Below are 57,671 nucleotides of genomic sequence, written 5' to 3' on the forward strand. Positions count from 1 at the left end.
TGCCTCTGCTGTAAAGAATCCCTTCTTATTGAGTCGCAAGTCTACCACCACCTAGTTCTACGATAATGGAACGATTATTTTGGAAATAGATTGTCTTTGCTTGATTGGCATTTCCCTTTTGATTAAAGCGTATATTATATATGTCATATGATACAGATTGAGCTTGTTTCATTGCGGTACTTTGCAAGTATAGATATTCATCCACAAACGCATAATATTCAGTATCAGGAATATGTATATTTGTAGGTAATAACATCATAAATACTGATATCACAAATAACACAATACACATTTCGATTAAACTAAAACCCTTATTCGATATACGCATGGCCATCACTAATCACAAGACTCTTTTCACCATCACAGGTTATCTGTTGTTCGGTTAATAAGCCTGCATTAATTAAATCACTAACACTGCTTGGATAACTATCATATTCCAATTTGTATTGAATAATCGCAGAATCCGCAATCTTCTCTAAAGCCTTACATCCTTTATCACTTACAATTGTCAATGTCTTTTTAATATTTGGTATTACTAATAGAAATAAAATCGAAATGATTAAGATAACAATTGTCATCTCTAGTAATGTAAATCCTTTTTTATTCATTTTTCACCTCCTATATGTTCTGTAACATATGCATCGGCAACATCAATATTTGATAAACAACAAGTAGGATTAGCCCAATTGCCCCGTAACACGATAGTTGTACGCTACGCGTAAAGATACGTACTTGTTTGATATGTCGTTGTTGGTTCATCACAAGATAGCCTTCCAACATTTTTTCACAATTAGAACCATGTATAGCTATCTGAAAGAACTGTTGTAAGGCATGTTCTACATAGGGTGTATGCAAGGTTTCTTCAAAGGATTCTCCTTTGGATAAAGATCCATTTAACTCCTGCGCAATCAAACGTACTAATGGTTTCTCTTTAATATCCAAAAGTATTTTCATAGTCTGCATTGTAGAAATTCGTACTCTTACACATTCTAAAAAGTATCTTGCAAACTCTGCAGATGCCTTTTGAACCATAATGGAATCTGGTACATACTTTACAAGCACACGATATAACCAGCACTTTCTTTTAGGTTCTTGAAACACAACCCACAACAACATCCCTGCTACTAATAAAATTGTAACTAGCCATGATAATAGTTGAATAAAACTTCTTAAGAAGTAATAACTTGTCACATTGATGTCAAAGCTTGTCATAAGTGTCATCATCTGTGGAAAAACAAAGCTATTAAATAAATACATTCCAATAAACATCACAAACAACATGACCACTGGATATACCATATCCTTCATCATCTTTTGTTTCATCTTCTCTTCATGACTTGCCAGTTCAACTGAAATACGCATACTTTCAAGTACTGGTAAATAACGGATAAAGTTATTAAAGTATCTTCGATAACAGTGTGGCAACAACATTGAAAATGCGTCTTTAAATGTTTGGCCCTGTTCTAATTTTTCTAGTACATGTTTTATGCGATGCTCATTTCTTTTTGTCTTTAAAATCTGCAAGGTATCTTTAAAACTAAATCCATTTTCCATTAAACTAACGATTCCTTGGCATTCCAGTTTATCAAAGTGTGTATTCTTCCAGACAATCAGACGCAATATATCCCTTGGCGACTGCAGATTGTAGTTGTTTTTGTAGTGAGACGAACGTCTCAGAAACACGTCGATGTTCCAAGGCATAAGCCACCTCCTTTCGATTCATATATTCGTACACACCACAACGCTTACCAGCACCTAGATTAAATAAACGCTGATTAGAAATACCTATCAGAACATCTTTTAGTTGATACATATCCACACCCAAATCTAATAGACGGTCGATCGCAGACATGCAATTTTGACTATGTAAACTTGTCACAACCAAATGTCCTGTTAATGCACTACGTACAGCCATTAAGGCTGCTTGGCTATCACGTATTTCACCAATCATGATGATGTCTGGATCATGTCTCATGAGTTGTTTGATCCCTTCATCATAGGATAAATGTTGATGGTCATTGATTTGTATTTGCACATAGTTTTCGTGATATACCTCAACAGGGTCTTCTAACGTAAAAATCTTCTTACCTTTAGTTTCATTGAGTATGGTATAAAGTGTCGTGGTCTTGCCAGAACCTGTGGGTCCAGAAAATACGAAAAGCCCAGAAGTATGTTTTGTAATATTCCTTAGCCACAATGAAGTATCATAATCTACGGTTAAATCATCAATATTTAGTGATGTGTGTTGATTGAGAATGCGTAGTACACCTGATGTATTGTGATAGCTCGATACAAGTGCGAAGCGTAATGAAACGGGCTGTCCTTCGATTTCCATCTCAAACCTTCCTGTTTGAGGATGATGAATATCAGATAAATCTAGATTTGCTTTATACATTAGATAGCGAAATAAACGAATATCATCGTCCTTTGGGACCATTTGCCTTACGTCCTGTTCGATTTTCATCTCGATACTTAAACTCTCTTTAGGATATGTCTTTAGATGAAAATGAATATCCGTCACATGAAATTCCATCGCTATTTTTAAACACTCAATCAATCTTTCTTCCATAACAGCCCTCGTACTTCTATATTCAATAGAAATTAGAACACTCCATAAAAAAATGTTCGATTTCTCGAACATTAGTATTCATAACTTAAATCAAATTTTCCGTCAGACTTCTGTACAATCAGATAATAGTAACCTGGAGGAGTTTGTACTGTTTGATCATACTCTCCATATCCTTCAATGTTAACCATATCCGCAATCAGATTCTGTTCTAGATCATACAGTTTCGCCACAAAAGTACCATCACCTGTGTGTTTACCATAGATTCTTAGACTTCCTGCATTGAGATAGAAGCGTACAATATAGAGTCCACCAGAATTTTGAATCTCTGTCGCTTGTTTACTTGAAGCAGAATCTGGATCATCGACCACTGTTGGTAAATCAAATTCCTTTTCTTTTTCATCCTGCGGTTTTTCAACTGTGTTATCAGTTGGAATTGTCTTCTCCTCAATCATTTGTGTGACATGACGATCAACTGCACCAAAAGAACTCTGCAAGTAAATAATATCATTACTATCATTTTTATTTACAGAAACAGTTAATAGTGAGACTTGTTGCGTCACAGTACGTCCATTTTTTTGATATGTATAAATACCATAGACATTGTTGCCCTTGATGATAGTCTGTGTAACCGTACATTCATATTGTGGAAAATGTTTCTTTAGGACAGACTCCACCAGTTTTAATGCATCTTCTTCTTTAAAATCAGTTGTGGAAATCGCAATCTTATCTTCTTTCGCTACGTAGGTTGACTTTTCTTTTTGACAACCTGCTAGTAATACCGAACTCAAACATAAACCAATCAAAAATTTCTTCATATTACTACCTCGCTTCTATTCTACACGAAACAATGATAAAACAACTTTGATAAATTCTTAAAAGTAAGAAATCATATATGGATTGTTACGAACTTCGATTCCTATCGTACTCGCTGGTCCATGTCCTGGATAAATCTGTAAATCATGTGGAAGTGTCTTGAGATACTCTAATGTTTGACGCATCTTTTCATCACTACCCGAATATAAATCCGTTCTACCACAACTAGACGCAAATAACGTATCCCCAGTAAATAGAATATTCTTATAGCGAATACAGGTACTACCATCTGTATGACCAGGTGTATGATGAATCTCTAAAGTGAAAGTTCCAATCTTAACCTGTTTCTCATTTAAATCATGAATAGGTGCATATACTGGTGCACTATAGCCATACTGCCCCGCATTACTTGGTAGTACAAGTGCTAAATCATGATGGTCCATATAAACTGGACAATTGTACACATCACATAAATCATCCACTGCCCCTGTGTGATCAGAATGTCCATGTGTTAATAGAATTCCATCAACAACTTCATCTTTGCCAACACACTCCACAATCTTCTTGTAATATCTTCCTGGATCAACAAAGAGCACATGACCATTATCATGTAATACATAAGAATTCTCTTCAAATTGACCAATTGGTAATATATCTAATCTCATACAAAATATAAAAAAATAACCAACAAAGGTTATTTCTTCTCCTTATGCAATGTCATTTTGCGTAAACGTGGACAGTACTTCTTAACTTCCAACTTTTCTGGGTGCTTACGCTTATTTCTTGTAGTGATGTAGTTTTCTTCACCACTTTCTGTGCATACTAAGATTACATTCTCTCTTGCCATTGTTAATAATCCTCCTAAGATTTTGCATGATGAGTATATCATATTCATATATCAATTCCAAGTGCTTTATGATTTTAAGAGTCGAAAAACTCGATAAAATTTTATAATCGTGGGATAATAGTACTCATAAAGGAGACAAAATAATGAAACGTACTGAAACACGTGCTTTATTTGTAGGTAATGTCCAGATTGGTGGTCAAAATAAATGTGTCTTACAATCTATGACAAATGTTCCTGCAAAGGATGTAGAGCGCTCAGTCGCGCAAATCAACGAACTAGCCGCAAATGGCTGTGAACTTATCAGAACAGCAGTATTAGATGAAGAAGATGCTCGTGCTATTCCAGCAATCAAAGCCCGTATCAACATTCCTCTAATCGCAGATATACACTTTAATTACCTACTTGCCCTCATCTGTTTAGATGGAGGTATTGATGCGATTCGTATCAACCCTGGTAACATCGGTTCTCGTAAAAATACAGAAGCTGTCGTTGCCAAGTGTAAAGAAAAAAACGTACCAATTCGTATTGGTATTAACGCTGGTTCTTTAGAAAGAGAACTATTAGAAAAATATGGTGGTCCATGTGCAGAAGCTCTTGTCGAAAGTGCAAAGCGTCACGTTGATATTCTAGAGAGCATGGATTTCTATGATATCTGTTTATCATTTAAATCCTCAAATGTAGAACTTACAATTGACGCATATGAACTTGCCGCAAAGACATTTAACTATCCACTTCACTTAGGTGTTACAGAAGCCGGTGGATTTGCGGATTCCGCTGTAAAATCGTCTGCTGCCTTAGGCGTACTCTTACATGAAGGAATTGGTGATACAATTCGTATCTCTGTATCAGGTCCACCAAAGGATGAATTAATTATTGGTAAAGCATTACTACGTAGCTTCCGTCTGATTGAAGACGTGCCAGATTTAGTCGCATGTCCTACTTGCGGAAGAATTCAGTATGATATGATTCCACTTGTCAAAGAGATGGAGGATTATCTCCACAGTATCAAAGCGAATATCACAGTTGCAGTCATGGGCTGTCCTGTGAATGGCATGCAAGAAGCTAGCCGTGCTGATATTGGTATTGCGGGTGGATCCAAGTCAGGTATCCTCTTCCGTAAAGGAAAAGTCATACGTACCGTACCACAAGCAGAAATCAAACAAGCCTTAATTGAAGAAATTGAAAAGATTATAGAAGAACAGAGAAGCCAAAAATAGCTTCTCTGTTTTTTTTACATATTACTTTTGAAATACGATTGGATCAGTCAGCTTGATATAAATAACCAAGTATCCAATCGAAAACAAGAATCCCGCAAACACATCAGATGTGTAATGAACACCTAGATAAATCCGACTCATACCAATAATGAGAATCAATAGACTAAAACATGTTATTAATGTCCAACGTAATTTCTTATTTTTAACATTTTTGTAGATCATGTAGATTAGATATCCATAGAATGCCATACTTACCATAGAATGACCTGATGGAAAACTGTACCCTGTTTCCTCAATCAAACGAAATCCAGTAGGACGAGCACGACGTACGATTAATTTTAGTATGTTATTTAATAGTGCAATCAATACCAAGTTTGATACAACACTGACTGCGATTCTTTTATTTGTAATGAGAACTAATGAAGCGATAGCCCAAACAATCATCAAGATAGTACCACCAAACTGTGTAATGACTTTTAAAATTGGTGTTAAGCTATCTGATATAAAATGCTTTGTTATAAAATTATAGACAGAAGTATCAATCGGTAATACATGACTACCCCATACTGCTTGCATCAAATATACAAAGATACTGATACAAATCAGCACAATAACCCATTTTATATTTTTCTTTTGAAAAACCTGCATGCATATCTCCTTTTAAAAATCGACGCATCTGCGTCGATTAAGCAACTTGAGGTTTGTTGCCACCTTGGATGAAGTATACATCATACCAAGTGATAAATGTGTAGAGTGTCCAAATCTTACGACGCGCATCCACCTTGCCTTGGTAGTTATCATCTAATAATTGTAACACTGCCTTTTGATCGAAGAATTCGACAACGAAATCCTTTGATAATTCTGCTCGTACAATCTGATAGAACTTCTCTGTACGTAACCAGTCCTTAATTGGAACTGGGAAACCAAGCTTAGGACGTGCTGCCCATTCCTTAGGAATATGACGGAACGCAGCTTGACGGAAAGCATACTTCGTATTGTGTTCGTTGAATAAATACTTTGTAGGAATTACCTGTGCACATTCCATCATCTTCTTATCAAGTAACGGAACACGTAATTCAAGAGAATGTGCCATAGACATCTTATCAGCCTTCAACAAGATATCTCCAGGCATCCATTGGTGCATATCCAAGTACTGCATCTTTTTGATTTCAGATAAGTTCTTTACCTTTGCATACTTATCCATCACAATCTCTTTGACAGATGGTGCGTTGCGATATTCTGGTTTCACAATCGCGGAAGCTTCTTCTTCCGTAAATACAAGTGCTTGGCCAATAAAGTATTCTTCAGCAGGTTGTACTGCTTTTAGTAAATGTAACTTACCTGGGAAGTTTGGCAACTTCTTTAAGTGTTCTGATAACTTATGACGCTTACTTTGAGATAACTTCTTAAGAGCCTCACCAAGCTTACGAACTGTCATAGAATTTGAATGCCAACCATAATCAATATAACCAGCAAATAACTCATCGGCACCCTCTCCACTCATAACAACCTTCACATCGCGAGCAGCGAGTTCTGATAAGAAGAACAGTGGCACAACGGATGGATTGGAATCTGGTTCATCTAAATAATATTGAATCTGTGGGAAGTATTGGAACGCCTCTTCACCAGTTAATGTACGAGACGTATTATGTAATCCTAAGATATCCGTTAAAGCTTTTGCTTCTGTAGATTCGTTATAAGAAGATCCAAAACCAACAGAATAAGTCTTTGCTGGTTTTAAGATAGACGCAACTAAACTAGAGTCTACACCAGATGATAAGAAAGAACCAACTTCAACGTCCGCAATCTTGTGTGTTGCGACAGATTCCTGTACTGTTTCATCAATAAAGTTTACAGCCTCTTCTAGAGTCATATCCTTTTCTTCTTGATGTAAATCCCAATACTGTTGAATATCTAACTTACCATCCTTCAAGATGAAATAATGTCCTTCTGGTAAACGATATACATTCTTAAAGAAACATTCTTTGATTGCTGGATATTGGAATGTTAAGTATGGTTTTAAAGCTTCCTTATTTAACTCCTTTTTAAAGGATGGATGGTGTAAGAAAGACTTGATTTCAGATCCATACATAAATACTTCGTCCGTATTGTAATAATAGAATGGCTTAATTCCAAAATGGTCTCGTGCACCAAATAATTCCTTCTTCTCTGTATCCCAGATAACAAAGGCAAACATACCGCGTAACTTTTGTAAAAGTGCTACACCATACTCTTGGTAACCATGAATTAATACTTCTGAGTCTGTATTTGTCTTAAAGTGATAACCCTTTTCAACTAATTCCTTACGAATAGTCTGATAGTTATAGATTTCACCATTAAATGTTAAAACCTTTGTCTTTTCTTCGTTGTATAAAGGCTGACTACCACCTTCTAAGTCAATGATACTTAAACGACGAAAACCTAAAGCTGCATCGTCATCAATATATTGACCCGCGCTATTTGGACCACGGTGGATAATCGCATCCATCATTTCTTTAATAATCACTGCTTTTTCACTCTGTGTTTTTTTATCTACAAATCCTACAATTCCGCACATAGAATCACTCCTTTAAACAATGTTATTTGCACTAGTTAGTATAACATATATATCTATTGATTACTCGCTCCTTCAAACATGCATTTTCCAAAACTTTTTATTGAAGTATCGATTCTCATTTAGTATAATCTATTAGCAAGCTTCAATAACGGCGCGTTGGTGAAGCGGCTTAACACACCGCCCTCTCAAGGCGGCATTCACGGGTTCGAATCCCGTACGCGTCACTGCTAAATCGACCACGGTCGATTTTTTAATTTAGTAAAAAAAGAATAGTACAATACTATTCTTTTCAAGTTTTATTCTAACAATCAACTTTATAACTATATACAATATCAATACCTAATTTAACGAATGTAACAATTAGTACTGCGATAATCAAAGTAGTATTATCTAGCAGAAAACTAATTACCACAATAATAAATCCTGCTATAACACCTGTAAGACCTGAAAATCTTTGACACTTTTTCCAGATTTCATCATTCTTCATCGTCTGTTTTGTACGAAAGCCTAGAATACTATTCCGTTTAACTTTAGGCATAATATTATTGATAACAATTAAGAAGATTCCTATGATAATAAATGCTATTTGAATAAATGTAAGTGATGCAAACTCTAATTTCTCAATCTTATTTAGACTTGAATAAATCATAAATCCATAAAGTACATTGAAGATGAGTAAAACACTGGTACCAATAAACAAACTACTCTTCTCATTATTGTTGCCTTGAAGCTCTTGTTTCTGTGCAAGTTTTCCCATCGCTAATGAAAAGAATCCAAACGCAATCGTTACAACTGGCAATATCAAGATTTCATATTTACTGCCCCAGCGATCAACAACATTATTGATATTATAGTGAGCTGGTATTACATCAGGTAAAAACTGTAATGCAATCAGACTAGCAACTAGAGGCAAAAACATAAGTACATAAAATAATTTTTTATTCTTCATTTTTTTCTCCCTTCAATTCAGAAATCCACATGAGTGCTTCATCCAAAATAGATAAGTTTAATTCATAGTAGATAAAATTCTTATACTTTGTTTCGTAAATCAAATCAGCTTTTTTGAGCTTTGCTAGATGGTACGATAACGCTTGTGGAGACATTCCTAATTGTTCAGCTAAATCTCCAGAACTGATTTTTCCCTCTTTTAATTTCATCAAGACATTCCTTCGATTATCATCCGCAAGAGCCGTTAAAATATCTTTGATTGCCATTCCATCACCTCGTAATCTATTTAAGTATTTCTTTAAATAGATTATAAATCTATCAACTATTAAATTCAAATCTATTTAAAAATATTTTTTAATAGTTAGTATAAAATATTAAAAAAGAAGGACTTAGGAAAGTCCTTCTCTATCTTTTCTCGCACGTTCTTTGTACATAGCCTTCTTCTCTTCACGAATCTTGCTACGAATCATTTCACGCTTCTTCTGACGATGTACACGATCAATCGCTGCTGCACGTTTCTTCTTGTAGCCTGGCTTAACCTTTGTATTCTTCTTCGTCATAATCATGGCTATTTTCTTCTCTAGCTCATCATCTGTCTTAAGACGCTTTTGTCCATAAGGATGAAGTGTTTGCCAACCCGTTGTACGATGACGGGCATGATCAAACTTAATACCACGCTTTTGTAAGGAACGAATTGCTTGATCATCACTTTCTTGATACAAGGCATAACATGTGCCTGTAGACCCTGCTCTACCTGTTCTTCCTGCACGATGGATATAGTATTCTAAATCTTCTGGGAATCCACAAGAGATAACATGTGTTACTTCTCCAATATCGATACCACGTGCAGCTAAGTCAGTAGCCACAACGTATGTATGTTCTGCATTAGCGATACTCTTCATGGCTTGCTTTCTCTTACGACTTGTAAGATCACCATGAATCTCACTGACAGACACTTTATTCTTACGAAGTTCTTCCGCAATCAAGGAAGCTTCTTGGCGTGTATTAGCGAAGATCAAACATACATAAGGCTGAAAGCCTGGTAGGATTAATAAAATTGTCTCTGCATAACTATGATGATAACAAGGTACTAGCACGTGTTTAATATCTGGATTAAAGCGTACCTTTTCACCAATCTGATATGTAATTGGATGATGCATGTACTTATTGATAAATGGCTTCAATTGCTCTGGCATAGTAGCAGAGAATGCAAGCATCTGTAAATGTTCGCCTAGTCTTCCCGCAAATGCATCAATTTCGTCTAGGAAACCATATTCTAAGGTCATATCCGCTTCATCAACCACAAGCATACTTGCTTTATCAATACGTAAAGCACCACCATTTAAGAATAAGTCCTTAATTCTACCTGGTGTTCCGATTACGATATGTGGTTGAGACTTTTCAAGTTGTTCAATATCCTTACTTCTCTCACGTCCACCAACATATAAGCGTACACGTATTTCTGGCACAATCTCTGTCATGACTTTCGCCATCTCATAAATCTGTGTCGCAAGTTCACGTGTAGGTGCAGTAATAACAACCTGTGCTTCATCCTTAGTAGGATCAATCTTTTCCATAATTGGAATTAAGTATGCATGCGTCTTACCAGAACCTGTACTAGAAAGACCAATCACATCCTTACCACGTAAAGCAGATGGTATCACCTGTTCTTGGATTGGTGTTGGTTGTTTGAAATGGTTCTTCTCAATAAAGGCCATTGTTGTATCTTTTAGATTAAAATCTTCAAATTTTTTCATCTTATCACCTATAATTAGTATAACCGATTTTATTTACGGTTTGAAAGGACTCTGATATGGAAATCATAAAAGTCATCCCTAGAGGGTATTGCCAAGGTGTTGTTCGTGCAATTCTCATTGCAAAGAAAACAGTCAAAGAAAACCCAGATACCCCTGTCACAATGTTGGGTATGATTGTACATAATCAATTTGTAGTTGATGCTTGTCGCAAGTTAGGTATCAACTTTGTTGAGGATAAGAATAAGACACGCATGGAACTATTAGAAGAAATTCCAAGTGGTATCGTTATCTTTACTGCTCATGGTGTAAGTGATGATGTTATCGCAGCTGCGAAAGCCAAGGGACTTACTTGCGTTGATGCGACTTGTCCTGATGTCATCCGTACACATAACCTTGTTAAGGAACATAGTGCAGTTGGTGACATCATCTATATCGGTAAGAAGAATCATCCTGAATCCGAAGGAACTGTTGGTATCTCTGATAAGATTCATCTTGTGACATCCATTGATGATGTAGATACGCTCAAGAATGTATCTCTTAAGAATATTCTCATTACCAATCAGACAACACTTTCCATGTTAGATACAGCTGAAATCATCGCACACTGTAAAAAACTCTTCCCTGACGCAATTGTCGCAAAGGAAATCTGTAACGCTACTAGCAAGCGCCAAGAAGCAGTACTACAACTACAAGATGTTGACTTGCTTATTGTTGTCGGGGATGTACGTTCCAATAACTCTAATCAACTTGCCAAGATTGCCAAACATGCAGGCATCCAAAAATCCTATCTCATTGACAGTGTTCTAGATTTAACTCCAGACATGATTGATGGACATAAACGTATCGCAATCACAAGTGGGTCATCTACACCAAACTCTATCACCGACCAAGTCGTTGACTTCTTAAATGAATATGCACGCACAGGCATCTGGCAATTACCAGAGACTGTTAACGTGCAATTAATCTAAGATCTTCTAATTCCTCTTTGGTAAGAGGCCTATATTCACCTGGTTTTAAAGTTTCATCTAAAACTAGATTCTTCATACGAAGGCGTTTCAAATATACAACTTTATCACCAATAGAATTGAATATGAATTTAATCTCATGGTACTTCCCTTCTTGAATAATCAGTGTACAAGAAGTATCAGAGATTTTTTTATATACTGCTGGTTTATAACTTACACCATTGTATGTAACACCAGATTCAATCTTTGCAATATCCTCTTCTGTTAGTGGTAGTGTATGTTCTACATAATACTCTTTTTCAACATGTTTCTTTGGCGATAATAGTTCATGTGCCAAAGGACCATCATTGGTAATCATAAGCAAGCCTTCAGTATCTTTGTCTAAACGTCCACACGGAAACATTCCTTTATAATCTTCCGCAATTAAATCTAAAACAGTAGGACAGTTTTTACCTTCTGTAGCACTGATATATCCAGCCGGTTTATTTAACATGTAATAAACATATTTTTCATAAACTACAGGAATATCATCCACAAAAATCTCTGCTGTATTTTCATCAACACGCATGTCAGAAGACTTTGCGATTTCACCATTGACACGAACACGTTTCTCTTTGACAAGTTTTTTCACTTCACTACGACTGCCAACACGTGCATTTGCTAGAATACGGTCTAGGCGTAACATTTAGGCACCTCGACGTAGAATACGATTGAACATTCCACGTAAATCGCGATGGAAGATAGACTTAGGTAGACGGAATAATTCACTACTAACAAAGTATACTCCCATTCCTAATGTTCCAATGATAGCTACGAATATAATCGCTAATAAACGAGAATATTGTGTAGGATCGATGCCAATCCATCGTATGATGACATAAATACCATTCATCGCAAAACAGCAAATGATAATCTTCACCAAGCGAATAATCATATTCTTCACACGCACTGGATATGTCTTTTGAATCTTATAAATACTTAGTGCGATAAATGTAATCTCACAAAGAATACTAGAGATGATAGCCCCTGAATATCCAAATAAATAACAACATGGATAGAATGTAACAACCTTAACCAAGAATCCGATTGAGAAGTAAATCAGAGTATGTCTTCTCATCTTTAAGGACAATAAGATTGATAATAATACTGGTGTTACTGTTGTTCCAAACGCTAAGATACTGGACCAAAATAAAGCTACCTGGCCATATTCTAATTCCTTAGCGCCATACATGATGTAATAGATAGGACCGGATAAAGCAGCCATCGATACACAGACTGGAATAACAATATAGAATACTGTACCAAGACAGTCTTCTAGCGACTTACGTAGTCCCTTCCAATCCGCATGAACTAAAGAAACAGTGATAAATGGAACAGCACCGGCCGCAAAACCATTACCGATAACCTGTGGGATAGATGTTAACTTATCACAGTTTGTCTGGATAATACTCAATAACATTGTGGCTTGGTTATGTTGCATACCTAAGCCTTCCATCACAGACACAAAGAAGTTTGTATTCACAAGTACCTGTGAGTTTGCCAAGATAGAACTTAGCAAGAATGGAATCACATACATCACAAACTCATGAATCAACTCTTTGATTGCAACGGAGTTTGTAGATTGTAGTTTGGCTTTTTCTTGTACATCCCTAAAGTGTTTACGGTCAAAATTCATAAACTGTAGTAAGGCTACCATCGCACCGACACCAGTACCACCAACCGCTGTATAGATATACACAATCTTTGGAAGATGTAGAATGTACACAACAAACCAACCTGCACCAAGTAAGAAACCTACACGTACAAATTGTTCAATTACCTGTGATAAGGAATACTGTTGCATTTCCTTCGCACCTTGATAATATCCACGATAACTATATAAAACAGATACCAAGAATAAAGCCATCGCAAGAATCACGAATGAGTTTTGCATCGCCGCTAGTTCATTGGCTGTATAGGACGTACCACCTAATGCTCGAGCAGCTAATGGCCCTGAAAAGCCAATGAATAATACAGCCATCACAAAGCCAGAAACCATTAATAAACTTGTCGCTAAGATACGTACTAACACAACCGTCTTATAGTCATTTTTAGAAAGATATTTTGCAACGAGTGCTGCTAAGGCAAATGGAATACCAGCACTACAGATTTGTAATAGAATCGTATAATAGTCAAATGCAGCAGAATAATAAATCATATCCTGCTGTCCAACAATTGCTTTAAATGGAACGATATAGAATAAACCGATTAATTTTGTAATAAAGATACCAGCAGAAGTCGTCAAGGAACTGGCAATAAACGATTTTTTAATTGTATTTGTTTCTTTCATATCCAACTCCTCTTACTTCTTATATTGAAGCTCTTTTTGTATGTACTGTTTTACCACTTGTTTATTTGATTGATCACGCCATTCTACAACAAATTTCAAGTTAATATGATCTTCAGAACTTTCACCACTGATAACAAGTCCTTTCATTAGACCCTTTGATTTATCCACTTGATTTGGTACAAGTGATACATCCGTATCAAAAACACCTAACGACGGCATCATCTTGTCATTATCCGCAAACGCAATATCATTTTCCACCGCAAAAATACGGCAATGATACATTTCAGTCTTTGGATTGTCTATAATTACATAATAACGATATGTACCATCCGATAACTGTGTCATCTCTGTACTAATCGAAAAATAATCACTAGAATCTAGATAGTTTTTTGTATTTAAAACTTCTGTATAATAACTTTCATATAATTTCATAGCCGCGTTTGTTTCTGCCTCTTTTTTAGCACAACCAGATAACATGCAGATACAGATTGCAATGACCAATAAATATCTATACATACAAATACCTCGCCTGTAATTATACCATAGAACAGTTATAAAAACGGATAGCCTTTTGACTATCCGCATGCTTTAGAATGTTAATACAAAGTAATTCTTTTTACCTTTTTTAAGGATGGAGAATTCTTGGTTGATAGCTTCTGACTGATGTAATACAGCCTGAATATCTGTAACCTTATTACCGTTTACTGATACAGAACCCTGTTCAATTAATTTACGGGCTTCCGATTTAGACTTACATACTTCTGCAATCACAAGTGCATCAATCAAAGTTACACCATCTTCTACAGCTGCCTTCTTGGCATCTGCTAGACCTTCCTTCATCTCCTCTGGAGATAAAGTCATAATGTCACCCTTAAAGAATGTCTCTGTGATACGGAGTGCCTTCTCTAAACCATCTTTACCATGAACTAGTTCTGTTAGTTCAGCTGCGAGTGCTTTCTGACCTTCACGCTTTTCAGGTGCATTCTTAAGAGATTCTTCATAACCCATAATCTCCTCTGGTGTATGGAAACTTAGTCTCTTAAGGTAGTCTACAATATCCGCATCTGGTGTATTTAACCAGAACTGGTAGAATTCATACGCATTTGTACGAGTAGGATCTAACCAGATATTCTTACCTTCTGACTTACCAAACTTAGACCCATCACTCTTTGTGATTAATGGAGAAGTAATGCCGAATACCTTCGCATTATCACCCTCCATCTTACGGATCAGTTCCATACCAGAAGTTAAGTTACCCCATTGGTCAGAGCCACCAATCTGAATCTGGCAGTTATACTTCTTAAATAAGTTATACCAGTCAATAGACTGTAAGATTGTATAACTAAATTCCGTGTAAGAAATACCAGAATCTAATCTCTTCTTGATGGTATCCTTTTGTAACATGTAAGAGATGTTAAATAACTTACCATAGTCACGTAAGAAGGCTAATAAGTTCATCTCGCCCAACCAGTTATTGTTGTTTTCCATGATAGCTGCGTTAGAGCCTTCAAAGGATAAAAATTTTGCTAACTGTTCACGGATACACTCAGCGTTATGAAGTACTTCTTCATGTGTTAATAGTTTTCTTTCTGTTGTAGGACGTGGATCACCAATCATACCTGTAAAACCACCACATAATGCGATTGGTTGATGTCCTTGAAATTGGTAACGACGTAATAATAGGATTTGTTGTAAGTGTCCTACATGGAGAGAATCTGCTGTTGGATCAAATCCACAGTAGATTGTTGTTGGATTCTTAAGTTGTTCGCCTAGTCCTTCTTTATCTGTACAATCTTTGACTAAGCCACGCCACTGTAATTCTTCAATAAAATTCATATACTAATCCTTTCCTAGCGCCATAATAAAAGGCGCCCATATTTCTAAGGACGCCTCAGCGCGGTACCACCTTAGTTTACGAATCATCGTACACTCATTTCTCTTTAACGCAGAGTAACGGCCTACCTTTTGAGATAAACAGCTCCTAGATGTATTCATCACCGATACAGAATTCCTTTCACCAACCGGAATCTCTCTAAACATGCATACATGTGACTACTCATTCTATTCAACGCTTTTAGTTCTTTGTTGTCTGTCTTGGAGTAAACAGATAACTTAATTCAATGCTTTCGCCCTTTTCTTCGTGATTTTCTTCTTCATTCTGTAATAACTTTGTCATAACACGCATAGAAACAGCGCCTAAGTCATAAGATGGAATGGAGAAACTAGAAATCTGTGGACGTACCATGGAATTATACTTCGTATCGAGTACACATACAACTTCCATTTCTTCTGGAATGGAAATGTTGTTTTCTCTACTAGCATTTAACAATGCGAAGCATTGGGAATCTCTATTTGCGATAACCACATCATAGCGATGGTCTTTCATCCACTTCGATAAGAATGCATAAGATGTACGTGCATCAGAAGGAATCGAAATTGCGCCAGTAAACTTCTTACCACGCGCTTCATATGCTTTCTTTGCTCCAGCAATCATCTTTTCATATTGCTGTGGATTCTTACGATCTTCTAAGATGCCAATGTTATCCTTACCTTCTTCTAAGAACTTAGAAACAAGTTCAAAGACAGCTTTTTTGATATCTACATAAACACTACTGATACCCTTACCATTAATCTTGTTACCAATGACAACGATTGGAATATTGTACTTGCTTAATGCATCCATATCACCAGCTACTAACTTATCATTGAAGATTACTACTCCATCCACATGTGACTTGATAATATCTTCAATTACCGTATTGATATCTGTAATACCAGCAGTGATTGTATGTAACATAATGTTATAGTTATAAATCTTAGCTACATCAATCAAACCATTAATAACTTGACCTGTATAAGTAAAGCTAGCTTCAGGAACTACTAAACCGATAGAAGTAGACTTCTGTAATGCTAGGCCTTGTGCAATCGCATTTGGTTTATAACCTAACTTTTCTACTGCAGCTTCAACACGTTCTTTTGTAGGTGCTTTTACAACGTTTGAACCGTTGATTACACGGGAAACGGTAGCTAGCGAAACGCCAGCTTCTTTAGCGACATCGTAGATTGTTACTCGTTTCATCGTATCCCTCCTACTTTTCATCCTTAGAGTGAATGATATTGCGTACTGTTTCAATACTCTTATCTACAGCTTGTTTTGTAGTATCCTTCACTTTTTGAATCGTATCTTGTACATCAGGACGACTTACAAAATCATTTACCTTTGTAATTGTCTTTTGTGTTGTGTCCTTGATAACATTTGTGAGTTCTTTTGTCTTAGGTACGATATAATCCTTGGCTTGTTGATAAGCATCACTAGCCTTATCTGATACATTTTTTACTTTAGGATCTTGCTTGAATTCATCAAGCTTAATCATCGCTGTATCATAAGCCTTTGTCGCATTCTTTTTAATATAATCTAATGTCTTACGAATATCTTCGTTTTCATTGAGCTTTTCAGCCTTTTCTTTGACAACAGAAGCTGCTTTCTTAGTCTTATCTACAACTTCTTCTTTGACCGTATTAAAAGTTTTCACAGTTGTATCTTTCATCTGCTGCAATGTTTCCGCATGTGGTGCGATAAAATCAGGAATCTTAAACTGTTCATCTTCCTTTTCAGAAGTTTCTTCAGTTGTAATCTTTCCTTCTTCTTCCGTACTTAGTTCTTGAATTTTACGTTTGAGATCCTCAACTGTCTTTTGAATTGATTCAATAGGCTCAGTACTGTCGTCAAACTCGTTGAATGTAGATTTTTCATCTTTCTTTAATTCATCAGCCATTTGTAGTCTCCTTTTCAACTTCCTGAACTTGTACAGGAAGATCTTCCTCTGGATTTACACCAGTCTTAATTGTTTGTTTCAATGAATCTAATTTATCATTTGCAAAATCTGTTACTTTACCAATCGCAGCAGATGTCTTGTCATGAACCTTATCAAAGGTCTTGCTGTACTTGGCAACAGTATCTAATGGTGCTTGAACCTTCTCGATACTCTTATCCACTAAACGTAGCGTAGGATCTAAACCTTCGATTGTTTTCCTTAAAGCGTCGATAGTCTGCCACAGCTTTCGTAATAAGATACACAAAAACACCAACACTACTGCTCCTATAATTGGTAATAGTTGTGTACATACGATTTGTAAATCTTGTATCAATTGATCCATATGATTACCTCTTTCCACCATTATAGTCATTTATGAAAAAGTTTTCAATCATAGAATATGCTATTTCAAATAATTCCCACAATTGATAAATTCGCATTTTTATAACATTATTCAATATTTTTGGTGTAATTATCTACTTATAATTCGATTATTAGTTTCAACATGAACATCAGATTAAATATTATAAATATGAAACAATTTCAAAAATAAGTGGTTACGCTTACGATTATCTATAGCAAATCTATTTAAATCATATTTATGATCTAATATTCATACAATATAAATTTCTAATGCGGATTATAAGCAATTAAAAAAGAGTCTTGTAAATTATTCGACACATTACAAGGCTCATTTTTATTAGATTATTCTTTGTCTTTATTTACGACATTTTTGATACCGTCGATTGTACCCTCAATAGCATCCTTTACATTATTAGCGAAATTATTTACCTTTTCAGTAACATCATCCTTATTTTCGTTAACAATATTCTTAACGCCATCTACAGTTCCTTCAAAAGTATCCTTAACACCTTCAGCAACTTCCTTTACTTTAGCAGTTACCTTTTCCGCAAATCCTTCTTTTTCTGTTTTCACATCACCAGTTAATTTGCCTACTTCTTCTTTTACTGCACCTTTTACTTGATCGATTTTATCATTCAATGACATAGTATGTCCTCCTTTTCTCGAGCATATATGCTCGTTAACTCTAATTGAATCATAGAGTTTTGCATAGAGTATACTAAATAATCGAGAAAATCCCTCTCAAGTAGTTCATATACTTTAGCAACGTCATCATAGCATATATATTGTATTTCATATAATCATAGACATCTTAAATTTCATTTAACAATAAGCACATATCTTTGGATTTGTTAATAAAAACCGACTGGAATTACACCAATCGGTTAATCACTATTGAACAAGTTTTGGTCCAATTTCTGTTACATTACCAGCACCCATGGTAATACATAGGTCTCCTTCTTCAAGATGACTACGTAAGTAGTCTTCAATCTCTTCAAAAGTTGGTAAGTAGAAGGATGTAACTTTACTTTGATCCATTAACTTTGAGATATCTTCTGCACTTATACCTGTTGTATTCACTTCACGAGCAGCGTAAATTTCTGCAAGTATTACTACATCCGCATTCTCTAATGCCTTTGCGAACTCAGCCAGTAAAGAAGATGTACGTGTATAGGTATGTGGTTGGAATACAACATATAACTTCTTATGTGGATAATGTTTTGCGGCGTTGAGAGTAGCTTCAATTTCTTGTGGGTGATGCGCATAGTCATCAATTACCGTTGCACCATTACACTTACCCTTATATTGGAAACGACGATCTACACCACTATAGCTTACTAGTCCCTGCCTTATCGCATCAAAATCAATACCAAGACTATAAGCTGTTGCGATTGCGGCTAATGCATTATCTACGTTATGCATACCTGGAACTAAGAGTTGAACATCACCAAGTTTTTCATCTTTGTAATACACTTCAAAACCAGGATTACCTAATGCATCATAGACAATATTTCTTGCATGCATATCCCCACCTTCACCAAAGCTAATCACAGTACCCTTAAAATCACCGATAATATACTCTTTATTATGAATACTATGGTTAATTACAAGTGTTCCGCCTTCTTTGATACCTGCAGCAAACTTTCTAAAGGATAAACGAATATCATCTAAATCCTTAAAGAAGTCTAAATGATCTGCTTCTACATTTAGGATAATTCCAACAAGTGGCTTTAGCTCTAAGAAACTATTTGTATATTCACAAGCCTCTGTTAAGAATGTTTGTCCTCTACCAACACGGATATTACCACCAATATGCGCAAGCATACCACCTAAACTAATTGTTGGATCAGTACTAGCTGCCATCAAGATATAACTCAACATTGAAGTTGTTGAAGTTTTACCATGTGTACCACTAACAGCGATACTATTCTGATAGTTCTCCATCAGTTCCCCAAGTAACTCTGCCCGTGTCATCATTGGAATTTTCTTCGCTACACTAGCAATATACTCAGGATTATCTGGATGAATCGCAGCCGTATACACAACTACATCAATATCATCTGTGATATTCTCAGCCTTTTGACCACCGTAGTATACTTTCGCACCGTGTTGTTCTAGCATCTTCGTTAGTTCAGTTTCTTGGTTATCAGATCCACTCACCTGAAACCCACGATCTGCCAACACTTTTGCTAGACCACTCATACTAATTCCACCGATTCCGATAAAGAAAATATGAACTGGCTTATTAAAATCTAATGTATATCTTTTCATAAGACCTCCAAAAAACAAACGGTCGACATCGAAAGCGAATCTCTTTCAAACGTTAACGACCGTTTTGATAAACTATTTATTTACGTGAACTATGATCGTTCAAACTTGAACGAGAGATAATTGTTGTACTATCTTCAGCAGTCTCTCTTTCCAAATCACCAAAGCTTAGATTTGGGAATAATTGATCATCGTTACCGAAATCAAATTCAGAAGTTGCTGTTGTCCCAAACAAATCATCATCTTCCTGCTTTGGTTCTTGATCACGTGTGCTGAGAATATCATCTAATGAGAATTCAGGAATCTCATCCTCAACAGTTGGTGATGGAATCGTTACTGGTTCACTCTTCTTTACAGTTGCAGTCACAACTGGTTCTTCAACCTTAATAGTTGGCTTCACTGGCTTTTCAACAGCGATACCATACATCGGTGAAAGAATTGGTGTAACGTTCTTTTCGAACTTAGCCTTTTCTTTTTCAGTGAGCTTGGAAGTAGTTGTCTTTACGGCATCCATATCCTTTTCATCGATACCGAAGATAGGACTGATAACTGGATTAAAACGATATTCCTTAGAAGGCTTCACTTCTTCACGCTTTACTTCAGGCTTAACAGCTGGCTTCTTCTCAACTGGTTTGCTATCCTCATCATCAAGATTAATCATTGTCGACTTCTTAGGTTCATTATCTAAAAATACTGAGGATGTTTTTACAGGTTCTTGTTCAGCAACTGTTTCTGGTTCAACTGGTAATGCAGGTACTGCTGGAATCTCAGGTGCTTGCTCAGTTATAACTGGAATTTTTGCTGTTTGCTGTAATGAAGATGTTTCTGGCTTTACAGCAGGTGTTACTGGAGCAGAGGCTGCAACTTGTTCTGCTTCAGTATTGTCTTCTACAAATTCGTCATCATCCTCAAATAATAAGTTTTGTAATTTCTTGAGCATAAGGTCTATCCTTTCTTATATACAATAGTATTTTATTCTATTTCTCTTTCCTTGTTAAGTTATATATTATCATAAAATAACGCGTTTTAAGTATGATTTCATCAATTATCAGTTGTTTTACTCTTATCTTTTTTATTATCGATACGAGTCTTATCATCAATTAACTCTTGTAAGGTTCCTTCCTCTGGTGCAATATCCTTATACAGATTGATTGCTTCCCCTTCATAATCAATTGCACTTTCATGTGTATACACCTGTAATACAACATCTTTTCGTACAATTACACTTCGTGCAATAGAGTACATTTTCCCTGCAAGTTCTGCTGCATTTCCAACTTGAGCAACCCCAAATAAGTTTGCTGCAGAAGATGTAAAGAATACTGCAAAATGATGATTTACCTGATAGATTTCGCATTCATACTCTACTGTTTCATCGAGCAAATTTTGAAAGCTTCCAGAATATTTAGCAATCGGCTTTTGTGTATAGATTGATTGTGTTATATCCGTGGAAGAATCCATGATAGCTTGTACATTTAGATTTAATACAAACTTTGTAGATTGAAAGCTAAACTCATTTGAAGTTTCAGTAGAACGATAATGTCCAATCGATGGTTCTGTATAGTAGGTATAGAGTGGTTTGCGATGACTTGCACTAGGGATAGGCAAAGCACTAACTGTTGTAATTTCTTGTTCTAATCTTTCCTGCATGGAAAGATTAGATTGCATACAACCAGTTAATAGAACACATAATAGGACTAGTAAAATCTTCTTTCCCATAGTTTACCCCCCCTTTGCATTATCGTATCACAGTTTATTTATGTCTGCATGGCTTGGCACAAAGTTGATATATTGGTTGTCCAAGTTCCATAAAGCGAGTTTCGTACTCTGTAATCACATCTTCCGCATGTTCTACGCGACGGAAGTCGACAGAGAATTCTGTGAGTGTAAAATCATTCTGTAAGAAATACAATACTGAATCTTCGAACAAATCTTTATTGTCTGTCTTCATGCGGATATATCCATCTTCTGTAAGAATATCACGATACATCTCTAAAAACTTCGCACTGCTAAGACGACGCTTATGATTGCCTTTTTTTGGCCATGGATCAGAGAAGTTTAAATGAATGACATCTACTTCTCCAGTCGCAAACCACTCCTGAAGTTGTTCCGCATTGGCAATGATAAAGCGTTTATTCTCTAGTAGTGGATTATCTTCTTCTACCGCATGACGTGCAGCGACTGCACCAGCACTAATATCTTTTTCAATTCCTACCCACGCTTCATTTGGATAAAGTCTTGCCATACCGTTGAGGTATCCACCTTTACCAGTACCAATCTCTAAATGTAATGTATCGCGTTGTAGTAACTCTTTCCATTTACCTTTATTTTCTACTGGATTTTGATAGACAAAATCACGATGTTCTTCAATCCATGGTTCTGCCCATTTCTTTTTACGCATACGCATAGTTACTTTCCCTCCGAAAAAGAAGGCTATACGCCTTCTTTTATTGATTATTCAGCGTTTTCTTTTTTCTTGAAAACTCTGCGTTCCACATTAGCACCTTCGCGCTTTTCATGGAAATTTGGTTTACCTTGTGGTTTAAAGATCTTCTTTGGCTCTACATAACCTTCTGGCTTTTCTAAGCATTCCTTAGCAGAAACCTTAACCTTACCAGTTGGATCTACACCAGTAACCTTAACCTTAATTACATCACCTACATGTAATGCATCTTGAATCTTGTCTACACGAGTCCAAGCAAGTTCACTGACATGGAGTAATGCATCTGTTCCTGGGAACAACGTTACAAAGGCAAATGATTCACGTACTTCTGATACAGTCGCATCATAGATGTCGCCAACCTTCGCCTCACGGATTAAGTCACCAACAATCTGCATTGCCTTATCAATCATATCCTGTTTTGTATGATAGAATACGCACTTACCATCATCTGTGATATCAATCTTGATACCATCACAAGCAGCGATAATCTTATCAATCTGTTCGCCACCCTTACCAATAACAACACGAATCTTCTCTACTGGAATCATCATCTGAGCCATCTTTGGTGCCCATTCGGATACATGATCACGTGGTGCGGAAATTGCTGTTTCCATATTGTCTAAGATTTCCATACGACCCTTATGTGCTTGTGCTAAAGCTTCGCGTAGGATTTCTTCAGAAATACCAGTTACCTTGATATCCATCTGTAATGCAGTGATACCATTACGTGTACCAGCTACCTTAAAGTCCATATCGCCATAGTGGTCTTCCATACCCTGAATATCTGTCAAGATAGAGTATGTATCTCCAACTGTAATTAGTCCCATTGCTACACCAGCTACCATTGCCTTAATAGGAACACCAGCAGCCATTAATGACATTGTGCCTGCACAGATACTTGCCTGTGAAGAAGAACCATTAGATTCTAATACTTCAGCACAGGTACGAATTGCGTATGGGAACTCTTCTGCTGTAGGTAATACCTGTAAGAGCGCTCTTTCACCTAAAGCACCATGACCAATTTCACGACGTCCAGGAGAAGACATACGTCCAACTTCACCAACAGAGAATGGTGGGAAGTTATATTGATGCATAAATCTCTTTTCTGTTTCAGTTGTTAAGTCATCAATCAATTGTGCATCGCTTAATGGACCTAATGTTGTAACAGATAATACCTGTGTTTCTCCACGAGTAAATAACGCAGAGCCGTGTACACGTGGTAGTAAGTCAACCTGTGAATCTAGTGGACGAAGTTCATCTAATCCACGTCCATCTGGACGAATCTTTTCTTCAGAGATTAAGCGACGTACTTCACCTGCTTCAACTTCAACACCATATTCATGTGCTTGTTTAACAGCCTTTTCACGTGCCTTATCATCTTCCCATTCTAACTTAGCAACTTCTTCTTCCATTTCGGCAATCAATTCATCAATCTTGCCGTAACGTTCAAGTTTACCCTTAATAGAAACTGCTTCACGAATACGCTGAGCACCCTTTTCATCAACCAACTGTTTAACAATTGGGTTGATTTCATATAACGAAACTTCCATCTTTTCCTTTGCACAAGCAGCGATAACTTCTTCCTGAATTGCGCATAATTCCTTGATTGCATCATGACCAACCATCAAGGCCTTCAGCATATCTTCTTCTGATACTTCCTTAGCGCCTGCTTCAACCATGTTGATGGCGTTCTTTGTACCAGCTACTGTTACATTTAAATCAGAATTCTTTTCCTGTTCAACACTTGGGTTAATGATGTATTCGCCATCAACACGAGCAACCATTACACCAGCTACAGGTCCGTTAAACGGAATATCTGAAATACATAGTGCTAATGATGAACCGAATAAGGATGCCATCTCAGAACTAGCGTCTGGATCGCATGATAATACTGTATTAACGATTTGTACTTCATTACGGAAACCCTCCGCAAATAAAGGACGAATTGGTCTATCAATTAAACGTGCAGTTAATGTTGCATGTTCTGTTGGTCTACCTTCACGACGTGTAAATCCTCCAGGGATCTTACCTGCGGCATACATCTTTTCCTGATATAAAACTGTTAATGGGAAAAAATCTGTATCCTTTGCTTGATTGTTTGCTGTTGCTGTAGATAGTACTGTTGTATCCGCATAGCGAATGACTACAGAACCTCCTGCTTGTTTGGCAATTTCACCGTTTTCGACTGTCAATGTACGGCCATGAAATTCCCAGCTCTTCTTGTACTTTTCCATTTCTCTTCTAACCTCTGTCTGTTCTCGACTTTTCAAATTTTCAACATTCCCATTGTACCACAGCCACACTGTAAATTGAATATGTCTTTATTATGCTTCAATGCACCAAAGACCATGTTGATTACAGTATGCATAGACCGCAATGACTGGCTCATCCTGATAGAACTTTACTTCTGGTTTTTCACCCTTATCAAAATACACAACACGATAACCCTTTTCATATTGCAAAATCACAAACACAATATGATGGTCACCATCCATTGGATGATCATCACTGGCAATATTCACTGAGAAAGAATCTCCATTACGGTTGATAACAGGCTCATGTGTTTCCCAATCTTCATTATTTTGAACCGGTAATTCAACAAATACTTCATCCTTACATAAAATCTCTGCAGCCACATCATTCATCTCCATAATGACCTTACCAGTACTTGGCGCATATAAGATATGTAACTGGCGATTAAACTTAGCTTTCTTCAACTTCTCTTTATCAAATAGTTCCACATTCGTTAATGGACTTTTAATTAATTGTACTTTTTCTTTCTTTGTCATTTGCTTGATCCTCCACTCTCTTCGCATCGCTTCCTTCTTCGTCGCATGCATTTCGTAATATGCGATGCGCAAAGGACGATGTGACTTTGTATACTTAGCCCCTTTCCCATTTAGATGGGCTTGAAATCTTTTCTCTAAATCATTGGTCCAACCCGTGTAGTAGGTATGATCTTCACATTCAAGTATATAGGTATAATTCATTATTCTACACTCTTTAGACTCTCTACCATGCGAATATCATTTAGTTTCTTGGTCATCATTCGATTGACTATCACACTAAATAGTATCGTTAATACGAAAGCATAGAAGAAGCTTATCCATTTAATGTTTCTTCCAAACATCAAATAGTCCATCTCTACAGTACGCATTATATAACGATGTAATGCAATACCCACTGGAATTCCAACAATACCACCAATTCCGGCAAGTAGATTATTTTCTTTAAAGATATACTTCTTGACCTCAGCTCTTCTAAAACCAAGAACCTTTAAGGTCGCAATCTCACGCTGTCGTTCACTAATATTGACTGTAATTAAATTACTGAGTACAACAAATGCTAGTAACATACTCGATATGATTAGTACCCAAATAATGCCATTTAGACCTTTGACCATAGAATTGAAGTTATCAAGTTGTCCACTATACAATGAAACACCTTCAACACCTTGAATCGTCGAAATTTCATTTGCCAGTAACTTTTGGGCCGCATCATCACCTGTCGTAGATAGGTAGATGATATTACTGCCAGCTTCTTTACCAAATACTTCTTTGTAATACTGACGACTCATTAATACAAAATGATTGATATACATCTCTGTAATACCACTGACGTTTACTTGATGTGGATTTCCATCCGCATCTTCGATGGTAATATGTTCTCCAATCTGAATACCTAGATTCTCAGCTAACTTCTCATTGATGATAACACCATCATCAGTCAGCGAAATAGGTTTATGGCCAATCCGTGTACGCAAGTTAAACTCACGATTAATTCCATCTTGATCAAAGACATGAACTGAAGCAGTTTCATCAACCTTGTCATCATACGTTTTCGTCGTATAAACAAAGCCAATATGCTCATCTGTAACATTATCAGTTGATTGTATTTCTTTTAAAGCTTCCGCTTTTACTTGTTCACTTGCATCATCTTCAAAACTAACCATGCCATCATACTGGATAATTTCTTTAAAGTTAATATCAACCATGTTTGAAATGGAATCACGAATACCAAATCCAATCAACATGAGTGCAGTACATCCTGCGACACCTACAATCGTCATAAAGAACCGTTTCTTATAACGGAAGATATTACGCATCGTTACCTTATCCGTAAAACTAAGATGATTCCAAATCAATGGAATATTCTCTAAGAATGTCTTCTTACCCATTGGTGGTGCTTTTGGACGCATCAGTTGTGATGGTACATCCTGTGTATCTGCCTTGCATGCAAACCAAGTCGCAATACTCATTGCGAAGATAAACACCATCGCTGTTAGGCTAATCAAACCTGAAGGTACTACAAAACGAATTGGAGGTAAGATATACATCATTCTCCATGCATGATAGATAATCAACGGGAACGAACTAAGTCCTAGTATACTTCCCACGACAATGCCAATCAGGGTTGCTGAGATTGCATAGAATAAATACTTCAATGTGCACTGCCACTTTGTATATCCTAGTGCTCGCAAAGTACCAATTTCATTACGTTGTTCTTCAACAAGACGTGTCATTGTCGTTAGACACACAAGTGCTGCAACCAAGATAAAGAATGCAGGGAATACACGAGAAATAGCTTCCATTTGCTGCACTGTATTCTTGAATGTCACACTTGCATAATGAGATTTGCGATCCAGTATTGTCCACTTTCCTTCCGCTAAATCATCAATCTTCTTTTTCGCATCCGCTAACTTTGCTTTCGAAAGATTTAACTCTTCTAATGCATCATTTAACTTCTTTGTACCTTCTGTAATTGCAGTATTTAATTGTGCTTCACCATTCGCAATCTGTACTCTTGCATCTGCCAGTTTATTTTCGTTTGTGTATATTGCTTGCCAACCTGCATCAATCTCAGCTTGACCATCTGCAATCTTTTGGTTTAACGTAGCCTGTCCTTGATTGAGTTGTTGTTGCCCTTGGTCAACTGCAGCCAATCCATCTGTAATTTGTTGTTGAGATGCAGGAATCGTCACTGTTAAAGCATTCTGAACAGTTGCTAAGTCATTTGTATATTGTGTTTGTAAGTTCTGTAATTCAAGTAATCGATCTTCCTTTGTGGAAGCAGTTAATGAGAAGTTTTGATCGATTTCTTGTAAGTGATCATCTAAAGCATCCTGTAAATCACCGATTGTTTTACCAGTATATCCTTCTGGAAACATTGCATCGCATAACTGTCTTAAATCTGCTCGAAACATAATTAAAAGCGATACAGGTGTTGTTGGACTAATTCCATACAGTGCGATACCTTGTCTAAATTGAATTTCTGTTTGATATAACGTAATCGCATCCGGTATCGCAGCTAAAGCTGTAGTAAGATTATGCTCGTTTTGTTCAAGAGTAGCCTTTTGACTATTTAAAGCGTGTTGACTAGATTGTAGTGTTGCACGATTCTGGTTGATGATTTCCTGTTGATTATCAATCTCTGCTTGTCGGTTAAGCTTCTCTGTATTTAACACGTTTTGCGCATTGACAAGATTCTCTTTCGCACTAGCAATCTCTACTTCTCCAGCAGCGACATCTGCTCTACTTTCAGTTAGCTTTTGTTGCGCATCCGCAATTTCTTTTTGATAAGTATCCAGTGCATCTTGATATTGCTTTGTTCCATCGATGTACTTCTGCATACCATCGTTGTACTCAGTCATTGCGTCTTCTTTAATCTTACGTGCAGTTGCTGTTTGTTGTGTTGTCGCAAGTGCTTCAATCTTCTTTTTGACATTTGCAATATATGTTTCATATGAAACCGAAAAAGAAGATAGCCCTTTACCATCATCTGTTAAAATATTTACTTCTAAATAATTTGAAGAATCGAATGCAGTCGAAGGAATGTATAGATACGAATTAATTGGTAAGTTATCTAAAGTGCTTGTTTCCTTAGACATGTTGAGATATAGAGGGGTATCAATCACACCAACTACAGTTACTTCCTGCACTGGTAAAACACCACTTCGAGACCCATCAGGAAGTGATAGTTTTACTGTATCCCCTATTTCAAAACCGGACTTGATATTTCCATTTCGCTCCGCAACGACTTCATGGTCATTTTGTGGCATACGTCCCTCGACAAGTTTAAAGCGATTAATTGTATGAGTTGAATCATAAGAGTGTATACGTACAAGTTGTGTTCCTTCACCACTAGTCGCAATCTCATCCACAAAATAACCTGGCTCAACTGCACTTACAGAATCCACCTTCTTTAAGGCTTCTATATCATCCTCTTTGAATCCATAATTTGAGTAGATCGTAAAATCCTTTAAGTCATAACTATCATCATAGTAATCTACACTAGCAGCCATCATTGGTGCACTTGCACTAACACCAATAAAAAACGCAACACCAATCGATACAATTGCGGATAGTGAAAAGAATCGACCTTTCGTCGACTTGATTAAGCGAAATACGTTTTTATGAAATACCTTTTTCGCCATTACCACTCTATCTCCGTTATATCCTTTGGATGATCATTCTTTTCCATAGAGATGACTTTTCCATTTTTCACATGGCAGACTAAATCACCCATCGGACAAATTGCTAGATTATGCGTAATGATAATAACAGTCATGCCATGCAAGCGTGCTGTATCCTGTAATAACTGTAATATTTGTTTTCCTGTTACATAATCTAAGGCACCAGTTGGCTCATCACATAAGAGTAACTTAGGGTTCTTGGCAATCGCTCTAGCTATCGCTACACGCTGTTGTTCACCACCAGATAACTGAGCAGGAAAATTATACATACGATCTTGTAAACCCACCTGTTCTAAAACTGTTACTGGGTCAAGTGGATCTTTACAAATTTCGGAAGCTAACTCTACATTTTCTAAAGCAGTCAGATTCTGCACTAAGTTATAAAACTGAAATACAAAGCCAATGTCAAAACGACGGTAGTCTGTTAATTCTTTTTCATTCATCGCATCAACATGTTTACCATCTACAATCACTTTTCCACTGGTGACAGTATCCATTCCACCAAGGATGTTTAAGATTGTACTCTTACCAGCACCACTAGCACCAGCCACAATGACAACCTGTCCCTTATCAACCTCAAAGTTGACTCCATCCAAGGCGTGAATATCAATTTCACCAACATGATATGTTTTTCTAACTTCTTGAAATGTAATATAGCTCATGACTATTGACTCTTTTCCAATATAATTGTACACCTGAAACATAAAAAAAGCAGTCTAATGACTGCTTTTACAATTACTTTCTTAAACCTAACTTCTGAACTAATTCACGGTAACGGTTAACGTCATGCTTCTTGAGGTAATCAAGCATCTTTCTTCTACGACCAACCATCTTTAATAGACCACGGTTAGAAGAATAGTCCTTCTTATTAGCCTGCATGTGTACTGTTAATGAGTTGATCTGATGTGTTAATAGAGCAACCTGTACTTCAACAGAACCTGTGTCGCCTTCCTTACGTCCGAAATCTTTAGTAATCTGAGCTACTGTTTCCTTTGTTAACATTTTATTTTCCTCTTTCTTTCTATAGAACTTCCAAACCGAGCATAACTTTTGAGGATACGTCATCCCCAGCAAGAAAGCCATTAGATAATAGCATACAATCGCTATGTATGCAATATTTAATACCAACAGGTACTACATAAACTCTAATAAAATACTGTTTAGAATTTCAAAGCCCTCTTCACTACAACGAAGACGATTTCCCTCAAGGATGAGTTTTCCTTCGTTAGATAACTTATTAATCTGAGTACAATAAACTTCCAATACAGATGTGTGGAATCTTTCTTCAAAAAGCTGGATCTGCATTCCTTCTTTCAAACGTAATCCCATCATGACTGCCTCAAACATTTGTTCTTGAGGAGCCAATTCGATTGTGTCTTTGATAGATGAATCCTCGATATACTTTCTTACGTTCTTTGGAATATCATAACGTGTACTTCCTTCTAGACCACTGGCACCACAGCCGATTCCATAGAAGTCTTGGTAGTTCCAATACGCACAGTTATGTTGTGAAATCATACCTGCTTTCGCAAAGTTACTGATTTCATATTGCACAAAGCCAAACTTCGACAGCATCTTACAAATCCATTCATACATATCTGCTTCAATATCATCCTCAAGATGTTCATATCCCTTTTTCGCAAAGACTGTATTGGGTTCGATTGTTAATGAGTATAACGAAAGATGTGTAGGTTCTAATGCAATCGCATCCTGCAAAGACTTCTCTAATGATTCCATTGTCTGTGTAGGTAAAGAATACATTAAATCTAGTGAGATGTTATCAATACCATAGTTACGTAATAGTTTCATTGTTTCTGCGACATCTTCTAATCGATGATGCCGGTTCATCATCTGCAGTAGTTTTTCATCTGATGTTTGAAAGCCTATGCTCGCACGGTTTACACCGTGCTTTTGTAATATCTTTGCTTTATCTTCATCAAACGTTTCCGGATTAATTTCAATCGTATATTCCTGCACCATGCGTGCATAGGGATTTAATAAACTGAGCAATTGATCTAGTTGTGATGAAGATAGTGCAGTTGGTGTACCACCACCGATATAAATCGTTCGTAGATTCTCATTGATATGACGATTTTGAATATCGGTTTTGATTGCTTCTAACCATTGATTTGCGACTGTTTCTTGATAGCCTACATGGCAAAAATCACAATACGAACAAATTGTTCGACAGAATGGTACATGCAAATAAAGATGCTTTGGTTTAGTTATCATCATCCATAGATAGAACAGACATAAACGCTTCCTGTGGAATCTCTACAGATCCTACTGCCTTCATTCTCTTCTTTCCTTCTTTTTGTTTCTCTAGAAGTTTTTTCTTACGGGAGATATCACCACCATAACACTTGGCAAGTACATTTTTACGCAAAGACTTGATATTTGTTCTAGCAATAATCTTACCACCAATGGCAGCCTGTACAGGAATCTCGAATTGTTGCTTAGGGATGAGTTCCTTTAGCTTCACTGTAATTGCAGAACCACGTGCATACGCTTCAGAGCGGTGAATAATCACGGATAATGCATCGACATTTTCACCGTTTAATAGAATATCCATACGCACAAGATCTTGTGCACGATAGCCAATCAGTTCATAGTCTAATGAAGCATATCCCTTTGAACATGACTTTAACTTATCAAAGAAATCAAAGATGATTTCTGAAAGTGGTAGTTCATAGATAATCATATTTCTACCAGTATCGATGATTTCCATTGTCTGATAGATACCACGCTTATTCTGGCATAAATCCATGATGGCACCGATGTAGGTATCCGGAACCATGATGCTTGCCTTTACATATGGCTCTTCAACGCGGTCAATTCTAGCCGCATCAGGCATTCTAGCTGGGTTATCAATTTCAATCATTGAACCATCAGTTAAATATACATGATAGATAACGGATGGTGCAGTTGCGATAAGGTCAAGGTTATATTCTCTTTCCAAACGTTCCTGGATAACATCCATGTGTAGAAGTCCTAAGAATCCACAACGATAACCAAAGCCTAATGCTTGGGATGTCTCTGGTTCATACTGTAAAGACGCATCATTTAACTGCAGTTTATCTAACGCTTCGCGTAAGTCTCCATACTTTGCGGCATCGGTTGGATATAGACCGCAATATACCATTGGGTTTAACTTACGATATCCAGATAAAGGTTTCTCTGCTGGATTATCTACTTTTGTCACAGTATCACCGACACGTACATCTTGGATGGACTTGATTGAAGCCGCAAACCAACCTACGTCACCACACATTAACGTATTCATCTTTACTTCACGTGGATTACGAATACCAACCTCTAATACTTCATATTCTGCGCCTGTTGCCATAAAGCGAATCTTATCACCAACAGAAAGACTACCCTCACGGATACGAATTAATGCGATAATTCCACGGTATGGGTCATAGAATGAGTCAAATACTAATGCTTGTAGTGGTGCGTTTTCATCTCCACTTGGTGCAGGGAAATGAGATACAATCTGTTCTAAAACTTTATCAACATTTAATCCACTTCGTGCAGAGATAAGTGGCGCATTACTACAATCCAAACCGATAATATCCTCAATCTCACGGATAGTAACATCAGGTTGCGCATTCATCATGTCTACTTTATTGATGACAGGTAGGATTTCTAGGTTATTATCTAAAGCTAAATAGGTATTTGCGAGTGTTTGTGCTTGGACACCTTGTGTAGAGTCAACGACTAAAATCGCACCCTCACAAGCTGCTAGTGAGCGTGATACTTCATATGTAAAGTCGACGTGACCTGGTGTATCAATCAAGTTAAAAAGATACTCCTGTCCATCTTTTGCGGTATAGCTTAACTGTACTGCATTTAGTTTAATTGTGATACCACGTTCTCTTTCTAGATCCATTTCATCTAGAAGCTGAGCTTTCATATCACGTTCTTTTACCGTTTCTGTCATTTCAAGAATACGGTCTGCCAATGTCGATTTACCATGGTCGATATGGGCAATAATACAGAAATTTCGTATATGCTTTTGATCCATTTACTCAAATACCTTCCCAATCATATTTCTACCTGCACCATTGGCATAAGCATCTGCTGTCATTCTGCTCTTGCCTTCTGGCTGTAGTTCATAAACTTCGATAATACCACCAATGCTTGCGACTTCCATCGCGTGATTCTTAAAACCTAAGATTTCTCCAGGTTTTGATTGATGGTCTTCTTTTCTCATTCTAACCTTACAGAACTTGATACGTTTTCCATCAACTACACCATATGGCATTGGCCAATCAATTAAACCACGAATGTGGTTATATAGAGTTTGTACATCTTCAACTGCAAACTCTACTTTCTCTTCTTCCTTTGTAATATTTAATCCAAGGATTACTTTACTTTCATCCTGTGGTTCTCCCACTAGCTTGCCTGCAATATAGTCTTCTAAATTCTCTTTCACTAATTGCTTGCTTAATACTAGTAAACGCTGGTTGAGTTCTGCCATCGTTTCATCTTTACCAAGTGGTGTTATAACTCTAGCATAGATATCTCCTGCATCCATGGCTTTTGTCATTTGGATTAGACTTACACCAGTTTCTGTTTCACCACCCATAACCGCATGATGAATCGGTGCTCCTCCACGATACTTTGGTAAAAGTGATGGATGTACATTAATACAACCAAGACGTGGATATTCTAGAATGCGTACTGGTACAAATTGTCCATACGCACAAGTTAAGATTAACTCTGGTTCATATTGCAACACATCATCCACATGTTCCTTTAGGAGGTCTGGTTGAATCACTGGAATCTGATATTGATCTGCTAAAGCATGTGTTGGTGTCATCTGGATGGTATGTTTTCTACCAACCGGTTTATCTGGTTGGGAAACAACAGCTACGACGTTATATCCTTCATCAATTAAGGTCTGTAATATACCGCTAGCAAATTCAGTTGTACCAAAAAATATAATTCGTGTCTGTTTCATCTCTCATACCTCCACCGTGATATTATACCCTACTTTTTTGGGGTTTTCATTGCATTTTACACTTCACTTTGATATAATCCTAATGCTAATAAGTGGACAGGAGGTGTACTCATGGCAAATATCAAGTCACAGAAGAAGCGCGCACTAACTAATCTGAAAAGACAGAATGCGAAGGCTGGACAGAAGAGCGAACTAAAGACAGCAATCAAGAAGGTTCTTTTAGCTGTAGAAGCTAAGGACGTTGAAGCTGCTACTGCTGCTTACAACACAGCAAATAAGTGCTTAGACAAGGCAGTTGTATCTCATATCAAGAATAACAACTATGCTGCTCGTCAGAAGTCAAGACTCGCTAAGGCTGTCAATTCCATTCAGAAATAAAAAACGTGGCTCTAAGAACCGCGTTTTTATTTTGCCTCTAACCAATATTTCTTATGTTGTACTAATTCTTTGCGATAGTCATCGTCATGTGGGTATTTTGCTAAAACCCCATCAATAAAGGCAATTTGTCGATCACAATAGGAAAGATATTCTTTCCCCTTTTTTTGTTGGAGATAAACTCCACAGAGAATTTCATCATCTCGATATGATTCATGATAATCTGTGGTAAAACTAATTGCGATATAATCAAAATCACGCTCTGTAATTAACTCTTCTTGATCAATCGTATAGTGATGATCACTAATCCATTTCCGTAATAGCTCTGGTTTACGATTGACTTCGACAATCAGTTGTTTACATGTACGTAAACGTTTTTCCTCTGCAGCTTCTAGGATATCTTTTGCAGTATAGTAGCCCATACCCGCAATTACCACAACATCTACGTCTTGTGGTACATTTTCGAAGCCATTGGATAGGATTGTTTCAATTTGAGTATCAAGGTTTTCCGCTTGGATATTGCGTTTCGCAATCTCTAATGGTCCCTTTGCAATATCACAAGCATAGGCTTTTTGTACTTTTTTATGTTTGATTGCTAGGATAGGAAGAAAGGCATGGTCTGTACCAATATCTGCCAAGACCACGCCTTTGTTTATCATATCCGCAATTTTCTGGATACGTAAATTCATCTTACTTATCAAAGAAATCCTTTAATCTCTTTGAGCGTGAAGGATGTTTCAATTTACGTAGTGCTTTTGCTTCAATCTGACGAATACGTTCACGTGTAACGTTGAATTCACGTCCTACTTCTTCCAGTGTACGTGTACGTCCATCATATAAACCAAAACGTAAGCGTAATACCTTTTCTTCACGTTCTGTTAGACCGCTAAGAACGCTATTGATTTCATCCTTCAATAACTGATTACTTGCGTATTGATCAGGACTGAGTGCTTCCTTATCTTCAATAAAGTCACCTAAGTGAGAATCATCTTCTTCACCAATTGGTGTTTCTAGTGATACAGGTTCTAGAGCTATCTTTTGGATTTCTCTTACCTTTTCAGGAGAGATACCTTCCATACGTTGGCTGATTTCTTCTGCTGAAGGATCACGTCCTAATTCCTGCACCAATTGACGCTGAACACGTGTTAACTTATTGATTGTTTCTACCATGTGTACTGGAATACGAATTGTTCTTGCTTGGTCAGCAATTGCACGTGTAATAGCCTGACGTATCCACCATGTTGCGTATGTAGAGAACTTGAATCCCTTAGTATAGTCGAACTTCTCAACTGCCTTTACAAGACCCATGTTACCTTCCTGGATTAAATCTAGGAATAACATACCTCTACCAACATATTTCTTAGCGATAGATACAACTAAACGTAAGTTACTGGAGATTAAGATGTTTCTAGCTTCTTCATCTCCTTCTTCAATACGCTTTGCAATTTCAGGCTCATCTTCTGGCTTTAAGAGTGGTACACGTCCAATTTCCTTTAAGTACATCTTAACAGGGTCATTTAACTGTACATTACCACCTGTAGAGAATGATGTTAAATCAAGTAAACTAGATAATGGTTTTTCTTCATCATCGTCATCAAGATCAGGGTCTTTAACATCCTCATCTTCTACATCATCAACGTCATCATCTAGTAAGTCTAAATCATCGTCTTCTGTAGCTGTGAGTTCTTCGATATCTTCATCTTCAACAATCTGGATATTCTCTGTATTGAACCAATCCCAGAGTTCATCCATATCATCATCAGACATATCTAAGTGCTCTAAGGATGCCATGACATCTTTCTGTGCGATGGAACCGTTCTTCTTAGCAATTTCCTTATAATCATCTTTGAGTTCATCAAGGTTCTTTAATTCTTTTACCTTACCTGAACGCTTATATGTTTCAATTTCTTTTGTATCTTTCTTGTTGTCTTTCACTTTTGTTTTTTTCTCTTTCGCTTCTTTCGTTTTCTTAGGAGTTTTTTCTTCTGCTACTTCTCCCTTTTTCTTTTTAGAAGTTGCTTTTTCTACTACAACTTCCTCTTTTTCTTTCTTCGAAGCTTTCGTAGTTTTACTTGTTTCCTTCTTCATCGAGATACCTCCGCAGTTCTAGAATACACTTTTGGTACTTTTCCATCAGTACCTTTTGACTCATATCATTAAGACCAGCTTGTGAGAGTTGTTCATAATACGCATCTCTCTCCTTCTGCAATGTTGTAATTTTTACCTTGCGAATGGCTCCTTTTAAAACCGCTTCGTCATAGTCGATATCATATGCAGGCATGGATACTAGTCTTGTTAGTAAATCCTTTACTTCTTGTTTATCCGTACGGTCAATCAAATGACTTGGATCAGCATCATGGAATGTATGTAAACTATCAATAATTAACATCGCCAATAACTTATGTGTCTTGTCATTTAGATAGCCTAACTCTACTTCAAATGTATGTGCATGAGTTGCTGACTTTAACATCATTATGAGTATTAAATCTTCCGCATCTAGGGAACCATCTGGAATCGATAGTTTCTTCTGTACAGTTTGATGAATTGGTCGATTTATTTTTTGTGGCACATAGTCAACTGGCATATGTGTCATCTCCGCTAATTGTTGTGTAAAGTAGCGGCGATCTACTTCGTCAGGTAATGTTGCAATATCTGCTTGTACCTTACGAACCAATTCTTTTTTATCAGAGTAGTTATTTAGATTTGTCTGGGAAACTTGATACTCAATCACAAACTCAATCCAAGTAACTTCATCTTTGAGAACACTCTTTAAACCTTCAGCTCCCTGTTGGCGTACCAGTTCATCTGGATCTTTACCAGTCAGATTGCGAATTACCGATACATCACAACCTGCTTTTCTTGCCATATGAACTGCACGTAAGGTAGCAGCCTGTCCAGCACGGTCGCCATCATAGCAGAACACAATCTTCGCCGCGATATTCTTTAACAGATGAATCTGTCTTTCTGTACAGGATGTTCCAAGTGTACATACTGCATTGAAGATACCCGCCTTAGCAAAGGCAATCACATCTGTAACACCTTCACATACGTAAATCTTTCCTTCCTTACGGGCAACAGCCTTTGCACGGTGATAGTTATATACAATATCACCCTTGGTAAAGATATCTGTTTCGTTTGTATTGATATACTTGGAAGGATTATTTGGATCTAGAATACGTGCACTAAATCCTATCGGATTACCGTATTGGTCATGAATTGGAAAGGTAATACGACCAGCAAAGGTATCATAGATACCAGACTCATTGATACGTATTAAGTTTGCACGATTCATGTCCGCATCACTAAATCCCTTAGCATGCAGGAAGTGATATAACGCTGTCTGATTTGGGTTATAACCAATCTGAAACTCACGAATCAAATCAGCAGTCATCCCACGCTTTTCAAGATACTTCTTTTCATTTACGGCTTCAGGTGTATCAAGTTGATACATCATATACTGAATCGCCGCATTCATAACATTGTATAGTGCTTCTTTGTGTGGATCCTTACTAGTTCTCTGTTCAATATCAACATCGACCTGTAAAGGATAGTTAATCAAAGACGCAACTCTACCAACGGCTTCGGGGAATGTGATATTCTCGTAGTTTTGTACGAATGTATACACATTACCACCATTACCGCAAACAAAGCATTTATAGATTTTCTTTTCTGGTGAAATAGACATCGATGGATCATGGTCATCATGGAAAGGACAAATCGCTACATACGAATTTCCTTTGCGATGAACCTGAATATAGTGACCGATGACATCGACAATATCCGCTTTTTCACGAATGGCATTTATATCATGATCACTAATCTTTGCCATATTCCCTCCTTCTTAGAAACGAATTTCCTTACAAATCTTATTACGTACTTCTTCTACAGTCATACGTTCCTGTTCCATGGAATCACGGTAACGGATTGTAACTGTTCCATCTTCCATTGTCTGTTCGTCAATAGTGATACAGAATGGTGTACCAACTTCATCTTGACGACGGTAACGCTTACCAATAGAACCTGCTTCATCATATGTTACTGCAAAGTCATAAGATAATTCATGACGAATCTCCTCTGCCTTTTCAGCATACTTCTTACGGAGTGGTAAGATCGCAGCCTTCACAGGTGCTAGCACTGGGTTAAAGCGCATAACTACACGTGTCTCACCATTTTCAAGTGTTTCTTCATCATATGCATCTGTAAAGAACATGAAGAATAGACGTTCAACACCTACTGCTGGTTCCACTACATATGGAAGATACTTCTCATTTGTAATTGGATCTAAGTAAGACATATCCTTACCAGATGTATTTTGGTGTTGTGTTAAGTCGTAGTCGGTACGATCTGCAATACCCCAAACTTCACCCCAACCCCATGGGAACTTGTATTCAATGTCTGTTGTGCCCTTTGAGTAGAATGATAATTCTTCCTTCTCATGGTCTCTGAAACGTAAGTTTTCTGGATTTCCACCTAACTTAACGATCCAATCCATACAGAAGTTGCGCCAATATGGGAACCACTCATCATCAGTACCTGGCTTGCAGAAGAATTCCATTTCCATCTGTTCAAATTCACGTGTACGGAAGATAAAGTTACCTGGTGTAATTTCATTACGGAAAGACTTACCAATCTGGCAGATACCAAACGGTAACTTCTTACGATATGCACGAGCTACATGCTTGAAATCCACAAACATACCCTGTGCTGTTTCAGGTCTTAGATAAATTGTATTCTTAGAATCTTCCAATGTTCCTTGGAATGTCTTAAACATCAAGTTGAACTGACGAATGGATGTAAAATTATGTCCACCACAATCAGGACATGGAACGTTATTATCCTTGATATACTGTTCCATCTGTTCATTGCTCCAACCCTCTGGATTTACTGTTCCATTGGAGAAGGATTCAATTAACTGGTCAGCACGGTGTCTTGTATGACACTGCTTGCAGTCCATTAAAGGATCAGAGAAACCCTTTAAGTGTCCTGATGCTTCCCAAACCTTAGGATTCATTAAGATAGCTGCTTGAATCTCTTCGTTGTTTGGATCTTCTTGTATAAACTTCTTTTGCCACGCACGCTTGATGTTATCCTTCAAGTTAACACCTAAAGGACCAAAGTCCCAAGTATTACTTAAACCACCATAAATTTCTGAGCCTTGAAATACAAATCCTGTATTCTTTGCATGCGAAACAATTAAGTCAAATGTCTTCTGTCTATCCATTGAAAATGAGCCTCCAAAATATTCCCATAATATCCTGTAAAGTATAGCATTTTCAACCTATTTTTACAATCTTACGATATGGCATATCACTGCTAAAAAAATAAAATTCCCCTAGTAGTATTCTCTAGGGGAATAATAATTGTACTTCAAAACTGATATTGAATTTATTTTAAATCGATCGGTCCTTTTTTATCATTTTTAATAGCATCAACTAGACCATCGATAATCTGTACAGCTTCTAGTGTACCAAGATATTTACCATCTTCACGTAAAGCAAAGTAACTAATGACAACTGGATGTCCTGAACGTTCAGACAATATAGTAAGACTATCGCGTTTACCCTTCTTAAAGTCACTAATTAGCATACGTACAATTGGTTCAACGCGCTTTGGATGGCAAGAATACACCGGTCTTCCAAGGGCTACTTGTGGACGTGTAAACACCTTCTCGCCTTCATTAAAATAAATATTTATGTCATTTTCATCAACAAGTGTAATTTCAACAGGTAGTGTATTCAGCATTGCCTTCAACTGTTTGAAACTCATATGTCCACCTGAAATCTCAATATTTTCATCGTGGATAATCGTTGGATATTTAATTTCTTTTACCTTATCCCATACTGGTATATCTTCTAAAGCTAAATAGCAATACCCATACATTGGGAAATCTCTTGCGATTGCAATCCATTCATCTTCAGTAAAATAATTCGTTACTAGTGGGAATAAAATATTCTTTTCTTTAAAAATCATTTCATTCATACGCTTAACAACACGTCGTAATGAATCCATATCTTTAGAATCTTCAACTACAAACTTCTTTAATTCTTGTTTGATTTCATCTTCTACGCCCCACATAACATCACTTGGGCCAGGGAAATTGTATTTATCCTTTAGAAGTGGGAATATTGTTTCTTCTTTTTTCTTGTAATGAGATTCAATAGCACGTAGTTCACTTACATCTGCTAGAACATCCTCAGGCTTTACATCTTCCTTGAGTTTCTCCTCTAGTGCTCTAACACGCTTTTCAATTTGTGCATTTTCTAATTCTAGAATATGCAAAGGATGCCCTGCTGTACGCAGTAATACAGTTGTAGCATCTGCTGTTTGTTCATCAAAGCTGGCAATTGTATCTAAAACACGCTCCTCTTCTGCTGAACGCTCAACTTCCTTCTCTGCATTCGCAATTCTTTCACTACGTGTAGCCCCATGGAATAATGCAGAATGGACATCACATAAGCGTTGTACATCACTGAGTTTTGTACCTTCTGAAAGAAGGGTTTGTTCAGCACGTGCAATTTCTACCGCTGAAACATCCGAGAAATTAGCCGCAAAATCTTTTCTGACTGATTCAATATCCTCACCATTACTTAAACGCTGGACATAGGATTTTAGTAATGTTTCACGATCGCTAGCATTCAAGTCACTGCTCTTTCCTAAATCTGCAGATAAAGCCTTCATCTTTTCTTCCTGTTGTTTTTGTAACTGTTCAGGAGTATTAATTACTTCAAAGCCACTGATTGTAAAAGCATCAATAATTGTAGAAAGCGGAATTTCTTTCACTCTTGCACCTTTTGGAATCGTCATCATCTTACCCATTGTATTTAACATGGATGGCTTCACAATTTCAGTAAAGCCCAACTGTGACATAATATCTTTCACTTCAGGATACGCACTTGCAATATCGAATACACTCTTTGATAAATCTATCGTTTTCTTTTCCATCATTTTCACCTCACTTTTTTAGTATACGTCACAACTTTAAAAAAGTGCTGAAACACTATCTCATACGATGCATAAGCCCAGAAAGAAAAAGAGATTTAGCCAAATCTCTTTTATATGTTACATAGAACCAATGATTTATCTATCATCTTTTGACTATACAATCGTATGAAGATGCATATAAAAATTCATTGATTTTAATTGTATATCCGCATGAAGATACAGAATATCTACGAGATACTGTAAATCCTTCATATCTCCTTCGATATACTGGTTAACAATATCGATTTTGTTTAGGCCCGCTTTACATAATAAACGGAAACGTCGTAAGTCTTCTGTCTTCATAAAAGGAATGTGATGTTCTTCTGCGTGTTCTTGACACAAGAAACCTCCATCCTTCGGACTTACCGTAACAACATGGGTATTTCCACAAGTGACGCATGCATCTACATCTGGAAGTAACCCTGCAACATCTAGCATATCTACAAATAGTAATGATAGTACAAGAGTTGGATCATATCCCTGGTCTAACTTTGAAAAAACAATCTCCAAAAATGCATACTCATCACTATTTGTCATATCGCTACTTGCTTGTAGTGTTAATACGTCAATGAGCTCAGCCGCAACCGCAGCTGCACTAGAGGCTGTAATATCCTCATGCATGGAGCGATAGTACTCCTTACAACGTGCATTCTTTAAACGGAAGATAGTCTTAGTTTCGTTATAATCGAATAAGATTTCTGTTTTTGTATAAGGCATAATCGAACCAGCATTTTTGCTAGTCATTTTACGTACACCCTGTGCTACAAAGGATAGCTTGCCATACTCTTTCGTTAGTACACTAAGTATCACATCTGCTTCACGATAGTCGTTTTGCTTTAATACAAACCCATTAACACGATCATTCATCGCGACTTGCTCCACCATAGCCGTATTCTGTAATACGGGCATCTCGTGAGCGCCATTCATTTTCTACACGAACAAATAACTCTAAGAAGACCTTTTTGCCGAGTAACTTTTCGATATCTTCACGTGCTAAAGAACCAATCTTTTTTAACATCTGTCCTTGCTTGCCAATCATGATACCCTTTTGGCTATCACGTTCTACAAGTATCATTGCTTGGATATATACCTTATCCTTTTTGAATTCTTTATTTTCAATCAGTACTGCTGCCGCATGAGGAACTTCATCTTCCGTTTGCGTCAGAATCTTTTCACGAATCAATTCAGCAATACGGAAGTTTTCAGCACCATCGCTTGTCATTTCTGCTGGATACAGTAAATCTCCTTCTGAAAGATACTTTCTAGTCGTCTTGATAAGATCTTCAAAGGAACGTCCAAATTTCGCAGATAATGGGAAGTATTCCGCAAAGTCATAGCGTTCTTGCCACTGTTGAATCACTTTCACAATCTTCTCAGGCTTCATCTTGTCCATCTTATTTAAGACCAAAAATACTGGTAATCCTGTATTTTTAACCATGTTTAAAACAAACTCATCACCCTTTGCGTATGGAACACTCGCATCTACTACAAGATAGATTAAATCTACACCTTGGATAACATCTGCAGCTTCCTTGTTCATACGTGATTCAAGACGAAACTTAGGCTTATGTATACCAGGAGTATCAGTAAAAATAATCTGGCACTCTTTATCTGTATAAATTCCACGAATCTCAGATCGCGTTGTCTGAGGTTTGCTAGATACGATGGCTACCTTTTCTCCAATCAAAGAATTGATTAAAGTACTCTTACCCGCGTTTGGTCTACCCGCTAGCGCAACAAAACCGCTTCTCATCGACATACATCCTCTGTTGTAAATTGGTAAGGTAATAATTCATTCATGCATGTATCCATCTCATCTTTGCGATTGGATAAATAGATTGGTGTATCCCCTGTAATCAGTTCACTTAAAACCTGACGGCAAATTCCACATGGTGCCGCAATACGGTCACCATCACTTACGATTGCAAGTGCTTTAATCGTATCCTTACGGTATCCATTGGAATATGCCGCAAAGATTGCGGAACGCTCACCACAGTTGGTTGCTCCAAAAGAAGCATTCTCAATATTTGCACCCCAGAATACTTTTCCATCTTTCGTTAGAACTGCTGCTCCAACATGGAAATTGGAATATGGGGCATAACTATTTTCCATTGCTTTAAAAGCTTCTTCAATTAATTCTTCACGTGTCATGATGACCTCCCTTAAAACAGATGATGAATGAAAATCAAGAAACCAACACTTAGTGCAATCATTGACGCAAATAATACACCACCCGCGCCTAAGTCTTTGATAAACTTAATTTTTTCATTTCTTTCTGTCGTATATAAATCACATAGTTTTTCAATACATGTATTTAAGATTTCCGCTACTATTACAAGTCCTATACAAAGTAGGATTGCTAACCATTCATAATAATTACAACCAAGGATCCATGCCGCAATACAAGCCAGTATCGCAAGAACATACTGGATCTGTACACTCTTATCTTGAAGTGAAGATACAAACCCCTGAAACGCTACAATAAACTTATTTATCATCGCGACGAATAATCGGATCTAAGATCCTATCCTGTAGGGCAAACATCTTTTTTTCATCAGTTGAATTCATATGGTCATATCCCAAACAATGCAGCAGTCCATGCGTGAATAAGAATCCCATTTCACGCTTTTCAGAGTGACCATACTCTCTTGCTTGTTTTCTAGCATAATCAATGTTGATGAAAAGATCACCAAGGTCTTTTTCTTCATCTGGGATGAAGTCTTCTAAACCATCACGAATCGCAAAACTAATGACATCCGTTGGTCGATCTATCCCGCGATAATCACGGTTAATGATATGAATGGTACGGGAACGAACAAACGTAACACTAATTTCTAAATCCTTTGCTAGTTTGAGTTCCTTCTCTGTACGCTTTGCAATCGTCTGGAAGAATTCCTCATATGCATGTATATCTTGGTTTGTTTTATTGATAAATGTAATTTCCATATTATCCTCGCTTCTTCAAAGACAACTCACGTCTTTGTTCATCTTCTTTGCTGTAGCGTTCAATAATCTTCTGTACGATAGGATGACGTACAACATCATCCGCACTTAATTCCATAATTTTAATTTCACTTAAACCTTCTAAAATACGAGTTGCCTCAATCAAACCACTAGTCTGATTATGATTTAAGTCAATCTGTGTAACGTCACCTGTAATAATCATATGAGATCCAAAACCAAGTCTTGTTAGAAACATCTTCATCTGTGATGCTGTTGTATTCTGCGCTTCATCCAAGATGACATATGCATCATCAAGTGTACGTCCACGCATGTACGCAAGTGGAGCAATCTCAATTGTACCCTTCTCGATTAACTTTTCTGTTTGTTCGTTACCAAGCATATTATGTAGTGCATCATAGAGAGGTGTTAGATATGGATCTACCTTCTCCTTTAAATCACCTGGTAAAAAGCCTAGGCTTTCACCAGCTTCTACTGCAGGACGTGTTAGAACGATACGCTTTACATCACCCTTTTTGAGTGCACTGACAGCCTTTGTGACTGCTAAGAATGTTTTACCAGTACCAGCAGGTCCAATCGCAAATACTACTGCTGCACTATCCATCGCTTTGGCAAAAGCATATTGTCCTAATGTCTTTGGAACAATCGCTTTCCCACTCATCGTTCTTCCAATAATCTCTGAACTCATCTGCGTAAAGTCAATCGTCTGTTCCTTCGCTAGTAAGCGACTAGCATAGATGACATCTTGTTCACTGATGACTTTATTCTGCTCTGCAAGCGTCATGAGCGCTGCTAAAATACGCTTGATAAGCTCTAGTTCTTCATCACTACAGTTTCTAACAAAGAATGTATTATCTCGATAAGAAATATCTGTTTCAAATTGCGAACTTAAAACAATCAGGTTTCTATCATGATTGCCTATAATATTCATTGCAATCTGTTCTTTCATTCCATCTAAGTGAATTGATTTTATATTTTCCAAATTAATATCTCCTTAGTAACAATATTTTAACAGGTATATTCATATTTAGAAATGTTTTACGCATAGATTGAATTTGTGCTAAACTACTGTAATACAAAAAGGAGTTATCCAAATGAGAAAAAGACTAGCTTTTCTGTTAAGTTTAATGTTATTGGCTGGATGTACAAAACAAACAGCAAATTCCTCTAACACTTCAAATACAAGTACCTCAAGCACAAATGAAAATTCTGGTGGATGTGCCGCATTTGCGGAATGTGAATCCAGCGAAGATGAAGCAAAACTCTACGAAGATTTACTAGCTGCACAAAATACTCCATTTGAAAAAATCACAATGGAAGATGTTGTCTCCTACTTCGAAAATAAAGAAAGTCATATCGTATTCTTAGGTTTCCGTGATTGTCCTTGGTGCCAAGATTTAATGCCTATCTTAAACGATATCGCGATTCAAAAAAATCTGAAGATTAAGTACGTAAACGTACGTCCTGAAAACACAAAAGAAAGTGACCTACGTAATGAAAATAATCCAACATACGTAAAGCTCCAAGAGTTACTTGGCGATGTGTCTGGTGATGGTACTAACAAAATCTATGTTCCTTATGTAGGTGTGATTCGTGACGGTAAGGTTGTAGACTTCATGTTAAGTTTTGACTATGATGCACATACCGTTCAGATTACAGAAGAACAGATTGAAGAATATAAGAAACTGTTAAATGAATTATTAGATAAATAAACTCCAGATATCCGGAGTTTTGTTTTATATAGCCTTATAACATTGCGCAAGATAACAATTTCTTGCGTTTTCTTCTGTATCTTCACTTTCATCAAAACCATCAAATGGAGCTTTTGGATCATGTACTTTTGGCTTTCGTTTCAGTGAATTACAAATCTCATCAATATGTGCAAATGCAAAGGCAAAATCATTCGTCCATCCTGTATGACCTGTAATAATCTTTAATTGTAGATTACGTTTTGCAAGTATCTCTTTGAGTCTTTGTAATGATTGGCATTGTAGCTTACGATCTTCCGCAAGTGTATTCAAGAATGCATATCCTCCATCTGCTCCAAACCAAATTGTATCTCCTGTAAAAAGATACGAATCATCAATCAGATACACAAGATGTCCCCATGTATGGCCAGGCACAAGAATCGCTTCTACTTTGATATTCCCAATGTAGAAAACCTCTCCGTCTTCAATCAGTACTTTCTGATTATCAATGATAACCTGCGGTAATGTCGTTAAGCCCCAAAATACTTTGCGATGCTTATGACCTTCTAGGTATTCATTTTCTACTTTTCCAATGTAGATTGTCGCATCACTAAAAAGTTCGTCACTGCCTTTTTCAATTGCTCCTACATGGTCTGTATCTTGGTGTGTAACAAGAATCTCTTTTATCTCTTTTGGGTTAATCTTAAGCCACTGCATCTTTTCTGCAAGTCGATCATAGTTATACCCTGCATCGATCATAATCGTATGTCCATCCTTGGTATAAAAGTAGATGTTTGCTACATATTCCCGAATACAACTGACTCTTTCATCGATAAAACCAGTGTTTAAAGGTTTGAAGATTTCCTTGCCTTTAAACATAAAAGACATAAACTTCACCTGAAACTTTGAGTCATTCTTAGACATGCTTATTCACCTTTTTTCTAAATAAACTCTAATTATATTTTATAGTTAGAAACTTGTTGCAAGTTAATTATAACAAACTCAAAACAAGATGGCTCAAAAAATATAAAAAAAAGAAATGCTTACGCACTTCTTATTTTCCTCTTCTTCTCGCTTTACGAGCTGCTTCGATCTTAAGCTTTCTCTTAACACCAGGCTTAACGTAGTACTCTCTCTTACGAGCTTCGGCGAGGGTTCCATTGCGGGATACCTGACGCTTGAAACGGCGTAGCGCATCATCCAAATTCTCATTTTCCTTGAGGACGACTCTAGACATTCCTAACCCCCCTTTCTCTTTAATAAAGCATTAGTATCATACCAAATCCCTAACACCATTGCAAGATATTTATACGATTATTGCACAGGTTTTTTGCGTAATTACGATATATAATTTTCTATCAAAAAGCAGATATATTCGCAATCATGAGTGCTGCGGTTTTTTTGTCTTGGGAAGCGAAGATGTTGTGTGGATTTGTAATTTTTGGTAAGTTCTGACTTAATTATTCATAACAGCACTATAAATATCGCTAACAATATTTTCAATATCTCTTTCAGCTGTAATACAAACTTCATTTAATACATCAGAAAAATCTTTTTCTCGCCACCATCTACGCATTGTTTCCTCTCCAAAGTCATTGCAATTAGGTTTTGTTAGGTGGCGTTTTAATGTTTCTTCAAAAGGTATATTAAAATAGTATGCATATACTTTGGTATCAGATAATTGAATAGCATATTCAAACAGAGGTTTATACCAATCTGCATACATAATGCCTTCTAAAATAATAATATCACTATGGCTAGTACCATAAAACAAAAGCTCTTTTATAAGTGGTAGTGCGAGTGTATTTGGTCCATCCTTCACTCCAAGCATTTCTCTTCTAATTACATCTTGTGAAATAAGCATAGTGTTCTCGCCAAATTTGCGTTGCAGTTCTTTCGCAATTGTCGTTTTTCCGCTACCCGAATTTCCTCTCAGTATAATAAGTTTTACCATTGCATAGCTCCATAAATTGCATTTTTAAATTTTTTGTTATAGAAAAGTATTTTACTGCATAACTCTACAATCATTCGATGCTAGGTGCTATTTTTTTCAGTCAACTTTTCCTCAAGAATCTTGATTTCTTCGGATAGGATAGCTACCAATCCTCAAATTCTTCGTCTGTGATTACACTATTATAATGTTTTTTCTCATCTCATCCCATTCTACAAGAAAATCGTTGAAGTTTATATCGTGTGACAGCAAGACGTTGGTAGATTCGTCTATCAGTAGTCTGAGCTGCATTTCTTTTTCATAGTCAAAAATAATATGAATAAAGTCGTGGATTGAGTTCGGTTCATGGTCTGTAAGGGTAGAAATATCACAGTCTAATGCCTACGCTATTTTTGCATTTGTTCTTTTGTTGGAAATCTATTTCCAAGTTCATAATTTTGTATGGCAGCATCGGTCAATCCAGCTTTGATTGCGAGTTCCTTCTGGGGAAGGTCTCTGCCTTTATGTTTATTAACTTCGTGAATAGAAATTATTCTTTAATTAATTCAACACCAGCGGAGGCTCCGATACGCTCTGCACCAGCTTCTACCATTGCCTGAAAGTCTTCCTTTGTACGAACACCACCAGAAGCTTTTACCTTGAGACGATCACCAACAGTTTCCTTCATAAGTTTTACATCTTCAACTGTTGCACCACCTGTTGAAAAACCAGTAGATGTCTTAACGAAGTCAGCACCAGCTGCTTCCGCATTCTTACATGCACGTACCTTTTCTTCGTCGGATAAAAGACATGTTTCGATAATAACCTTAAGTGTTACATTACCACAAGCATTCTTAATCTGACGAATTTCGTTGGTTACATAGATATCATCATGATCTTTTAGCTTACCAATGTTGATTACCATATCTACCTCTTGGGCACCCTTTGCAATTGCGTCCTTTGTCTCAAAGACCTTTGCCTCTGTAGTCATTGCACCTAATGGGAAACCTACTACAACACAAAGTTTTACATCAGAACCTGCTAATGCTGCTTTGGCTGTTGGAATCCAACATGGGTTAATGCAAACTGACGCAAAATCATTTGCGACCGCTTCTTCACATAACTTAATAATCTGGTCGCTTGTTGCGTTAGATTTTAAAATTGTATGGTCGATATACTTACTCGGTTTCATCTAATCCTCCTTCATCACCAAAATAATATTTCTTCAATACTTCATGGCAGATGACATCATCACCTTCATATGGTTCACGTCCGAATTCACGCACAATAAACTTTTCATTGCCTTTTCCTAATACCAAAATGGTATCTCCTTCAGAACATAGTTCTACTGACTGTCGAATCGCATCATAGCGATCTTCGATTATCACATAATTTTTATGATGTATTCCTTTCGCAATATCTTCTGCGATTTCACGTACATTTTCACCACGTGAGTCATCTTCCGTTAGAATTATCATATCACAATAGCGGTCTAATATCTCACCAAATATAGGTCGCTTGGCAGTATCACGCTTGCCTGCACTACCAGTTATCGCAATGATACGACAATCCTTAGGTGTGATAGAAGATGCGTATTGGCATACTTTTTCAATACCATCCGCAGTATGTGCAAAATCAACAATTAAACTAAATGGCTGGCCATCTTGGATACGCTCCATTCTACCTTCTACTTGGTTTAAGTGTTGAATGTAATTTGCGATATCCTCCATAGCGATACCCTTCTGGTGTACAGCCGCAATCGCAGCCACAAGGTTATAGATATTGAATCGTGCAATCAGATTTGTCTCTAGACGATAATCCTGCTCATTTACACGTAGGGTAAAGCGTGTACAATCCTTAAGCAAATGATAATCCGTTACACGATAATCAGCTTCATGATCAATGCCATAGGTAAATACCTTCGCTTGTGTATCTTGTACAATCTTCATACCACTAGGATCATCCACATTTACAATCGCTATCGCGTCTTCTTTTAGTTGATCAAAAAACTTCTTTTTCGCATTAAAGTAGTTTGTCATCGTACCATGATAATCTAAGTGATCATGGGTTAAGTTTGTAAAGATTGCAACATCGAAGTCTATCGCATCCAATCTTCCTTGGTCAATTGCGATAGATGAAGCTTCATATGCACAGTTTTTAATACCTGCATCAAGCATGTCTCTTAAAATACCATGAACTTCATCAATATTTGGTGATGCGACAAGTGGTGGTAGTTTTACGTTGTTATATTCAATTGATATTGTACCTACATACGCTGTTGGTTCAATTTGATTTAAGATATTACGAATAATCCACGCAACAGATGACTTACCATTTGTACCAGTTACACCATACATCGTCATGTGATGGCTAGGATAGTCATAGAAACTATCTGCGACTTGGTTAAAGACATGCACAACATCTTTTACCTTGATGTATGTTACATCAGAATGATACTTTTCTAATACTTCACTATGTACGATAACAACAGCACCATTTTCAATCGCTTCATCAATATGTTCATGTCCATCACTCACAAGTCCCTTGACACAGAAAAAGATAGAGTCTGGTCGCTTCTTACGACTATCATCCATCAAACTCTTAATTTCAATATCTGGGACATTTTCAAAAAAATCTGTTAATTTCATTTGTCTTACCCTTTATTACAAAGTATTATCATGTGCTTCATTGAATTCACTAATGACAGCACATGCATACATCGCTGCTGTTTCTGCTCTTAGAATACGTCTTCCAAGTGTGATCGTTTCATATCCATTCTGCTTTAAAAACTCTACTTCTTCAGGCGCAAAACCACCTTCTGGTCCAATTACAAATGTAATGGATTGTCCTGGTGATAATACTTCTGTCATAAATTTCGAATTAGAGTAGGCATTTTCGTATGGAAGAACGTTAATATCAGAACGATACTTCGCAAGATCTTTTAGTTGCACAATTGGTGTAATTTCAGGTATACGATTACGTTTACACTGCTCTGCAGCTTCTTGTAGGATATCGATTCGACGTGCTTGTTGTTTATCTTCTTTTTCTTTTTTCGCACGTACGACACAACGCATGGACTCAAATGGCACAATACGTGTTACACCAAGTTCACAAGCCTTCTGTAATACAAGTTCAAACTTTTCCTTGCGGATCAGTCCCATCGCAAGAGTCACTTCAACACCGATTTCATTGATACGATTATCCTTCTCTAAGACCATCGCCACAAAGTCTTTTCCTTTGCTGTAGGCATCCGCAAAATACCCAATCCCATCATAAACCAAACGAATCTTTTCATGATGTAAACGAACAACATTCTTAGCATGATGTGCTTGGTCTTTATTAAAGATATATTCTTGACCTACCACAAGTGGTGTATCACTGAAGTATTGTTGCATAGCCCCCTCCATAATCGAAAAGAAAACGAATTACTCGTCTTCTTTATCTGTTTCTGTCTCTTGAATCGTTACCTTAACCTGTAACACAGTTCTTTGGTCTGCTTCTGTAACTGTAACATGCAGATTCTTGTAGTCAAATGATTCTCCAACCTCAGGGATGTGACCAAGACGATAAATCACCCAACCAGAGACAGAGATATATCCTTCATCTTCATCATCGTCTTCGATATCGAAACGATCGAACATATCATCCACTTCTGCATCACCTTTAATGAGGTATGTTGTATCATTGATTTTTGTATAAAATTCTTCAACAATATCGTGTTCATCCCAAATTTCACCAACAAGTTCTTCGATAATATCTTCAACAGTAATAATACCGTCTGTACCACCAAACTCATCTAGGACAACTGCCATATGTGTCTTATTTGTTTGTAGCTTCTTTAATAATTGAGAAATCTTTGTGTTTGGACTTGTATAAACAACAGGTTTTACAATCTTACGCAAAGATGTTTGATTGCGATAAATCAATTCATAGAAATCCTTTTCATGAATCACACCGATGATATGATCAATTGATGACTCATACACGGGTAAACGTGAATAAGAATTCATACGATATACTTCTTCAATCTTTTCAATTGAATCATTTATATCTACCGCAATAATATCAACACGCGGTGTAAATACATCCATAACTTCAAGATCATTAAACTCAATCGCTGCAGAAATTAAGTCAGACTCATGTTCTTCGAGGTCTCCATCCTTTTCTGCCTCATCGACCATCGTAATCAATTCATCTGCGATATCGGAGTCATCTTCTTCGATATGAATCACCTTACTTACAATCCATTGCCAACCTAACATCAACCATGTAATTGGTGTTAATAATACTTGTACAAACTTTACAAATCCAACTGTATACATTGCAATCTTTTCAGGAAATTGCTTGGCGAGAGACTTCGGTGTAATCTCACCAAAGACCAATACTAAGATTGTAATGACTGCCGTTGATACAGTTGGACCATTTGTACCAACCCATATTGTAAATAACAACGTGCCTACAGTCGCTGTAATAATATTAACAACATTATTACCAATTAACGCTGTGACTAAAAAGCGATCAAAGTTCTCAAGAATCTTTAGTACCTCGCCTGCTCTTTCATCACCATCACTATACAAATTCTTTAAGCGAATCTTGCTCGCTACAGAATATGCTGTTTCTATAGCCGAAAAAAGACCCGAAAAGAAAACAAGCACAATAATCGCTAGAATATACTGTCCTGCTTGATTCATATGCGGATCTCGCTTTCATTTGTCATATTAATACATATATTGCCTTCCGGCGGAACTGATGAACCCTCCAAAATAAACACTCACCTTTCTTACTAATGTTGGAATTATACCACAATAGTGAAAAATCATGCAATAAAGCATGGATTTCCATCCAGGATTACTTCTTTTTAAAGACATTCATCTTCACATGACAATGAGGACAAACAGGCTTTTCAAAACTAACAGTATATCCACATTCCGAACAGTCACACTTCGGTAAATAAACCATTCCGTTTACATTACTTTCATCAACGCGTGTATGATGGATCCAATGCGGTAATCGTTTCTGTAAAGATGCCATCGCTGATTCATTTTTATTAACTTTTACACCTGATGCCATATCGAAACCCACCTTTCAATATCATTATATCGAATATGAATTCGTAGCTTTTTGAAAAGTATATGAAAAGTCGTATAGCGAGTATACGACTGTAAAATCTAATATTTCATCAATTTTTAAAACTTTGGATAAACATCTTTTTCAATCATTTCAAATGGATTCTTTTTGAAGTTCCAACATCCAACTTTACCACGATAGTAAAGCATGTTTTGAAGCATTTCATGTACGAGCGCATCCTTAACCATGAGCTTAGCATCCATCTTGTTAACCCACTTTACCTCTTGGCTACTACCATTTGCGATTAATTCTCCGCTTTCATACTTGCAGATAAAGTCTACGTTTACATTATTAAATGTTAGGTCCTTGTTAATTCCAACTAGATCAAGAATCATAACAGTCGCACCTGTTTCATCTAGAATGATACGCTCCAGTGCATTTTGTAGAGATTCATGTTCTGCCACAAATCCAGTTGGACATTCCCATCCACGGAAAGCATTTTTGACAAGTAATACCTCGTCATTCTCATTCACTACTAAACCACTTACGGATACATGATGATTGTACTGCATAGGTTACCTCCCCTTATTGTAGATATGAAAAAAGAGGACATAAACGCCCTCTTAAATTAACCTCTTCTAAAGAAACCAGGAATACTGTCGCTTGCGTCAGAACTTGAAGAACCAAATACAGCAGAGTCATCATTCTGTAATGAAACACCACTTGCTGACTTTGTAGAAGGAGCAGCCTTCTTTTCTTCTTCCTTCTTAGGTTCAGACAATTCGAAACCTGTAGCGATAACAGAAACGATAATTGCATCGCCAATCTTGTCGTTAATAGCTACACCGAAGATAATATCGATATCATTACCAGCTGCTTCACGGATGAAGTCAACAGCTTCAGATGCATCAAATGCGGACATGCTTGTACCACCAGTAACGTTGATGATAGCACTCTTCGCACCAGCAATCTGTGCTTCAAGTAATGGAGATTGAATAGCGCGTGCTGCAGCTTCTCTAGCCTTGTCATCGCCATCAGCCATACCGATACCGAACAATGCGGAACCCTGACCTTCCATAACACTCTTAATATCTGCGAAGTCCAAGTTAATCATTGCTGGAACAGCAATCAAGTCAGTAATTGTCTGTACGCCTTGACGTAAGATATTATCTGCTTCCTTGAACGCATCCTGGAATGGAATATGTCCGATTACTTCTAACACTTTATTATTAGAAATGATGATTAATGAGTCTACATACTCCTTGAGTTGTTCAAGACCCTGTTCAGCATTTCTTTCTCTTCTCTTACCTTCGAAATTGAATGGCTTAGTAACGATACCTACTGTTAAGCATCCAAGTTCCTTAGCAATCTTTGCGAATAATGGGGCTGCACCTGTACCAGTTCCGCCACCCATACCTGCTGTAAGGAATACCATGTCGGCACCTTCCATAGATTTACGGATTGCATCTTCGCTTTCTACAGCTGCCTTGCGTCCATTGTCTGGGTTACCACCAGCGCCAAGACCTTCTTTACCTAACTGAATCTTATTTGCAACTGGAGAAATATCCATTGCCTGAAGATCAGTATTAGCGATATAGAATTCAACACCCTGCACGCCTTCCTGTACCATGCGGTTTACAGCGTTGCTACCTGCTCCGCCGACACCAAATACCTTGATTTTTGCTACCTGGTTGTAAGTTAATTCTGCCATAACGTTTACCTCTCCAATTTATTTCTTTCCATCGAGAAACAATCCCTTGAGTTTATTTGTCAAGGTATCTTCTTTCGTAGTCTCTACCTTTCTATCACGGTAGGATACGTTTTTGATAAAAGCATCAAGATCTAAGCTGTTTTCAGTCTGACCGATAATAGGTAATCTATCTTGGTAGGCATAGAACAATCCGAGACATGCGGTTAATGCTGCGTTTCTTCCCCCTAATGTTTCCGGAATATAATCTCTAACTTCTACATTTAGGCGCTTGCTTAAAAGGTTTTCTAAACCTTCAGTTTCGCCACCTTCACCAGTAATAATAACAGTTGTTTCACCTGCTTGCAAGATTCCTTCGCAAGTTTCTGTAATTGCATTCAGCCATGTTTCAATATTAGGTCTAATGCAGTCAACTAACTCCTGTTCACTGATAGTTCTATTTTCACCATTATCATTCCAAATGTGGATGATATTTGAAGAACAAACCGTCTGATCAAGTCTTGCACTATACTTGATTAACTCAATTGCATTCTTCATATTAATGCCATATTTTTCAACAGCTGCGTTTGCGATATTACCAAGTCCCATTGGTAAAATTGTAGATGCCGCAAATCTTCCCTTATAAAGAAGACCTAATGTTGTCGCATCACGTTCTACCTTTAAGACAATTACTTGACGATCAACGGACTGTTCAAATAAAGCAGCTTCTTTACCAACAGCATAGATATCCGCAAAGATATCCATTACCTTAAGACCAGCGTTCTCTACGCAAGTTACTAAGTCATACGCAAACTTACGGTCGGCACACAATAAGTCAATATCCACAATTAATTGAGAGCACTTTTCCCCAAGAGGAATACGACGTGTAGTCATACCATTCACTGTATACTTCACGCATACTGTCTGAATCAAAGCACTATCATTACCGATATTTACTTCTTCAGCTTTCTTAATTGCATTGCGTACGTCTTGAATTGTTACTGTTCCATCGATACCTTCAATATCAACCGTTGATTTCAAAGAGATACGCTTTAGATTGAATGCAGGGATCGCAAGAATTACTTGCTGTACACTAGCACCTACCATCTTCTTAGCAGACGCTGCTGCCTGCTTAATGGAACCAATTAAAGCCTGTTGGTCTGTAATGCCATTATAAGAGAGTCCGCTACATGGTACTCTTTCAACCTTTATAATATTAAATCTGGTGTTGAAAAACTCACCAATTACTAATCGAACCTCATGGTCAGCGGCCTCAATTGCCGCATAAATCTGTTTATCTGTCACCGTGAAGTCTCCTTTCAGTTATATTCGTATTTTATCACATTTACATTTCAAAATGTAGTCGATTACTACCTATAAAAAGCCTATTTTCATAGAATTTACATAATTCATTTCTGCATCTTCTACATGATTCTTTGAAAAACAGATTCCATATGCTACTTTTTGGTTGCATTTACAAGTAATCTATGATATCTTTTGTAAGCAAATTATAAGTAAAGGAGGTTATGGTATGTCCAGAGTATGTGCTGTATCCGGTAAGAAAGCAATGTCAGGAAACAGACGTTCCCACTCCCTACGTGCTACTCGTCGTAAGTGGAATGTGAACTTACAAAAGGTTCACATGATCGTTGATGGCAAGCCACAGACAGTTAAGATCTCAGCTCGCGCATTAAAGACATTAAAGGCAGGAGCTAAGGCTAAAGCTGCTGAGTAATCGCCGGTTATATGAAAAAGAATTCCCCGAAGGGAATTTTTTTATGCATCTTTTGATTGTATCACTGTTACCTTACCTGCATGCACAGTAACAATACCTCTATCTTCTAGAATTTCATTAGAAGTTGTATAGGTATCTTTGTTTGTAAGTTGTTGTTTATCTAAAGGATATTTAAATCCTTCTAAGCTAATGGTTGCCTTATCCTCAGTAAAGAATGAGATATATGTATAATCACGCTTATCAATGGAATGGACACCTTCAGCTAGTGAATAGATAAAGTTATTTTGATCATGGAGATATACTGTTTCAGGAAAACGTGATACCAGACGCAAATTAATCATCGCATGGTCTAATCTTCCACCTAGTCCACCATAGAGGTGGATTTTTTGATATCCCTTCTCGATGGCATACATGACTGCAGCTTCACTATCTGTATCATCCTTAATTGGATTTAGTTGAAGTAACGTATCACTATATTCCTTGATATACGCTAAATCACTTTCTTCAACAGAATCAAAATCGCCAATTGCCAGTAACATCCTTTTGCCATTTCTTGCAAGCGTTAATGCACCTTTATCTACACCAATGTAGTTTTCAGCAGTCGGAATCGATTCACAACGTTTTAATATAATAGCTACTGAAGTTTCCATAACTTTTCACATACTTCGTGGATATCATTCTTAAATACATAAGACCCTGCCACAAGCACATCTGCCCCTGCTGAAGCACATAATGCACCTGTTTCTTCGTTGATACCACCATCCACTTCAATATGTGTATCAAGGCCCTCTTCATTTAACCATGTACGAAGTGTACGAATACGTTCTAGTGCCTCTGGCATAAACTTCTGACCACCAAAACCTGGTTCTACACTCATAATTAAGAACAAGTCAAAATCATGCAAGAATGGCTTTAATACTT

Annotated in this window: 62 protein-coding genes, 1 tRNA gene and 1 other annotated feature (2 of these 64 cut by a window edge); of the genes, 6 read left to right on the forward strand and 57 right to left on the reverse strand. The window is 37.1% G+C overall.

Annotated features, from left to right (window positions below):
- The 8 genes from RYK16_RS02100 to rpmG form a co-directional block, all read right to left on the reverse strand.
- Positions 1–39, reverse strand: partial view of a hypothetical protein gene (locus RYK16_RS02100; protein WP_314850455.1) — the start only. Its footprint begins 186 nt before the window's first position; only the first 39 of its 225 coding nucleotides appear in the window; the start codon lies at positions 37–39; its stop codon lies off the left edge, out of view.
- The gene (locus RYK16_RS02105) at positions 26–328 is read right to left on the reverse strand and encodes a prepilin-type N-terminal cleavage/methylation domain-containing protein (RefSeq protein ID WP_314850457.1); all 303 of its coding nucleotides are present in this window, start codon (positions 326–328) and stop codon (positions 26–28) included. Before RYK16_RS02105 ends, RYK16_RS02100 begins: the two co-directional genes overlap by 14 nt.
- A complete protein-coding gene (comGC, locus tag RYK16_RS02110; protein ID WP_298664402.1) occupies positions 312–608 on the reverse strand; it encodes a competence type IV pilus major pilin ComGC in 297 nt (98 codons plus the stop codon). The genes RYK16_RS02105 and comGC overlap by 17 nt, the downstream gene beginning before the upstream one ends.
- 10 nt (positions 609–618) lie before the next feature.
- On the reverse strand, positions 619–1,620 hold the full coding sequence (locus tag RYK16_RS02115; RefSeq protein ID WP_314850460.1) for a type II secretion system F family protein: 1,002 nt from the start codon (positions 1,618–1,620) through the stop codon (positions 619–621).
- Entirely contained in the window at positions 1,586–2,569 is a 984-nt protein-coding gene (locus RYK16_RS02120) for an ATPase, T2SS/T4P/T4SS family (protein WP_314850462.1), read from the reverse strand. The genes RYK16_RS02115 and RYK16_RS02120 overlap by 35 nt, the downstream gene beginning before the upstream one ends.
- Before the next feature lie 71 nt (positions 2,570–2,640).
- Complete coding sequence (locus RYK16_RS02125) at positions 2,641–3,384, reverse strand: hypothetical protein (protein WP_314850464.1); 744 nt, start codon at positions 3,382–3,384, stop codon at positions 2,641–2,643.
- A 57-nt stretch (positions 3,385–3,441) separates the two neighbouring features.
- Positions 3,442–4,047, reverse strand: coding sequence for an MBL fold metallo-hydrolase (locus RYK16_RS02130; protein ID WP_314850465.1), 606 nt, complete (start codon positions 4,045–4,047; stop codon positions 3,442–3,444).
- 29 nt (positions 4,048–4,076) lie between these two features.
- Positions 4,077–4,229, reverse strand: a complete 153-nt coding sequence (gene rpmG / locus RYK16_RS02135) for a 50S ribosomal protein L33 (RefSeq protein ID WP_294207113.1) — start codon at positions 4,227–4,229, stop codon at positions 4,077–4,079.
- Positions 4,230–4,372: 143 nt separating this feature from the next.
- On the opposite strand from rpmG, the gene ispG reads away from it, so the two are divergent.
- Positions 4,373–5,446, forward strand: coding sequence for a flavodoxin-dependent (E)-4-hydroxy-3-methylbut-2-enyl-diphosphate synthase (ispG, locus tag RYK16_RS02140; RefSeq protein ID WP_314850466.1), 1,074 nt, complete (start codon positions 4,373–4,375; stop codon positions 5,444–5,446).
- 21 nt (positions 5,447–5,467) lie between these two features.
- Here ispG and RYK16_RS02145 read toward each other — a convergent pair whose 3' ends face one another.
- Together RYK16_RS02145 and asnB are read right to left on the reverse strand one after the other, a co-directional pair.
- Positions 5,468–6,094 carry a phosphatase PAP2 family protein gene (locus RYK16_RS02145; RefSeq protein WP_314850467.1) on the reverse strand — a complete coding sequence of 209 codons (627 nt, stop codon included), beginning with the start codon at positions 6,092–6,094 and terminating at the stop codon, positions 5,468–5,470.
- Positions 6,095–6,131: 37 nt separating this feature from the next.
- Positions 6,132–8,003 carry an asparagine synthase (glutamine-hydrolyzing) gene (gene asnB / locus RYK16_RS02150; protein ID WP_314850468.1) on the reverse strand — a complete coding sequence of 624 codons (1,872 nt, stop codon included), beginning with the start codon at positions 8,001–8,003 and terminating at the stop codon, positions 6,132–6,134.
- Between the two features lie 150 nt (positions 8,004–8,153).
- Here asnB and RYK16_RS02155 point away from each other — a divergent pair.
- Positions 8,154–8,227, forward strand: a tRNA-Glu gene (locus RYK16_RS02155).
- Between the two features lie 77 nt (positions 8,228–8,304).
- Here the strand turns inward: RYK16_RS02155 and RYK16_RS02160 are convergent.
- The 3 genes from RYK16_RS02160 to RYK16_RS02170 form a co-directional block, all read right to left on the reverse strand.
- The gene (locus tag RYK16_RS02160; RefSeq protein WP_314850469.1) at positions 8,305–8,952 is read right to left on the reverse strand and encodes an SdpI family protein; all 648 of its coding nucleotides are present in this window, start codon (positions 8,950–8,952) and stop codon (positions 8,305–8,307) included.
- Positions 8,942–9,217 (reverse strand): metalloregulator ArsR/SmtB family transcription factor, encoded by a 276-nt coding sequence (locus RYK16_RS02165; protein ID WP_294024864.1) that lies wholly within the window; start codon positions 9,215–9,217, stop codon positions 8,942–8,944. Before RYK16_RS02165 ends, RYK16_RS02160 begins: the two co-directional genes overlap by 11 nt.
- Positions 9,218–9,340: 123 nt before the next feature.
- Positions 9,341–10,708: a DEAD/DEAH box helicase gene (locus tag RYK16_RS02170; RefSeq protein WP_314850470.1), complete on the reverse strand. Its 1,368-nt coding sequence runs from the start codon at positions 10,706–10,708 to the stop codon at positions 9,341–9,343.
- A gap of 56 nt (positions 10,709–10,764) precedes the next feature.
- Here RYK16_RS02170 and ispH point away from each other — a divergent pair, with 56 nt between their 5' ends.
- Positions 10,765–11,676, forward strand: a complete 912-nt coding sequence (ispH, locus tag RYK16_RS02175; protein WP_314850471.1) for a 4-hydroxy-3-methylbut-2-enyl diphosphate reductase — start codon at positions 10,765–10,767, stop codon at positions 11,674–11,676.
- Here the strand turns inward: ispH and RYK16_RS02180 are convergent.
- The 20 genes from RYK16_RS02180 to fmt all read right to left on the reverse strand — a co-directional run bounded on the left by RYK16_RS02180 (position 11,657) and on the right by fmt (position 34,326).
- Positions 11,657–12,358 carry a pseudouridine synthase gene (locus RYK16_RS02180; RefSeq protein WP_314850472.1) on the reverse strand — a complete coding sequence of 234 codons (702 nt, stop codon included), beginning with the start codon at positions 12,356–12,358 and terminating at the stop codon, positions 11,657–11,659. The two genes, ispH and RYK16_RS02180, sit on opposite strands and share 20 nt — an antisense overlap.
- Complete coding sequence (locus tag RYK16_RS02185) at positions 12,359–14,002, reverse strand: polysaccharide biosynthesis C-terminal domain-containing protein (protein ID WP_314850473.1); 1,644 nt, start codon at positions 14,000–14,002, stop codon at positions 12,359–12,361. It abuts the gene before it with no gap.
- 12 nt (positions 14,003–14,014) lie between these two features.
- A complete protein-coding gene (locus tag RYK16_RS02190; protein WP_314850474.1) occupies positions 14,015–14,518 on the reverse strand; it encodes a hypothetical protein in 504 nt (167 codons plus the stop codon).
- Positions 14,519–14,590: 72 nt separating this feature from the next.
- The gene (gene tyrS / locus RYK16_RS02195) at positions 14,591–15,838 is read right to left on the reverse strand and encodes a tyrosine--tRNA ligase (RefSeq protein ID WP_314850476.1); all 1,248 of its coding nucleotides are present in this window, start codon (positions 15,836–15,838) and stop codon (positions 14,591–14,593) included.
- Positions 15,839–15,881: 43 nt separating this feature from the next.
- Positions 15,882–16,080: a binding site (T-box leader), on the reverse strand.
- Positions 16,077–17,081 (reverse strand): LacI family DNA-binding transcriptional regulator, encoded by a 1,005-nt coding sequence (locus RYK16_RS02200; protein WP_298664386.1) that lies wholly within the window; start codon positions 17,079–17,081, stop codon positions 16,077–16,079. Its footprint overlaps the feature before it by 4 nt.
- Positions 17,082–17,091: 10 nt before the next feature.
- On the reverse strand, positions 17,092–17,778 hold the full coding sequence (locus RYK16_RS02205) for a hypothetical protein (protein WP_314850478.1): 687 nt from the start codon (positions 17,776–17,778) through the stop codon (positions 17,092–17,094).
- On the reverse strand, positions 17,771–18,160 hold the full coding sequence (locus tag RYK16_RS02210) for a DUF948 domain-containing protein (RefSeq protein ID WP_314850479.1): 390 nt from the start codon (positions 18,158–18,160) through the stop codon (positions 17,771–17,773). Before RYK16_RS02210 ends, RYK16_RS02205 begins: the two co-directional genes overlap by 8 nt.
- A 362-nt stretch (positions 18,161–18,522) precedes the next feature.
- Positions 18,523–18,825 carry a CsbD family protein gene (locus RYK16_RS02215; protein ID WP_314850481.1) on the reverse strand — a complete coding sequence of 101 codons (303 nt, stop codon included), beginning with the start codon at positions 18,823–18,825 and terminating at the stop codon, positions 18,523–18,525.
- Between the two features lie 246 nt (positions 18,826–19,071).
- Positions 19,072–20,451, reverse strand: coding sequence for a UDP-N-acetylmuramate--L-alanine ligase (gene murC / locus RYK16_RS02220; RefSeq protein ID WP_314850482.1), 1,380 nt, complete (start codon positions 20,449–20,451; stop codon positions 19,072–19,074).
- Between the two features lie 76 nt (positions 20,452–20,527).
- A complete protein-coding gene (locus RYK16_RS02225; RefSeq protein ID WP_314850483.1) occupies positions 20,528–21,388 on the reverse strand; it encodes a hypothetical protein in 861 nt (286 codons plus the stop codon).
- 101 nt (positions 21,389–21,489) lie between these two features.
- Positions 21,490–22,164 (reverse strand): hypothetical protein, encoded by a 675-nt coding sequence (locus RYK16_RS02230; protein WP_314850484.1) that lies wholly within the window; start codon positions 22,162–22,164, stop codon positions 21,490–21,492.
- Between the two features lie 34 nt (positions 22,165–22,198).
- Positions 22,199–22,852, reverse strand: a complete 654-nt coding sequence (trmB, locus tag RYK16_RS02235; RefSeq protein WP_314850485.1) for a tRNA (guanosine(46)-N7)-methyltransferase TrmB — start codon at positions 22,850–22,852, stop codon at positions 22,199–22,201.
- A gap of 47 nt (positions 22,853–22,899) precedes the next feature.
- Positions 22,900–25,122, reverse strand: a complete 2,223-nt coding sequence (pnp, locus tag RYK16_RS02240; RefSeq protein WP_314850486.1) for a polyribonucleotide nucleotidyltransferase — start codon at positions 25,120–25,122, stop codon at positions 22,900–22,902.
- Between the two features lie 90 nt (positions 25,123–25,212).
- Positions 25,213–25,878, reverse strand: a complete 666-nt coding sequence (locus RYK16_RS02245) for a GIY-YIG nuclease family protein (RefSeq protein ID WP_314850487.1) — start codon at positions 25,876–25,878, stop codon at positions 25,213–25,215.
- Positions 25,878–29,321, reverse strand: a complete 3,444-nt coding sequence (locus tag RYK16_RS02250) for an FtsX-like permease family protein (protein ID WP_314850489.1) — start codon at positions 29,319–29,321, stop codon at positions 25,878–25,880. Before RYK16_RS02250 ends, RYK16_RS02245 begins: the two co-directional genes overlap by 1 nt.
- Positions 29,321–30,022: an ABC transporter ATP-binding protein gene (locus RYK16_RS02255; protein ID WP_314850491.1), complete on the reverse strand. Its 702-nt coding sequence runs from the start codon at positions 30,020–30,022 to the stop codon at positions 29,321–29,323. The genes RYK16_RS02250 and RYK16_RS02255 overlap by 1 nt, the downstream gene beginning before the upstream one ends.
- A 73-nt stretch (positions 30,023–30,095) precedes the next feature.
- Positions 30,096–30,362, reverse strand: a complete 267-nt coding sequence (rpsO, locus tag RYK16_RS02260) for a 30S ribosomal protein S15 (RefSeq protein WP_294021472.1) — start codon at positions 30,360–30,362, stop codon at positions 30,096–30,098.
- A 132-nt stretch (positions 30,363–30,494) separates the two neighbouring features.
- Complete coding sequence (gene hemW, locus RYK16_RS02265; protein WP_314850493.1) at positions 30,495–31,592, reverse strand: radical SAM family heme chaperone HemW; 1,098 nt, start codon at positions 31,590–31,592, stop codon at positions 30,495–30,497.
- A complete protein-coding gene (gene lepA / locus RYK16_RS02270; protein WP_314850494.1) occupies positions 31,582–33,387 on the reverse strand; it encodes a translation elongation factor 4 in 1,806 nt (601 codons plus the stop codon). The genes hemW and lepA overlap by 11 nt, the downstream gene beginning before the upstream one ends.
- Positions 33,388–34,326, reverse strand: a complete 939-nt coding sequence (gene fmt / locus RYK16_RS02275) for a methionyl-tRNA formyltransferase (RefSeq protein ID WP_314850496.1) — start codon at positions 34,324–34,326, stop codon at positions 33,388–33,390. It abuts the gene before it with no gap.
- A 111-nt stretch (positions 34,327–34,437) separates the two neighbouring features.
- Between fmt and rpsT the strand changes: the two genes are divergently transcribed.
- Positions 34,438–34,704, forward strand: a complete 267-nt coding sequence (gene rpsT / locus RYK16_RS02280) for a 30S ribosomal protein S20 (RefSeq protein WP_006525443.1) — start codon at positions 34,438–34,440, stop codon at positions 34,702–34,704.
- Positions 34,705–34,730: 26 nt separating this feature from the next.
- On the opposite strand, the gene RYK16_RS02285 is transcribed toward rpsT, so the two are convergent.
- The 11 genes from RYK16_RS02285 to RYK16_RS02335 form a co-directional block, all read right to left on the reverse strand.
- Positions 34,731–35,390, reverse strand: coding sequence for a class I SAM-dependent methyltransferase (locus tag RYK16_RS02285; protein ID WP_314850498.1), 660 nt, complete (start codon positions 35,388–35,390; stop codon positions 34,731–34,733).
- Between the two features lies 1 nt (position 35,391).
- Positions 35,392–36,606 carry an RNA polymerase sigma factor RpoD gene (gene rpoD, locus RYK16_RS02290; protein ID WP_399554520.1) on the reverse strand — a complete coding sequence of 405 codons (1,215 nt, stop codon included), beginning with the start codon at positions 36,604–36,606 and terminating at the stop codon, positions 35,392–35,394.
- Between the two features lie 163 nt (positions 36,607–36,769).
- Entirely contained in the window at positions 36,770–38,530 is a 1,761-nt protein-coding gene (gene dnaG, locus RYK16_RS02295; RefSeq protein WP_314850502.1) for a DNA primase, read from the reverse strand.
- Between the two features lie 12 nt (positions 38,531–38,542).
- On the reverse strand, positions 38,543–39,922 hold the full coding sequence (locus RYK16_RS02300; protein WP_314850503.1) for a glycine--tRNA ligase: 1,380 nt from the start codon (positions 39,920–39,922) through the stop codon (positions 38,543–38,545).
- A gap of 164 nt (positions 39,923–40,086) precedes the next feature.
- The gene (locus RYK16_RS02305) at positions 40,087–41,646 is read right to left on the reverse strand and encodes a DUF438 domain-containing protein (RefSeq protein ID WP_314850504.1); all 1,560 of its coding nucleotides are present in this window, start codon (positions 41,644–41,646) and stop codon (positions 40,087–40,089) included.
- Between the two features lie 150 nt (positions 41,647–41,796).
- The gene (gene recO / locus RYK16_RS02310) at positions 41,797–42,549 is read right to left on the reverse strand and encodes a DNA repair protein RecO (RefSeq protein ID WP_314850505.1); all 753 of its coding nucleotides are present in this window, start codon (positions 42,547–42,549) and stop codon (positions 41,797–41,799) included.
- Positions 42,542–43,435, reverse strand: coding sequence for a GTPase Era (gene era, locus RYK16_RS02315; protein WP_314850506.1), 894 nt, complete (start codon positions 43,433–43,435; stop codon positions 42,542–42,544). The genes recO and era overlap by 8 nt, the downstream gene beginning before the upstream one ends.
- Positions 43,432–43,833: a cytidine deaminase gene (gene cdd / locus RYK16_RS02320; RefSeq protein ID WP_314850507.1), complete on the reverse strand. Its 402-nt coding sequence runs from the start codon at positions 43,831–43,833 to the stop codon at positions 43,432–43,434. The genes era and cdd overlap by 4 nt, the downstream gene beginning before the upstream one ends.
- A gap of 11 nt (positions 43,834–43,844) precedes the next feature.
- Positions 43,845–44,180: a diacylglycerol kinase family protein gene (locus tag RYK16_RS02325; protein WP_314850508.1), complete on the reverse strand. Its 336-nt coding sequence runs from the start codon at positions 44,178–44,180 to the stop codon at positions 43,845–43,847.
- Entirely contained in the window at positions 44,170–44,628 is a 459-nt protein-coding gene (gene ybeY / locus RYK16_RS02330; protein WP_314850510.1) for an rRNA maturation RNase YbeY, read from the reverse strand. The genes RYK16_RS02325 and ybeY overlap by 11 nt, the downstream gene beginning before the upstream one ends.
- Before the next feature lies 1 nt (position 44,629).
- Complete coding sequence (locus tag RYK16_RS02335) at positions 44,630–45,592, reverse strand: PhoH family protein (protein ID WP_314850613.1); 963 nt, start codon at positions 45,590–45,592, stop codon at positions 44,630–44,632.
- 145 nt (positions 45,593–45,737) lie between these two features.
- Here RYK16_RS02335 and RYK16_RS02340 point away from each other — a divergent pair, with 145 nt between their 5' ends.
- Positions 45,738–46,355 carry a hypothetical protein gene (locus tag RYK16_RS02340; RefSeq protein WP_314850511.1) on the forward strand — a complete coding sequence of 206 codons (618 nt, stop codon included), beginning with the start codon at positions 45,738–45,740 and terminating at the stop codon, positions 46,353–46,355.
- Between the two features lie 24 nt (positions 46,356–46,379).
- Here the strand turns inward: RYK16_RS02340 and RYK16_RS02345 are convergent, their stop codons facing one another.
- From RYK16_RS02345 to RYK16_RS02395, 11 genes are all read right to left on the reverse strand, one after another.
- Positions 46,380–47,255, reverse strand: coding sequence for an MBL fold metallo-hydrolase (locus RYK16_RS02345; RefSeq protein ID WP_314850512.1), 876 nt, complete (start codon positions 47,253–47,255; stop codon positions 46,380–46,382).
- A gap of 130 nt (positions 47,256–47,385) precedes the next feature.
- A complete protein-coding gene (gene rpsU, locus RYK16_RS02350; RefSeq protein ID WP_006525429.1) occupies positions 47,386–47,568 on the reverse strand; it encodes a 30S ribosomal protein S21 in 183 nt (60 codons plus the stop codon).
- A 219-nt stretch (positions 47,569–47,787) separates the two neighbouring features.
- Positions 47,788–48,285, reverse strand: coding sequence for a kinase (locus RYK16_RS02355; RefSeq protein WP_294021269.1), 498 nt, complete (start codon positions 48,283–48,285; stop codon positions 47,788–47,790).
- Between the two features lie 526 nt (positions 48,286–48,811).
- Complete coding sequence (deoC, locus tag RYK16_RS02360; protein ID WP_314850514.1) at positions 48,812–49,453, reverse strand: deoxyribose-phosphate aldolase; 642 nt, start codon at positions 49,451–49,453, stop codon at positions 48,812–48,814.
- A complete protein-coding gene (locus tag RYK16_RS02365; RefSeq protein WP_314850515.1) occupies positions 49,440–50,909 on the reverse strand; it encodes a UDP-N-acetylmuramoyl-L-alanyl-D-glutamate--2,6-diaminopimelate ligase in 1,470 nt (489 codons plus the stop codon). The genes deoC and RYK16_RS02365 overlap by 14 nt, the downstream gene beginning before the upstream one ends.
- Before the next feature lie 15 nt (positions 50,910–50,924).
- On the reverse strand, positions 50,925–51,656 hold the full coding sequence (locus RYK16_RS02370) for an RsmE family RNA methyltransferase (protein WP_314850517.1): 732 nt from the start codon (positions 51,654–51,656) through the stop codon (positions 50,925–50,927).
- A gap of 30 nt (positions 51,657–51,686) precedes the next feature.
- Complete coding sequence (locus tag RYK16_RS02375; RefSeq protein ID WP_314850519.1) at positions 51,687–52,952, reverse strand: hemolysin family protein; 1,266 nt, start codon at positions 52,950–52,952, stop codon at positions 51,687–51,689.
- Between the two features lie 157 nt (positions 52,953–53,109).
- A complete protein-coding gene (locus RYK16_RS02380; protein WP_298664347.1) occupies positions 53,110–53,331 on the reverse strand; it encodes a hypothetical protein in 222 nt (73 codons plus the stop codon).
- Between the two features lie 116 nt (positions 53,332–53,447).
- Positions 53,448–53,900 (reverse strand): NUDIX domain-containing protein, encoded by a 453-nt coding sequence (locus tag RYK16_RS02385; RefSeq protein ID WP_314850521.1) that lies wholly within the window; start codon positions 53,898–53,900, stop codon positions 53,448–53,450.
- 56 nt (positions 53,901–53,956) lie between these two features.
- Positions 53,957–55,039, reverse strand: a complete 1,083-nt coding sequence (gene ftsZ / locus RYK16_RS02390) for a cell division protein FtsZ (protein ID WP_298664345.1) — start codon at positions 55,037–55,039, stop codon at positions 53,957–53,959.
- Between the two features lie 18 nt (positions 55,040–55,057).
- On the reverse strand, positions 55,058–56,320 hold the full coding sequence (locus RYK16_RS02395; protein ID WP_294206989.1) for a cell division protein FtsA: 1,263 nt from the start codon (positions 56,318–56,320) through the stop codon (positions 55,058–55,060).
- Positions 56,321–56,546: 226 nt separating this feature from the next.
- On the opposite strand from RYK16_RS02395, the gene rpmB reads away from it, so the two are divergent.
- A complete protein-coding gene (rpmB, locus tag RYK16_RS02400) occupies positions 56,547–56,750 on the forward strand; it encodes a 50S ribosomal protein L28 (protein ID WP_040627416.1) in 204 nt (67 codons plus the stop codon).
- A 41-nt stretch (positions 56,751–56,791) separates the two neighbouring features.
- On the opposite strand, the gene RYK16_RS02405 is transcribed toward rpmB, so the two are convergent.
- Entirely contained in the window at positions 56,792–57,400 is a 609-nt protein-coding gene (locus RYK16_RS02405; protein WP_294206987.1) for a thiamine diphosphokinase, read from the reverse strand.
- On the reverse strand, positions 57,385–57,671 hold the 3' end of the coding sequence (gene rpe, locus RYK16_RS02410) for a ribulose-phosphate 3-epimerase (protein ID WP_314110456.1). Its footprint extends 367 nt past the window's final position; only the last 287 of its 654 coding nucleotides appear in the window; its start codon lies off the right edge, out of view; it ends in the stop codon at positions 57,385–57,387. The genes RYK16_RS02405 and rpe overlap by 16 nt, the downstream gene beginning before the upstream one ends.

The sequence above is a fragment of the uncultured Solobacterium sp. genome (assembly GCF_963550625.1).
Taxonomy (GTDB): Bacteria; Bacillota_I; Bacilli_A; order Erysipelotrichales; family Erysipelotrichaceae; genus Bulleidia.

What these genes read in the sequence shown, in the direction of transcription:
- RYK16_RS02255 (WP_314850491.1), bottom strand. Translation starts at nt 30,022, where the DNA reads ATGAGCTATATTACATTTCAAGAAGTTAGAAAAACATATCATGTTGGT.
- trmB (WP_314850485.1), bottom strand. Translation starts at nt 22,852, where the DNA reads ATGCGTATGCGTAAAAAGAAATGGGCAGAACCATGGATTGAAGAACAT.
- RYK16_RS02325 (WP_314850508.1), bottom strand. Translation starts at nt 44,180, where the DNA reads ATGATAAATAAGTTTATTGTAGCGTTTCAGGGGTTTGTATCTTCACTT.
- pnp (WP_314850486.1), bottom strand. Translation starts at nt 25,122, where the DNA reads ATGGAAAAGTACAAGAAGAGCTGGGAATTTCATGGCCGTACATTGACA.
- RYK16_RS02230 (WP_314850484.1), bottom strand. Translation starts at nt 22,164, where the DNA reads ATGGGAAAGAAGATTTTACTAGTCCTATTATGTGTTCTATTAACTGGT.
- RYK16_RS02340 (WP_314850511.1), top strand. Translation starts at nt 45,738, where the DNA reads ATGAGAAAAAGACTAGCTTTTCTGTTAAGTTTAATGTTATTGGCTGGA.
- rpmB (WP_040627416.1), top strand. Translation starts at nt 56,547, where the DNA reads ATGTCCAGAGTATGTGCTGTATCCGGTAAGAAAGCAATGTCAGGAAAC.
- RYK16_RS02160 (WP_314850469.1), bottom strand. Translation starts at nt 8,952, where the DNA reads ATGAAGAATAAAAAATTATTTTATGTACTTATGTTTTTGCCTCTAGTT.
- RYK16_RS02205 (WP_314850478.1), bottom strand. Translation starts at nt 17,778, where the DNA reads ATGGCTGATGAATTAAAGAAAGATGAAAAATCTACATTCAACGAGTTT.
- dnaG (WP_314850502.1), bottom strand. Translation starts at nt 38,530, where the DNA reads ATGGCAAAGATTAGTGATCATGATATAAATGCCATTCGTGAAAAAGCG.
- RYK16_RS02250 (WP_314850489.1), bottom strand. Translation starts at nt 29,321, where the DNA reads ATGGCGAAAAAGGTATTTCATAAAAACGTATTTCGCTTAATCAAGTCG.
- RYK16_RS02130 (WP_314850465.1), bottom strand. Translation starts at nt 4,047, where the DNA reads ATGAGATTAGATATATTACCAATTGGTCAATTTGAAGAGAATTCTTAT.
- RYK16_RS02200 (WP_298664386.1), bottom strand. Translation starts at nt 17,081, where the DNA reads ATGAAACGAGTAACAATCTACGATGTCGCTAAAGAAGCTGGCGTTTCG.
- asnB (WP_314850468.1), bottom strand. Translation starts at nt 8,003, where the DNA reads ATGTGCGGAATTGTAGGATTTGTAGATAAAAAAACACAGAGTGAAAAA.
- RYK16_RS02215 (WP_314850481.1), bottom strand. Translation starts at nt 18,825, where the DNA reads ATGTCATTGAATGATAAAATCGATCAAGTAAAAGGTGCAGTAAAAGAA.
- lepA (WP_314850494.1), bottom strand. Translation starts at nt 33,387, where the DNA reads ATGGATCAAAAGCATATACGAAATTTCTGTATTATTGCCCATATCGAC.
- RYK16_RS02210 (WP_314850479.1), bottom strand. Translation starts at nt 18,160, where the DNA reads ATGGATCAATTGATACAAGATTTACAAATCGTATGTACACAACTATTA.
- RYK16_RS02180 (WP_314850472.1), bottom strand. Translation starts at nt 12,358, where the DNA reads ATGTTACGCCTAGACCGTATTCTAGCAAATGCACGTGTTGGCAGTCGT.
- RYK16_RS02300 (WP_314850503.1), bottom strand. Translation starts at nt 39,922, where the DNA reads ATGGATAGACAGAAGACATTTGACTTAATTGTTTCGCATGCAAAGAAT.
- RYK16_RS02305 (WP_314850504.1), bottom strand. Translation starts at nt 41,646, where the DNA reads ATGATGGAAAAGAAAACGATAGATTTATCAAAGAGTGTATTCGATATT.
- tyrS (WP_314850476.1), bottom strand. Translation starts at nt 15,838, where the DNA reads ATGAATTTTATTGAAGAATTACAGTGGCGTGGCTTAGTCAAAGATTGT.
- RYK16_RS02120 (WP_314850462.1), bottom strand. Translation starts at nt 2,569, where the DNA reads ATGGAAGAAAGATTGATTGAGTGTTTAAAAATAGCGATGGAATTTCAT.
- RYK16_RS02105 (WP_314850457.1), bottom strand. Translation starts at nt 328, where the DNA reads ATGCGTATATCGAATAAGGGTTTTAGTTTAATCGAAATGTGTATTGTG.
- rpsT (WP_006525443.1), top strand. Translation starts at nt 34,438, where the DNA reads ATGGCAAATATCAAGTCACAGAAGAAGCGCGCACTAACTAATCTGAAA.
- RYK16_RS02370 (WP_314850517.1), bottom strand. Translation starts at nt 51,656, where the DNA reads ATGCAACAATACTTCAGTGATACACCACTTGTGGTAGGTCAAGAATAT.
- RYK16_RS02375 (WP_314850519.1), bottom strand. Translation starts at nt 52,952, where the DNA reads ATGAATCAAGCAGGACAGTATATTCTAGCGATTATTGTGCTTGTTTTC.
- hemW (WP_314850493.1), bottom strand. Translation starts at nt 31,592, where the DNA reads ATGATAACTAAACCAAAGCATCTTTATTTGCATGTACCATTCTGTCGA.
- RYK16_RS02365 (WP_314850515.1), bottom strand. Translation starts at nt 50,909, where the DNA reads ATGAAATTAACAGATTTTTTTGAAAATGTCCCAGATATTGAAATTAAG.
- RYK16_RS02185 (WP_314850473.1), bottom strand. Translation starts at nt 14,002, where the DNA reads ATGAAAGAAACAAATACAATTAAAAAATCGTTTATTGCCAGTTCCTTG.
- ybeY (WP_314850510.1), bottom strand. Translation starts at nt 44,628, where the DNA reads ATGGAAATTACATTTATCAATAAAACAAACCAAGATATACATGCATAT.
- ispG (WP_314850466.1), top strand. Translation starts at nt 4,373, where the DNA reads ATGAAACGTACTGAAACACGTGCTTTATTTGTAGGTAATGTCCAGATT.
- ispH (WP_314850471.1), top strand. Translation starts at nt 10,765, where the DNA reads ATGGAAATCATAAAAGTCATCCCTAGAGGGTATTGCCAAGGTGTTGTT.
- ftsZ (WP_298664345.1), bottom strand. Translation starts at nt 55,039, where the DNA reads ATGGCAGAATTAACTTACAACCAGGTAGCAAAAATCAAGGTATTTGGT.
- RYK16_RS02405 (WP_294206987.1), bottom strand. Translation starts at nt 57,400, where the DNA reads ATGGAAACTTCAGTAGCTATTATATTAAAACGTTGTGAATCGATTCCG.
- comGC (WP_298664402.1), bottom strand. Translation starts at nt 608, where the DNA reads ATGAATAAAAAAGGATTTACATTACTAGAGATGACAATTGTTATCTTA.
- RYK16_RS02190 (WP_314850474.1), bottom strand. Translation starts at nt 14,518, where the DNA reads ATGTATAGATATTTATTGGTCATTGCAATCTGTATCTGCATGTTATCT.
- cdd (WP_314850507.1), bottom strand. Translation starts at nt 43,833, where the DNA reads ATGACACGTGAAGAATTAATTGAAGAAGCTTTTAAAGCAATGGAAAAT.
- rpsO (WP_294021472.1), bottom strand. Translation starts at nt 30,362, where the DNA reads ATGTTAACAAAGGAAACAGTAGCTCAGATTACTAAAGATTTCGGACGT.
- RYK16_RS02245 (WP_314850487.1), bottom strand. Translation starts at nt 25,878, where the DNA reads ATGAATTATACCTATATACTTGAATGTGAAGATCATACCTACTACACG.
- rpsU (WP_006525429.1), bottom strand. Translation starts at nt 47,568, where the DNA reads ATGTCTAGAGTCGTCCTCAAGGAAAATGAGAATTTGGATGATGCGCTA.
- deoC (WP_314850514.1), bottom strand. Translation starts at nt 49,453, where the DNA reads ATGAAACCGAGTAAGTATATCGACCATACAATTTTAAAATCTAACGCA.
- RYK16_RS02355 (WP_294021269.1), bottom strand. Translation starts at nt 48,285, where the DNA reads ATGGTAAAACTTATTATACTGAGAGGAAATTCGGGTAGCGGAAAAACG.
- murC (WP_314850482.1), bottom strand. Translation starts at nt 20,451, where the DNA reads ATGAAAAGATATACATTAGATTTTAATAAGCCAGTTCATATTTTCTTT.
- RYK16_RS02170 (WP_314850470.1), bottom strand. Translation starts at nt 10,708, where the DNA reads ATGAAAAAATTTGAAGATTTTAATCTAAAAGATACAACAATGGCCTTT.
- RYK16_RS02165 (WP_294024864.1), bottom strand. Translation starts at nt 9,217, where the DNA reads ATGGCAATCAAAGATATTTTAACGGCTCTTGCGGATGATAATCGAAGG.
- RYK16_RS02225 (WP_314850483.1), bottom strand. Translation starts at nt 21,388, where the DNA reads ATGCTCAAGAAATTACAAAACTTATTATTTGAGGATGATGACGAATTT.
- fmt (WP_314850496.1), bottom strand. Translation starts at nt 34,326, where the DNA reads ATGAAACAGACACGAATTATATTTTTTGGTACAACTGAATTTGCTAGC.
- RYK16_RS02345 (WP_314850512.1), bottom strand. Translation starts at nt 47,255, where the DNA reads ATGTCTAAGAATGACTCAAAGTTTCAGGTGAAGTTTATGTCTTTTATG.
- RYK16_RS02125 (WP_314850464.1), bottom strand. Translation starts at nt 3,384, where the DNA reads ATGAAGAAATTTTTGATTGGTTTATGTTTGAGTTCGGTATTACTAGCA.
- recO (WP_314850505.1), bottom strand. Translation starts at nt 42,549, where the DNA reads ATGAATGATCGTGTTAATGGGTTTGTATTAAAGCAAAACGACTATCGT.
- RYK16_RS02285 (WP_314850498.1), bottom strand. Translation starts at nt 35,390, where the DNA reads ATGAATTTACGTATCCAGAAAATTGCGGATATGATAAACAAAGGCGTG.
- era (WP_314850506.1), bottom strand. Translation starts at nt 43,435, where the DNA reads ATGAGAAGCGGTTTTGTTGCGCTAGCGGGTAGACCAAACGCGGGTAAG.
- rpmG (WP_294207113.1), bottom strand. Translation starts at nt 4,229, where the DNA reads ATGGCAAGAGAGAATGTAATCTTAGTATGCACAGAAAGTGGTGAAGAA.
- RYK16_RS02380 (WP_298664347.1), bottom strand. Translation starts at nt 53,331, where the DNA reads ATGGCATCAGGTGTAAAAGTTAATAAAAATGAATCAGCGATGGCATCT.
- RYK16_RS02335 (WP_314850613.1), bottom strand. Translation starts at nt 45,592, where the DNA reads ATGAAAGAACAGATTGCAATGAATATTATAGGCAATCATGATAGAAAC.
- RYK16_RS02145 (WP_314850467.1), bottom strand. Translation starts at nt 6,094, where the DNA reads ATGCAGGTTTTTCAAAAGAAAAATATAAAATGGGTTATTGTGCTGATT.
- RYK16_RS02385 (WP_314850521.1), bottom strand. Translation starts at nt 53,900, where the DNA reads ATGCAGTACAATCATCATGTATCCGTAAGTGGTTTAGTAGTGAATGAG.